47 protein-coding genes, 1 tRNA gene and 2 pseudogenes (2 of these 50 running past the window's edge) are annotated in these 57671 nt (G+C 58.8%); 28 read left to right on the top strand and 22 right to left on the bottom strand.

Features of this window, described 5'->3' with window-relative positions; all coding sequences use genetic code 11:
• From queA to GOB81_RS11005, 11 genes are all read left to right on the top strand, one after another.
• On the top strand, window positions 1–993 hold the 3' portion of the coding sequence (queA, locus tag GOB81_RS11055) for a tRNA preQ1(34) S-adenosylmethionine ribosyltransferase-isomerase QueA (protein WP_173570468.1). It extends 66 nt beyond the left edge of the window; only the last 993 of its 1059 coding nucleotides appear in the window; the start codon falls outside the window, past its left edge; it ends in the stop codon at window positions 991–993.
• Window positions 994–1213: 220 nt separating this feature from the next.
• Window positions 1214–2377: a tRNA guanosine(34) transglycosylase Tgt gene (tgt, locus tag GOB81_RS11050; protein ID WP_173570467.1), complete on the top strand. Its 1164-nt coding sequence runs from the start codon at window positions 1214–1216 to the stop codon at window positions 2375–2377.
• A 226-nt stretch (window positions 2378–2603) separates the two neighbouring features.
• Window positions 2604–3212 carry a hypothetical protein gene (locus GOB81_RS11045; protein WP_173570466.1) on the top strand — a complete coding sequence of 203 codons (609 nt, stop codon included), beginning with the start codon at window positions 2604–2606 and terminating at the stop codon, window positions 3210–3212.
• Window positions 3213–3329: 117 nt separating this feature from the next.
• Window positions 3330–4406 carry a tRNA epoxyqueuosine(34) reductase QueG gene (queG, locus tag GOB81_RS11040; RefSeq protein ID WP_173570465.1) on the top strand — a complete coding sequence of 359 codons (1077 nt, stop codon included), beginning with the start codon at window positions 3330–3332 and terminating at the stop codon, window positions 4404–4406.
• Between the two features lie 80 nt (window positions 4407–4486).
• Window positions 4487–4756 (top strand): ribbon-helix-helix domain-containing protein, encoded by a 270-nt coding sequence (locus tag GOB81_RS11035; RefSeq protein ID WP_173570464.1) that lies wholly within the window; start codon window positions 4487–4489, stop codon window positions 4754–4756.
• 208 nt (window positions 4757–4964) lie between these two features.
• On the top strand, window positions 4965–5222 hold the full coding sequence (locus GOB81_RS11030; RefSeq protein WP_173570463.1) for a hypothetical protein: 258 nt from the start codon (window positions 4965–4967) through the stop codon (window positions 5220–5222).
• 91 nt (window positions 5223–5313) lie between these two features.
• The gene (locus GOB81_RS11025) at window positions 5314–6141 is read left to right on the top strand and encodes a TerB family tellurite resistance protein (RefSeq protein WP_173570462.1); all 828 of its coding nucleotides are present in this window, start codon (window positions 5314–5316) and stop codon (window positions 6139–6141) included.
• A 324-nt stretch (window positions 6142–6465) separates the two neighbouring features.
• Window positions 6466–7305: an MlaA family lipoprotein gene (locus tag GOB81_RS11020; RefSeq protein WP_408736926.1), complete on the top strand. Its 840-nt coding sequence runs from the start codon at window positions 6466–6468 to the stop codon at window positions 7303–7305.
• A gap of 31 nt (window positions 7306–7336) precedes the next feature.
• The gene (locus GOB81_RS11015) at window positions 7337–7963 is read left to right on the top strand and encodes an MlaC/ttg2D family ABC transporter substrate-binding protein (RefSeq protein WP_173570461.1); all 627 of its coding nucleotides are present in this window, start codon (window positions 7337–7339) and stop codon (window positions 7961–7963) included.
• Between the two features lie 354 nt (window positions 7964–8317).
• Complete coding sequence (locus GOB81_RS11010; protein ID WP_173570460.1) at window positions 8318–9832, top strand: NADH-quinone oxidoreductase subunit M; 1515 nt, start codon at window positions 8318–8320, stop codon at window positions 9830–9832.
• A 97-nt stretch (window positions 9833–9929) separates the two neighbouring features.
• On the top strand, window positions 9930–11063 hold the full coding sequence (locus GOB81_RS11005; RefSeq protein ID WP_173570459.1) for an MFS transporter: 1134 nt from the start codon (window positions 9930–9932) through the stop codon (window positions 11061–11063).
• A gap of 481 nt (window positions 11064–11544) precedes the next feature.
• Here the strand turns inward: GOB81_RS11005 and aldA are convergent, their stop codons facing one another.
• The 7 genes from aldA to ahcY all read right to left on the bottom strand — a co-directional run bounded on the left by aldA (window position 11545) and on the right by ahcY (window position 18751).
• A complete protein-coding gene (gene aldA / locus GOB81_RS11000; RefSeq protein WP_173570458.1) occupies window positions 11545–12993 on the bottom strand; it encodes an aldehyde dehydrogenase in 1449 nt (482 codons plus the stop codon).
• Window positions 12994–13290: 297 nt separating this feature from the next.
• Window positions 13291–13641, bottom strand: a complete 351-nt coding sequence (locus GOB81_RS10995) for an arsenate reductase (RefSeq protein ID WP_173570457.1) — start codon at window positions 13639–13641, stop codon at window positions 13291–13293.
• Between the two features lie 90 nt (window positions 13642–13731).
• Window positions 13732–14898: an FAD-dependent oxidoreductase gene (locus tag GOB81_RS10990; RefSeq protein ID WP_173570493.1), complete on the bottom strand. Its 1167-nt coding sequence runs from the start codon at window positions 14896–14898 to the stop codon at window positions 13732–13734.
• A 31-nt stretch (window positions 14899–14929) separates the two neighbouring features.
• On the bottom strand, window positions 14930–15790 hold the full coding sequence (locus GOB81_RS10985) for a sulfotransferase family 2 domain-containing protein (protein WP_173570456.1): 861 nt from the start codon (window positions 15788–15790) through the stop codon (window positions 14930–14932).
• Window positions 15791–15838: 48 nt separating this feature from the next.
• Window positions 15839–16552: a glycosyltransferase family 25 protein gene (locus GOB81_RS10980; protein ID WP_338421354.1), complete on the bottom strand. Its 714-nt coding sequence runs from the start codon at window positions 16550–16552 to the stop codon at window positions 15839–15841.
• A gap of 429 nt (window positions 16553–16981) precedes the next feature.
• Window positions 16982–17371, bottom strand: a complete 390-nt coding sequence (locus GOB81_RS10975) for a DUF3597 domain-containing protein (RefSeq protein ID WP_173570454.1) — start codon at window positions 17369–17371, stop codon at window positions 16982–16984.
• Window positions 17372–17449: 78 nt separating this feature from the next.
• The gene (gene ahcY / locus GOB81_RS10970) at window positions 17450–18751 is read right to left on the bottom strand and encodes an adenosylhomocysteinase (RefSeq protein ID WP_173570453.1); all 1302 of its coding nucleotides are present in this window, start codon (window positions 18749–18751) and stop codon (window positions 17450–17452) included.
• A 127-nt stretch (window positions 18752–18878) separates the two neighbouring features.
• Between ahcY and GOB81_RS10965 the strand changes: the two genes are divergently transcribed.
• A complete protein-coding gene (locus GOB81_RS10965) occupies window positions 18879–19097 on the top strand; it encodes a hypothetical protein (protein WP_173570452.1) in 219 nt (72 codons plus the stop codon).
• On the top strand, window positions 19094–19780 hold the full coding sequence (locus GOB81_RS10960) for a helix-turn-helix transcriptional regulator (RefSeq protein WP_173570451.1): 687 nt from the start codon (window positions 19094–19096) through the stop codon (window positions 19778–19780). Before GOB81_RS10965 ends, GOB81_RS10960 begins: the two co-directional genes overlap by 4 nt.
• Before the next feature lie 491 nt (window positions 19781–20271).
• Here GOB81_RS10960 and GOB81_RS10955 read toward each other — a convergent pair.
• Together GOB81_RS10955 and GOB81_RS10950 are read right to left on the bottom strand one after the other, a co-directional pair.
• A pseudogene (locus tag GOB81_RS10955) lies at window positions 20272–20787 on the bottom strand (IS5 family transposase); the annotation flags it as partial.
• A gap of 180 nt (window positions 20788–20967) precedes the next feature.
• On the bottom strand, window positions 20968–22230 hold the full coding sequence (locus GOB81_RS10950; protein ID WP_173570450.1) for a 3-phosphoshikimate 1-carboxyvinyltransferase: 1263 nt from the start codon (window positions 22228–22230) through the stop codon (window positions 20968–20970).
• A gap of 457 nt (window positions 22231–22687) precedes the next feature.
• On the opposite strand from GOB81_RS10950, the gene GOB81_RS10945 reads away from it, so the two are divergent.
• Window positions 22688–23335 (top strand): hypothetical protein, encoded by a 648-nt coding sequence (locus tag GOB81_RS10945; protein ID WP_173570449.1) that lies wholly within the window; start codon window positions 22688–22690, stop codon window positions 23333–23335.
• A 97-nt stretch (window positions 23336–23432) separates the two neighbouring features.
• On the opposite strand, the gene recA is transcribed toward GOB81_RS10945, so the two are convergent.
• Together recA and GOB81_RS10935 are read right to left on the bottom strand one after the other, a co-directional pair.
• Window positions 23433–24458 (bottom strand): recombinase RecA, encoded by a 1026-nt coding sequence (gene recA / locus GOB81_RS10940; protein ID WP_173570492.1) that lies wholly within the window; start codon window positions 24456–24458, stop codon window positions 23433–23435.
• 939 nt (window positions 24459–25397) lie between these two features.
• Window positions 25398–26144: a transporter substrate-binding domain-containing protein gene (locus GOB81_RS10935; RefSeq protein WP_173570448.1), complete on the bottom strand. Its 747-nt coding sequence runs from the start codon at window positions 26142–26144 to the stop codon at window positions 25398–25400.
• Window positions 26145–26391: 247 nt separating this feature from the next.
• On the opposite strand from GOB81_RS10935, the gene GOB81_RS10930 reads away from it, so the two are divergent.
• Complete coding sequence (locus tag GOB81_RS10930) at window positions 26392–27585, top strand: SMP-30/gluconolactonase/LRE family protein (RefSeq protein WP_173570447.1); 1194 nt, start codon at window positions 26392–26394, stop codon at window positions 27583–27585.
• 86 nt (window positions 27586–27671) lie between these two features.
• On the opposite strand, the gene GOB81_RS10925 is transcribed toward GOB81_RS10930, so the two are convergent.
• Window positions 27672–28577 carry a phosphatase PAP2 family protein gene (locus GOB81_RS10925; RefSeq protein WP_173570446.1) on the bottom strand — a complete coding sequence of 302 codons (906 nt, stop codon included), beginning with the start codon at window positions 28575–28577 and terminating at the stop codon, window positions 27672–27674.
• 281 nt (window positions 28578–28858) lie between these two features.
• Between GOB81_RS10925 and GOB81_RS10920 the strand changes: the two genes are divergently transcribed.
• Entirely contained in the window at window positions 28859–30937 is a 2079-nt protein-coding gene (locus tag GOB81_RS10920) for a protein-disulfide reductase DsbD family protein (RefSeq protein ID WP_338421353.1), read from the top strand.
• Between the two features lie 237 nt (window positions 30938–31174).
• Window positions 31175–32119 carry a glycosyltransferase family 8 protein gene (locus tag GOB81_RS10915; protein ID WP_173570445.1) on the top strand — a complete coding sequence of 315 codons (945 nt, stop codon included), beginning with the start codon at window positions 31175–31177 and terminating at the stop codon, window positions 32117–32119.
• Window positions 32120–32441: 322 nt separating this feature from the next.
• Here GOB81_RS10915 and GOB81_RS10910 read toward each other — a convergent pair whose 3' ends face one another.
• A complete protein-coding gene (locus tag GOB81_RS10910; RefSeq protein WP_173570444.1) occupies window positions 32442–32612 on the bottom strand; it encodes a transposase in 171 nt (56 codons plus the stop codon).
• Window positions 32613–32885: 273 nt separating this feature from the next.
• Here GOB81_RS10910 and GOB81_RS10905 point away from each other — a divergent pair, with 273 nt between their 5' ends.
• Together GOB81_RS10905 and hflX are read left to right on the top strand one after the other, a co-directional pair.
• Complete coding sequence (locus GOB81_RS10905; protein WP_173570443.1) at window positions 32886–34772, top strand: CocE/NonD family hydrolase; 1887 nt, start codon at window positions 32886–32888, stop codon at window positions 34770–34772.
• 653 nt (window positions 34773–35425) lie between these two features.
• Complete coding sequence (gene hflX / locus GOB81_RS10900) at window positions 35426–36778, top strand: GTPase HflX (protein ID WP_173570442.1); 1353 nt, start codon at window positions 35426–35428, stop codon at window positions 36776–36778.
• Between the two features lie 238 nt (window positions 36779–37016).
• Here the strand turns inward: hflX and GOB81_RS10895 are convergent, their stop codons facing one another.
• The 5 genes from GOB81_RS10895 to GOB81_RS10875 all read right to left on the bottom strand — a co-directional run bounded on the left by GOB81_RS10895 (window position 37017) and on the right by GOB81_RS10875 (window position 44529).
• On the bottom strand, window positions 37017–38669 hold the full coding sequence (locus tag GOB81_RS10895) for an ATP-dependent nuclease (protein ID WP_173570441.1): 1653 nt from the start codon (window positions 38667–38669) through the stop codon (window positions 37017–37019).
• 242 nt (window positions 38670–38911) lie between these two features.
• A complete protein-coding gene (locus GOB81_RS10890) occupies window positions 38912–41749 on the bottom strand; it encodes a Hint domain-containing protein (RefSeq protein WP_173570440.1) in 2838 nt (945 codons plus the stop codon).
• Between the two features lie 346 nt (window positions 41750–42095).
• Entirely contained in the window at window positions 42096–42947 is an 852-nt protein-coding gene (locus tag GOB81_RS10885; RefSeq protein ID WP_173570439.1) for a glycosyltransferase family 2 protein, read from the bottom strand.
• Window positions 42948–43011: 64 nt separating this feature from the next.
• On the bottom strand, window positions 43012–43911 hold the full coding sequence (locus GOB81_RS10880) for a glycosyltransferase family 2 protein (protein ID WP_173570438.1): 900 nt from the start codon (window positions 43909–43911) through the stop codon (window positions 43012–43014).
• 165 nt (window positions 43912–44076) lie between these two features.
• Complete coding sequence (locus tag GOB81_RS10875) at window positions 44077–44529, bottom strand: methylated-DNA--[protein]-cysteine S-methyltransferase (protein WP_173570437.1); 453 nt, start codon at window positions 44527–44529, stop codon at window positions 44077–44079.
• A 127-nt stretch (window positions 44530–44656) separates the two neighbouring features.
• On the opposite strand from GOB81_RS10875, the gene mnmE reads away from it, so the two are divergent.
• The 8 genes from mnmE (at window position 44657) to GOB81_RS10835 (ending at window position 53825) form a co-directional block, all read left to right on the top strand.
• Window positions 44657–45991 (top strand): tRNA uridine-5-carboxymethylaminomethyl(34) synthesis GTPase MnmE, encoded by a 1335-nt coding sequence (gene mnmE, locus GOB81_RS10870; protein ID WP_173570436.1) that lies wholly within the window; start codon window positions 44657–44659, stop codon window positions 45989–45991.
• Window positions 45992–46003: 12 nt separating this feature from the next.
• The gene (gene mnmG / locus GOB81_RS10865; RefSeq protein ID WP_173570435.1) at window positions 46004–47866 is read left to right on the top strand and encodes a tRNA uridine-5-carboxymethylaminomethyl(34) synthesis enzyme MnmG; all 1863 of its coding nucleotides are present in this window, start codon (window positions 46004–46006) and stop codon (window positions 47864–47866) included.
• Between the two features lie 2 nt (window positions 47867–47868).
• Window positions 47869–48462 carry a 16S rRNA (guanine(527)-N(7))-methyltransferase RsmG gene (rsmG, locus tag GOB81_RS10860; RefSeq protein WP_173570434.1) on the top strand — a complete coding sequence of 198 codons (594 nt, stop codon included), beginning with the start codon at window positions 47869–47871 and terminating at the stop codon, window positions 48460–48462.
• 64 nt (window positions 48463–48526) lie between these two features.
• Complete coding sequence (locus GOB81_RS10855; protein ID WP_338421355.1) at window positions 48527–49297, top strand: ParA family protein; 771 nt, start codon at window positions 48527–48529, stop codon at window positions 49295–49297.
• A 9-nt stretch (window positions 49298–49306) separates the two neighbouring features.
• Window positions 49307–50227 (top strand): ParB/RepB/Spo0J family partition protein, encoded by a 921-nt coding sequence (locus GOB81_RS10850; RefSeq protein WP_173570432.1) that lies wholly within the window; start codon window positions 49307–49309, stop codon window positions 50225–50227.
• An 83-nt stretch (window positions 50228–50310) separates the two neighbouring features.
• Window positions 50311–50386: transfer RNA gene (locus GOB81_RS10845), tRNA-Lys, on the top strand.
• A gap of 299 nt (window positions 50387–50685) precedes the next feature.
• Window positions 50686–51213, top strand: a complete 528-nt coding sequence (locus GOB81_RS10840; RefSeq protein ID WP_173570431.1) for a DUF2501 domain-containing protein — start codon at window positions 50686–50688, stop codon at window positions 51211–51213.
• Between the two features lie 176 nt (window positions 51214–51389).
• Complete coding sequence (locus GOB81_RS10835; RefSeq protein WP_173570430.1) at window positions 51390–53825, top strand: helicase-related protein; 2436 nt, start codon at window positions 51390–51392, stop codon at window positions 53823–53825.
• 226 nt (window positions 53826–54051) lie between these two features.
• Here GOB81_RS10835 and GOB81_RS18035 read toward each other — a convergent pair whose 3' ends face one another.
• Both GOB81_RS18035 and GOB81_RS10825 read right to left on the bottom strand, forming a co-directional pair.
• Entirely contained in the window at window positions 54052–54312 is a 261-nt protein-coding gene (locus GOB81_RS18035; protein ID WP_408736928.1) for a helix-turn-helix domain-containing protein, read from the bottom strand.
• Window positions 54313–54443: 131 nt separating this feature from the next.
• Complete coding sequence (locus GOB81_RS10825; RefSeq protein ID WP_242010201.1) at window positions 54444–55214, bottom strand: class I SAM-dependent methyltransferase; 771 nt, start codon at window positions 55212–55214, stop codon at window positions 54444–54446.
• 89 nt (window positions 55215–55303) lie between these two features.
• Between GOB81_RS10825 and GOB81_RS10820 the strand changes: the two genes are divergently transcribed.
• Window positions 55304–56119 carry a helix-turn-helix domain-containing protein gene (locus GOB81_RS10820; protein WP_173570427.1) on the top strand — a complete coding sequence of 272 codons (816 nt, stop codon included), beginning with the start codon at window positions 55304–55306 and terminating at the stop codon, window positions 56117–56119.
• A 171-nt stretch (window positions 56120–56290) separates the two neighbouring features.
• Here the strand turns inward: GOB81_RS10820 and GOB81_RS10815 are convergent.
• Both GOB81_RS10815 and GOB81_RS10810 read right to left on the bottom strand, forming a co-directional pair.
• Window positions 56291–57347 (bottom strand): annotated as a pseudogene (locus GOB81_RS10815) (integrase core domain-containing protein).
• A 101-nt stretch (window positions 57348–57448) separates the two neighbouring features.
• Window positions 57449–57671: the 3' end of a helicase-related protein gene (locus tag GOB81_RS10810; protein WP_173570426.1), read on the bottom strand. It continues 2414 nt past the right edge of the window; 223 of the gene's 2637 nt are visible here — the last part of the coding sequence; the start codon falls outside the window, past its right edge — the gene reads right to left on this strand; the stop codon is at window positions 57449–57451.

The raw sequence follows: 57671 nt of genomic DNA, 5'->3' as shown, positions 1-57671 counted from the left end.
CGACCGCGTGAGAGCGCGCGTCTGCTGGATGTGCCCGCCGATCTCGCCGCACCCTTCGTCGACCGCCGGGTATCGGAACTCCCTAACCTGCTGCGACAGGGCGACCTGCTCGTGGCCAACGACACGGCGGTCATCCCGGCGCAGCTTCATGCCCTGCGCGGCGAGGCCAAAATCGGTGTCACGCTGGACCAGCATCAGCATGATGGGTCGTGGAGCGCGCTGATCCGCAATGCCAAACGCCTCAAGCTGGGTGACACGCTGACCTTTCCCGGCACGACCGATACGGCTGAGGTGGCCACACTGGACGGTCACGGCGGGGCCACGCTGCGCTTCAGTGCGGAAGGCGATGCGTTCGACACGTTCCTGCAAACCGCCGGAGCGCTCGCGCTGCCCCCTTATATCGCCCGTCCACAAGGTCCGACCGCCGAGGACCAGAGCGATTACCGCACCATCTTCGCCGAGCATCGCGGGGCAGTCGCCGCTCCCACGGCCGGTCTGCACTTCACGCCTGACCTGCTGCGACGCATTGATGAAGCCGGTGTCGGCCGCGAAACGCTGACGCTGCATGTTGGTGCGGGCACGTTCCTGCCCGTGCGAGCCGAGACCCTGTCCGGGCATCACATGCATGCCGAGCGCGGCATCATCACGCAGGAAACGGCAGACCGGATCAACGCGGTCAAGGCATGTGGTGGCCGTATCGTCGCGGTCGGCACGACCACGTTACGGCTGCTGGAAAGCTCGGTTTCGGAAGATGGGTGCGTGATGCCGTTCGATGGTGACACGTCGATCTTCATCCATCCCGGTTTCCGCTTCCGCGCAGTCGATATGCTGATGACCAACTTCCATCTGCCACGCTCGACGCTCTTCATGCTGGTCTGCGCCTTCGCGGGTAAGGAGCGGATGAAGGCGGCCTACGAGCACGCGGTCCGCGATGGCTATCGCTTCTATTCCTATGGCGATGCCTGCCTGCTGCGCCGTGCGGAAATAGTGTGATGAAACTCTTGCAAACAGCTTCCAAAGGCACCGCCTTTGGCGGGTTAAGGGGAGAGCCCTTACATCATAAGTCAGCGCAGTATTGGGGGTTGGCCCCATGCCCCACCAAAGGCTTGCCTTTGGAAACCGGTTTCAATGCATCGAGGTGCAGGAAGCAGCGTTTCCTGCCGGGGTTTGGGGCAGCGCCCCATACACTTCTCACAGCAAAAGGCACCCACCCATGAGCAGCACGTTCCGCTGGATCTGCGAGTCCACCGACGGTCAGGCCCGCGCAGGTACGCTGCACACGGCACACGGCCCGGTTCAGACACCGACCTTCATGCCCGTCGGCACAGCCGGGACGGTGAAGGCCATGACCATGGACGCCGTGCGTTCGACAGGCGCGGGTATCGTGCTGGGGAATACCTATCACCTGATGCTGCGTCCCGGCGCTGAGAAGGTGAAGCAACTCGGCGGGCTGCATAAATTCATGGACTGGTCCGGCCCGATCCTGACGGACTCGGGCGGCTTTCAGGTCATGTCGCTGGGCGCGCTCCGCAAGCTCGATCAGGACGGGGTGACATTCCAGTCTCATATTGATGGCTCAAAACACCGCCTCGATCCGCAACGCTCGACCGACATCCAGCACGCGCTGGATGCGACCATCACCATGTGCTTCGACGAGTGTCCTGCCCTGCCCGCAGCACCCGAGGCTATCGCGGCCTCCATGCGGATGTCGATGCGCTGGGCGGCTCGCTCCCGCGAGGCCTTCATCCAGCGTGAAGGCTACGGCCAGTTCGGTATCGTGCAGGGTGGCACGGAGCCGGAACTGCGCGCCGAGAGCGTGAAGGCGCTGACCGATATCGGCTTCGAGGGCTACGCTATCGGCGGCCTTGCCGTGGGCGAAGGGCAGGAACTGATGTTCTCGACGCTCGACGTGACAACCCCACTCATGCCGACTGACAAGCCCCGCTACCTGATGGGTGTCGGCACGCCGGATGATCTACTCGGCAGCGTGATGCGTGGTGTGGACATGTTCGACTGCGTGATGCCGACCCGCGCCGGTCGCACCGCCCGCGCGTACACGGAACGTGGCCACATCAACCTGCGCAACGCCCGGTTCGCGCTCGACGCAAGGCCGCTTTCACCGCACTGCGACTGTCTGGCCTGCACGCGGCATTCCCGCGCCTATCTGCATCATCTGTTCCGCGCCAACGAAATCCTCGGGCCGATGCTGCTGACATGGCACAACCTTGCCTACTATCAACGCCTGATGCGCGGTATTCGCGCCGCCATCGTGGACGGCGTGCTGTCCTCGCACGCTCAGCATCTACGCACGGAATGGAACGCTGAAGACTGGAGCGAGGATGAAGTGCCTCAACCGCTGATTCCGCCCGTCGCGTAAAAACAGCTGACCGGGCGATTTTCAGGAAATTACGAATCAGAAAAATTTCTGCTGACCATTGCATGTTTTGATAAATTTAATCGATTTTCTGGCAATATATTGAAATATTTCACGAGGCGATATAGTACCGGAGTCTGCACATCACACCTGATCAAAGGGAAGATTTTTGTCTTTTAACCGGCCAGCTTTTCGTCGCGCGTCGTCATTGGCGCTTCTGATTTCCCTCATGTCCCTGTCAGGATGCGGTTACTACGCCTCCCGCGTGGCCCATAAAGCACAATACAGCATGGTCGGGATGACAGAAGACGACATGCAGGCCTGTGCGGGGCTCCCTGACAAAATGAAAAAGTTCAACGAGCACGTCACCCTTTACGAATATCAGCGGGGCCGGAACATCGGCACGGCGGCGACGTCGACACTCATTCCCGTGCAGTCCGTCCAGAATATCATCAGCAGCATGGGCGGCGGCGACGGCAAGAGCTGTGTGGCGGATTTCCGGGTCGTCGATGGACGAGTGCAGGACGTTTATTACAGCGGCGACAATGACATGCTGATTGGAACAGACGGTGTGTGCGCCACTGTTGTGCGTGGATGCGTGCGGCAGACGGTGCCGTCCGGCAGGCCGCCGAAAGGATGGATCTCCGCGTTCATGGAGCCACAACTCGACCACAAGACGGAGGCCGGTGGCACTCAGGCGAAGGGCAGCGCCACGGCCACATCCGGAACGGAGGCTCCACGCCTTCTCAACACCACGCCGGCCAGCACCAATAATACCAGCGCCTCAGCCCCCGCCAATGCCAGCACCGCGACAATCGCCGCCAAAACCGGACAGTAAAAAGAAAGCCCAACGCTGAACGGGATCAATATGGGATAAGGCTGGCGGCAAGGGAGCATAACAGACCGCTGTGTCACAGCGGTGCGTCGCCAACCCTGCCGGTCAAAGGAAGCCGGGATGCCTCAGTCACTTTCCACCCCCATACACCGGCTGGTCCATCGTCTGGAAACCAAGGCGCGCGACCTTGGATTCGACGCGTTCGGTATTTGTGACGCCAACCTTGGTCCTGACACCGGCGCGCGGCTAAAGGACATGCTGGAGCAGGGCCACCACGGCACGATGGAGTGGATGGCGGATCGCGTGGAAGCCCGCGCCCACCCGCAAGGGCTGTGGCCTGCAGTGCGCAGTGTGATCTCGCTCGGCCTGTCCTATGCGCCGGAAGGCGACCCCCTCGCCACCCTCACCCACGCCGACCGGGGCAATATCTCGGTCTATGCCCGCAACCGCGACTATCACGACGTCATCAAAGGCATGCTCAAGCATCTCGCCCAGTATCTGGTCGCGGAAATCCGCCGCGCCGGACTGGAAGCCGAGGTCAAGGTGTTCGTCGATACCGCGCCGGTGCCGGAAAAGCCGCTCGCCGAACATGCGGGGCTCGGCTGGCAGGGCAAGCACACGAACGTGGTCTCTCGGGACCACGGAAGCTGGCTGCTGCTGGGGGAAATCTACACGACCCTCGATCTGCCCCCGACACCCCACCGGGCAGGACAGTGCGGACGGTGCACGCGCTGTCTGGAGGTCTGCCCGACCAACGCGTTTCCCGCACCCTATCGACTCGATGCGCGCCGTTGCATCTCCTACCTCACGATCGAACATGCCGGACCGATCCCGCATGAATTCCGCGAGGCGATGGGCAATCATATCTATGGTTGTGACGACTGCCTTGCGGCCTGCCCCTGGAACCGCTTTGCGCAGGAATCACGGCACATAAAACTGAAGGCACGGGAGGATCTGGTGGCTCCCGGGCTGGCTGACCTCGCAAAGCTGGATGATGCTGGCTTCCGCACCCTGTTTTCCGGCTCACCGATCAAACGGATCGGACGGAATCGCTTTGTCCGGAACGTACTGATCGCCATCGGTAATTCCGGAGATCTGTCTCTCCGTGGCCTCGCGCAGACATTGCAGAACGATCCTGATCCGGTGGTGGCGGACTCGGCCGCGTGGGCGGTCACCCGGTTGAGTAGAGCTCTCTAGCGGCGCATCATCCGGCTTCGATCCATCAATCGTGTGACGGCGCTCGGCATTCCACGAAATATTTCCCTAAAGAAGCTTGCATGACCGGACATCTTCTCAAACGCAGCCTGATCCTCTCCGGTCACGGAACCAGCGTGGCTCTGGAACCGGAATTCTGGGGCGTGCTGGACAGCATGGCCGCACAGAAGGGCGTCACCATCGGACGGCTTGTGGAGTCGATTGACGAAACGCGCGATCCGGCACGCCCCCTCGCCTCCGCATTGCGCGTGGCGGCGTTAAGGGAAAGCCGGCCCATCCCTGCCGACTGGGGACACGATAAGGTGACCGTGTCGCCCTCAGAAACCGGCTGAAATTCCGGTTTTTTCGAGACCTGCGACTGACCGGTCGCATGCCCCGCAGGGAAAGACGGAACTGGTCATTTTACCGATGCGTCTTAATGAAATGAAAATCCCTTTTAATTTCCCCTCATCCTTTAACCAAAGGGAAACAACTGTTCCTCTAGCGTCCCCTCCCGGACAGATGTCCGATGCAAACAGCATGCCCCCGAGCGAGGAGTCCATGTCACCCAACGTCCTGCGCATGCCGCACTGTCCGGAGGCCAGCCCCCTTCTGATCTCCCATTCCCTGCTTCAACTGGCGGATGTCGTCTGGAAAGCAGGGCTGACCGGAGTGGCCGATGAACTCGTTATGCTCGCCCACACCGCCATTGACCGGGGAGGCGAGGAAGACGAGCCCCATGAGTGCCATGTGGCGGCTGGCCTGTCGGTCATTCACCCGCCGCTCCCGACGCCGGGCAAGGGGCTGAGATCCCTTTGATTCCACTCGGCTAAAATCTGTGTGAAGCTGGAAGGGAGACCTGCAAGCAATAGATTTTGGCCTTGCGGGAAGTGAGTGCTAGACACGACATATGGGTATCTGGGGCAAACTGTTCGGAACCGTGGCAGGCTTCGCGGTCGGCGGACGCATGGGGGCGCTGCTTGGCGCGGCACTCGGGCATGCGGCTGATCGCGGCTCGCTGCTTGAAGCGCCCACAGGCGGATGGAGCGATCGATGGGCTGCGCGCGCCGCGCCGGACCCGAACAGCGCAGCCACCTTCGTGGCCGCCAAGCTGGCCGCCGTCACCGGGCGCAAGGACCAGCTTTACGCCCTGTGCGCCATCATTCTCTCGGCCAAACTCGCCAAATGCGATGCGCCTGTGAACCGGAAGGAAATCGACGCCTTCAAAGCACGGCTGCGCATTCCGCCGGAAAATGCCCCCGAAGTGGGGCGCCTGTTCGACCTCGCCCGTCAGAGAACCGATGATTACGAGCGATTCGCCCAGGAACTGGGGCACGCCTACCGCGATGACCGGCTCATGCTGGAGGAGTTGCTCGGCACGCTGTTCTTCATCGCCCGCGCTGACACACCGAAGAACGAACCGCTGCATCCGGCGGAAATCAAGTTTCTTCAGACAGTGCACAGAGCGTTCGGCCTGAGCCGCGGGGCGTGGGATCGTGCTGAGAGTGGTCGTTCGCGTCCGGCCATGGCCGAAAACGACGCCTATGTCGTGCTGGGCGTTTCCATCGACGCCACCAACGATGAGCTCCGGGCCACATGGCGGACACTCGTGCGGGCCAATCATCCCGACACCCTCACCGCCCGCAATGCCCCCCAGCGGGAAATTGATGAAGCCGTTACCAAGATCGCCAGCATCAACGCGGCATGGGACGTCATCAAGCGGGATCGTCGCCTCTGAGTTTCGGCGCGAAGAGCAATCTTATGTGGTTTTAGAGCCACACCCGAGACAAAGATGACTGCGATTCCAGCAACATCCACAACCCCTGATCACGCCATACGTTAAGTACTCCTGCATGCGATCAGGCATGTCGTCCGGGCGACCTGCGGCAGAAAGCCGCCGTCTGGGACAAGCCAGCTACTCAGGCCCAGCCGATTGCATCCGGGGCGCGACGTGTTAGACAGAACTGCAAACAGACGTTCACATAAGCATAACGCGTTCATCCTGCCGGCAAGTCAGCAGCCCCGGAGGAGGATCGTCGGGGCAACGGAGAGACTGACGGGCATGGGCTCAGAGAAGGACGACCAGCATCTCGAACATTCTTCCGCCGGGAATGCCTGTCGTTCCCTGACGGTTCGCGGGCGGACTTTCCGGACGGGATCACTGGTTCTGGGTGGCCTTGCCCTTGCAGGCTGTTCGTCGATGGTGGCTCCCAAACCAACGGACCCCGAAGCACTGGCTGAATACCAGGAAGCAAACGACAAATATGAACCGCTGAACCGGAAGATGTACGACCTCTCCGTCACGGTCGACAAATACACCACGCGCCCCGTGGCCAAAGCCTATGTCTGGGCCGTGCCCGTGCCCGTTCGCAAGTCACTCGGCAACATGGTCCAGACCATGAACGAGCCCGTGGTGTTCTTCAACGACGTCGGAGCCGGCAAGCCGCGCCGGGCGGGCGATGCCTTCGTACGCTGGTGCATCAACATGGTTGCGGGCGTCGGCGGTTTCATCGATGTCGCGAAATATGCGGGTTACCCCCATCATGACAATGACGGCGGCCTGACGCTGGCGACGTGGGGCATTGCCTCCGGCCCGTATCTGTTCCTCCCCATGATGGGACCGTCCACCTTCCGCGACGGTATCGGCTACGGACTGGATCAGGGACTGTCACCGTGGAACTATGTTCCGCGTGGCTACGGTCTGCTGACATTCAACTGGGCCTATAACATCATGGGTGTCATCAACACGCGGGCCAATCATCTGGACGATCTGGATCAGGTCCAGCGTGACGCTCTCGATCCTTACGCCACCATTCGCAGCGCCTACCAGCAGCAGCGCAAAGCGATGGCCGAGGCCATAAAGAATGACCATCGGGCGACCGTGCCCGACTGGTACAATTGATCCGCCAGAAGAAGATCAAGGGCAGACCATCATGAAGACCCGCCTCACCCGTCGCCTCCTGCTTGGAACCGTCACCACACTCGGACTGATGCTCAGCGTCGCCCAGCCAGCTGCGGCTGCGGAGTCCGCCTCCGCATTCGTTCATCAGCTCGGCGACAGACTGGTCGCGATCGTCAACAGCGATCTGCCTGCCGCCCAGAAGAAAGAGAAGGTTCTTCCCATCCTGCAACAGGATGTGGACGTGGACGCCATCGGCCGCTTCTGCCTTGGACGCTACTGGCGCGTGGCGACTCCGGAGCAGCAGGCTGAATATCTCAAGCTGTTCCATCAGGTTCTGGCCAACGCCATCACCGACAAGCTTGGCGATTACCGCGGCGTCAGCTTCACGATCGGAGGCACGACCCCGAAAGGCGAAGATCAGTCGGTCGACGCCATCCTCCACCGTCCGCAGCAGCCTGACGCCAACATGGAATGGATCGTCAACGAGAGCAGTGGCGCCCCGAAAGTGGTGGATGTCATCGGTGAGGGAGCAAGCCTCCGCCTGACACAACGGCAGGATTATGCCTCCTACATCCAGCGCAACGGTGGACAGGTGTCGACTCTTCTGACGGCCCTGCAGCACCAGATCGAGCGTCACTCAACTGCGACAGGCAACTGAACGCTGTCACAATGCGGTGACGCAATGAAAGGTCTCCCGGCAGCGGGAGGCCTTTTTTATTGGGGTTGTCATCACTCCGAACACAGCGGCGGCGGCTCCCTACTGTCATCGAAAATAGTGCCTCCCATTCCCGAAAAAGGCAGCCCTGCCGCCATTCCACCATTGGTTTCCATCCCCGATGTGCTGCCCGGGCATCGGGAAAAAGGAAGGTGAATTTCCTACGGGCGCATTACAGGAAGCATTCGCACCAACCATATCCCCCAAAATATATTGCACACCTCTCACGGGTGGCAGCCTGGGTCCCATGGCGCTAAGGTCTCGTCAAAGTTCCGTACCGAGACCAGAGAGTACGCCGTGCACCCGATCCTTCTCACGCTCGTCACCTATCTCCCGCTCCTTGGCGGTCTCGCAATCCTGCTCGCCAAGGGCGCTCCGGAGACCGCAGACCGGACGGGTCGCTGGATCGCGCTGTGGACGAGCCTGATCGTTCTCGCGCTGTCCGTTGTCATGTGGGTCGGGTTCGATCCGCAGATCCCCGGGCCGCAGTATGAACAGCAGCTCGCATGGATGCCGAACTTCGGAATCTCGTATCACGTCGGCCTCGATGGAATCAGCCTCGTCTTCGTGCTGCTGACGGCGTTTCTCATGCCGCTGTCCATCGGAGCGGCATGGCGCAGCGTGCAGGGACGCGCCTGCGACTACATGGCAGCGGTGATGTTCCTCGAAACGGCGCTGATGGGCCTGTTCTCGGCGCTCGACCTTGTCGTGTTCTACATGTTCTACGAGGCCACCCTGATCCCCGCGAGCCTGATGATCGGCGTGTGGGGCGGCCCGAAGCGGGTCTGGGCCTCGCTTCAGTTCTTCCTTTTCACGTTCGGTGGTTCGCTCTTCATGCTCGTCGCACTTGTCGCGATGTGGAACATGGCGGGGACGACCGACATCCCAGCACTGATGCAGGGGCACTTCTCCCTCTCCGTCCAGTGCTGGCTGCTGATGGCGTTCGTCATCGCCTTCGGCGTGAAGCTGCCTCTCTTCCCGCTGCATGCGTGGCTGCCCGATGCCTACACCGAGGCTCCGACACCGACGACAGCCCTGCTCTCCGGCATCCTGTCCAAGACCGGCGCTTACGGACTGCTGCGCTTCGGCGTGCTGATGTTCCCTGACGCGGTGCACCGTTTCGCACCCTACATCCTGCCGCTCGGCGTCATCGCCATCATCTATGCCGCGTTCATCGCCTTCGCACAGACCGACATGAAGAAAGTGATCGCCTACTCCTCCTTCTCCCACATGGGGATGATCGCCGTCGGCCTGTTCACCCTCAATGCCGAGGGCGTGGATGGTGCGATCTATCAGATGCTGTCGCATGGCGTGGTCATCGCGGCGCTCTTCTTCTGCGTGGCGGCCATCGCCTGGCGCGCCGAGACCCGCAACATCTCCGCTCTCGGCGGCGTGGCCTTCCGGATGCCCGCGCTGGCCTCACTCGCCATGCTGTTCACCATGGCCAATATCGGCCTGCCCGGCACCGGCTCCTTCGTCGGCGAACTGCTGGTTCTGATGGGCGCGATCCACGTCTCGTTCTGGCTGGCCCTTCTCGCCGGTGCGACGATGATCATGGGAGCGGTCTACATGCTGGCCCTGTATCGCGATGTGCTCTTCGGTTCGGTGAAAGGCACCGTCGGCCTGCTGCGCGACCTCACTCCCGCCGAGATGCTCGTGCTGGTCCCCCTCGCCGCCGTGACCCTCTGGATGGGCGTGCATCCGGCGTCCTTCACCAGCCTGTTCGATCCGGTGGTCGTCCACGCGCTGGGCGCACCCAATCAGGAAGCGCTGAACCATGCCGTGCAGCAGACAGTAGCCTTCGCCCGGTAAAGCAGATGCGCCACACGCGGGGGAGAAGGGAAACCTTCTCCCCTTTTTCTTATGGACCCACCGCTTTCTTTTCAGCTTTTCGACGGTAAAGAGCCGTATGGCTGCCTCAGATTTCGCCCGTGCCCGTGTCGCAACAAGACTCACCTTCTTCGCCAGTGGCTTCGCCCCCGCCGGATGGGCTCCCCTCGTGCCTTACGCCCGCCAGGCGCTGCACGCCGATGACGCCACGATGGGTCTTCTGCTGCTCTGCCTCGGCCTCGGCTCACTCGGGGCCATGCTTCTGACGACACCCCTGAACGCGAAATTCGGCAGCCGTCCCGTCATCATTGCGGGCTGCATTGGCGCCGGCCTCTTCCTCCCCTGCCTCTCGATTGCCCACAGCAATCTGACCCTTGCACTTTCCCTGCTGTGCTTCGGCGCTTCCATAGGCTCTCTCGATGTCACCATGAATGTTCATGCCGCCGAGGTGGAGAAACTGAGCGCCCGAAATCTGATGTCCGGCTTTCACGCGCTTTACAGCATCGGTGGCTTTGCCGGTGCGTCCATGATGACGTTCCTCCTGTCACAGCACATGGGACCACTGAAAAGCGCTCTTGTGTGCGCCGTGATCGTGCTTGTTGCCACGGCTCTCGCCGGACCGGGTCTGTTGCAACAAAAGGGGGCGCATGAGGCCACCCTCTTCGTCATACCGCGCGGAATCGTACGAGTAATCGCCGCACTCACCGCCATCATCTTTCTGGTCGAAGGAGCGGTTCTTGACTGGGGCGCGCTGTTCGCCACCCAGTTTGGGCTGGTGTCCGTCACCATGGGCGGTCTGGGATACACGCTCTTCGCCATCGCCATGACAGCAGGCCGCCTGACGGGCGACAGGGTAACCGCTCATGTGGGGAACATCGCCACGCTGGTCGGCGGGAGTGTCCTCACCATCGCCGGGTTTGCCATTCTTCAAATGGCGCCGTTTGCCATGATGGCCATGTCAGGCTTCGCCCTGATCGGCTTCGGGGCCTCAAATATTGTGCCCGTTCTGATTCGCTGCACCAGCGTCCAGACCGTCATGCCGTCTGGTCTGGCCATCACCGCCGTGACCTCGGTGGGGTATGCCGGAGTTCTGATCGGACCAGCGGGCGTAGGATTCGTCGCCCACGCTCTGGGGCTTCGGATAGCGTTCTGGATACTGGCCGCGCTGATGTTGCTGATCCCGCTGTGTGCACGACGGATCTGTTCGCGCTGACAGAGGCGGGGGCATCTTATTTACTTTTGGCATTCCAAACGACGCGCAAAGGGCTCGCAGGAGAGCAAGCGCATTGGCGGCAGTTGTGTCCAAGCCGATATCGGAATCTTCCCAACCGATATCTGGCACTGAGCGAAGGCTCCGCCCCACAGGAAGCCGCTATTTTTCCAAACGACACTCCCATGTGCATGGCGTGGCACGCCATGTTCCATAAGTCGCTTGCCCGAGGTCGCACGAATAACGCCTTTCCCAGCGCCATCAGGCAAGCAAACTAAGGCAGCCCACCTCGAAGGATAAATCCGGATACTCTCTGAAATGCCAAGCGAGAATGTCGAAAAATCAGTCTTCGATGTGGGCTTTCCCGAAACTCAAAATATAGCGGAAAACGCGCTATGTTTCCCGATACCCCGCCACTCTTGAGTAATATCAGAGGATATCGTGAGGTCGTCTGCATGACGGGCATCAGACGACCTCACCAAAATCAGGCGTTCAGATAAATCGTTTTCGTATCAACGTACGCTTCCAGTCCATGCTGGCCATCCTCACCACCAAGACCGCTCTCTCCATAACCGTGATGGAATCCCTGCGGCTCCTCGCCGCCTTCGCGGTTCACATAGACCTCCCCGAAATTCAGCTCACGTGTCATCCGCAGGATATTGGCAAGATCCTTTGTGAACAGATAAGCCGATAACCCGTAGCGGCAATCGTTGGCACGCTCCAGCGCCTCATCAAAATCACGGACTTTCATCAGAGACAGAACAGGCCCGAACACTTCGTTGCGAGCAATATCCATCTCATGTGTGACACCTGTCAGAAGCGTCGGCGCGTAAAAACTACCCTTGTCATAGAGACCGCCCTTGAGACGATGCCCACCGATTTCCAGTTTCGCCCCCTGTGAAACGGCTTTTTCGACAATGTCATGAACTTTCTTAAGCTCATCCTCACTGACCTTCGGCCCCATATCCGTTTTGGGGTCCATCGGATCACCAACCTTCAGCGCATTGATCCGTTCCCGCAGCTTGTGGGCAAAACGGTCATACACGGCCTCATGCACATAGGTCCGTTCATTACTGGTGCATATCTGCCCGGCATTGCCAAAGCGCGCGATAACCGCTGCTTCGACCGCCTTGTCGAGATCGGCATCCTCCATAACAAGGAAAGGGGCTTTACCGCCAAGCTCCAGCCTGACTTCCTTCAGATGTTCGGCGGCGGCGGCCATGATCTTCTTTCCCGCCGGGGTCGATCCCGTCATGGTGATAAGTCTGGTGTCCGGATGCGCTACGATAGGAACGCCGACTTCCGACCCGTCACCTGTCACGATATTCACCACACCAGACGGAATTTCCGCTTCTTCCACCAGTTTCGCGAGAGCGAGGCCTGCAAGCGGCGTCAGTTCGTGCGGCTTGAGAACGATGGTATTGCCCGCAGCAATCGCCGGAGCGATTTTCCGGACACAAAGCGCCAGCGGGAAGTTCCATGCGGCAATCGCGCCCACCACGCCATGCGGCACGCGATCGATCAGAATCTTCTCACCCGGCCGTTCACCAGGAATGATTTCACCCTGAAGGCGGCGCGTGTTTTCTGCCGCAAAGCGAAGGAGACCTGTAGCGAAATCCACTTCGGCAAGAGCCTCCTTCAGCGGCTTACCCATCTCAGACGTAATGATTTTCGCCAGATTCTGTTTATCCCGCGCCACAAGATCACGCAGTCTGTAAAGGACGTCCGCCCTTTTGGATGCAGGCGTATCGCGCCATGCGGGAAACGCTTTCTTCGCTACCATAACGGCAGATTCGACGTCCTGCTCATCACCGCATGCTGCCTTACCTACGATCTCCCCTGTCGCCGGGTTGCGGATCTCGCTCCATTTTCCGCTGTGAGGTTTTTTCCAGGTACCGCCAATAAAAAGATCGCACTGTGTCTGGCTGGTCATGAATGAATCCTTGCCTCTGAAATATCGCAAAGTCGGCAGAAGCCGATGGAATGCGGTGGCCGCAGACCACACATCCCCATCCGCACATCACCTTACTGAGGAGAGTCTCCTTCCCGCCGGAAACGAAACCCCTCTCTCATGACAAGGACGACTGCATCTGCTCGACCCCCCGTAGCATCCTGCAGCGATGCACGGACATCTTCTTCCCTAACTCGCCCAGTCTCTTATCGTTCCCTGCCTGACTCAACAGAGCTGTGAACAGCACATCAAAATATCAATTTTTCGGGCAAAAACAGGTCAGCCTCTGAACAGCTCAGCATAGCAATCAGGCTTGAATCCAACCTGTATTCCTAATGATGTTTCCAATACAGGTCGGCGAATCATGGAAGGGTTGGACAACATGAGAGCTATTGCCTTCTCTTGTGTCAGATCAGCCTTGTCTTCATCGGGAAGCTTGCGGAATGTCGTGCCGGATCGATTGATCAGAGCCTCCCAGCCCACGACCTTCACCCACTCGAGCAGACGCCCACGATCTGCACCTTCCTTCTTGTAATCGTGAAATATGTAAGCAACATCATGCGCATCCAGCCACGCCATGGCTTTCTTCATCGTATCGCACGACTTGATTCCGTAAATTGCAACAACCATCAGAGAGGCTCCGAAAAAACAGGGCAATAGCGTTCGCCCCTTCTCAAACAAAGCAGGCTTATAGCGCATTCCAGCTGGTGGCACAGAAAATCAGGGATTTATGTCGCCTTCAGGATCAATAAAAAAGACAGGAAGGTTGAATACGTCCTCCTGAAGCGCCTCATCAATACGATCGCAAGCAGACAGCGCTTCCCCAATACTCACATCCATATCCAGATACCGGTAGGTTCCAAGACGCCCCAGAAAAGAAACCCCTCTCTCTTTATGAGCCAGCGCTTGATATGTCGCGAGAAGCCGCTTCTCGCTGGTCAGACGGATGGGATAGTAAGGTGCATCCCCTTTTCCTGCCTCGCGGCTATACTCTCGAAAACAGACTGTTTTTTCAAAATGGTCCTGTTCCCAAGGCATGAAATATTTGTGCTCGGAGATGCGGGTAAAAGGAATGTCCTTGTCGCAGTAATTGATGACTCCCGTTCCCTGATAGTCTCCCGGCACGACAAATCGTTCGAACTCAACAGTCCGGTAGGCCAGACGCCCTGGACGGAAATCAAAATAGCGATCGATCGGTCCCGTATAGAAAACATGCGTAAAATCATTATCAATCTGCTCGAAAGAGCATGATAAACGCAGATCAATCCGTGAGTGATTCAGGATGTTTTCAATGAGAGCCGTATAGCCGTTTACCGGCATTCCCTGATAGGGAGAATGGAAATAATTGTCGTCATAATCAAAACGAAGAGGAAGACGCCTGAAAACAGATGCAGGCAGTGAGGAAGGTTCGCGTCCCCACTGCTTACGGGTATATCCATGAAAAAATGCGCGATAAAGCTCAGACCCTATGGAGCGCAAAGCCTGCTCTTCGAACGATTTCGGATTTATAATGGATGTGTCTGTTTTTCTTTCGATAAATGTGCGTGCTTCTTCTGGTCCCATAGCAGTACCGAAAAACTGGTTGATGGTCAGAAGATTGATGGGAAGAGAAAACACTCTCCCTTGCGCAATGGCTTTCACGCGATTGATATAGGGACTGAATGTTCCAAAACGTTGGACGTAGTCCCACACACGTAAATTCGCTGTATGGAAGATGTGCGGTCCATACCGGTGCACCATGACTCCCGTTTCCGGATCACGTTCCGTATAGCAGTTTCCAGCGGGATGAGGACGCTCATCAACAACCGTGACACGGTATCCACGATCCGCAAGATGCCGAGCGAGAACAGATCCGGTAAATCCGCTTCCCACAACACAGAATGTCATGAATTTTGTATCTGTTTTCATGTGTGAAGCTTCAGATCCCTGATCTTTCAGATACCTCCGATGAATTCGTGCATTCGGCATGAAATGCCTGACATTTCTCCCTGAGCTTCCGATTTTCCACCGTGAGTTGGGAAATCAGGAAATCCTTGGTGCTATGACGAACAAACCGTTCATAGGCTGGAGCTGCGGCTCCATAACCGTTCCACTCCCCTCCACAGAGGGGGTCCAGTAATAATGCATCAAAGCCGCCAGGAATCCCGCCACTCGCTTCCGGGCAGGAATATCCGAAAAGAATATAGTCTCGTTTATAAAATCGCAGGAGAGCGGAAAGAATTTTCTCCTGAAAAGCAGGATTTCCCGACTTTTTTTCTGAACGCGGCATCGGAGGAAGTTCGTCGACAGCATTGAAAAATTCCTGACTCATTCCGCAAATCATGCCTACAGCACGAAGATCTTCTGGCAAGGATTCCGTTCTGACAATAAAATCGGCACGCCTCTTGTTTCCTGTATGGGTAAACCTGTTTTGAGGAATAAAATGAATGTAGCGTGGATCATGAGAAATTCGAACTTCATCGAGTTCATCCAGAACCTGCAGGACGTCGCGTTTTCTGTGCTGCCGCATGTGTTCTGCCAGAGAACTCATGAAACGCGGCAATGGATCACGTACAACAGCAATGATCGTGTAATTCTCTATGTAATCCCATAGTTTTGTCTGACGGAGCACATCCAGCGGAACGTGTGCCTGATCCACCCATTCCCCCGTCGCCCGCAGCCATGTCCAGTCCCACCACGGACCTTCCGATGCAATAGACGAAAAAGCTTGCCTGAGAGCCTTCCCCCCACATTTCGGCGTATGGAGAATGATAGTTTTTTCGTCTTCCAGAACAATCATTCCGAACTCCCGCAAAGCCATTCACACGCAGACAAACTGCCGCTCATCTCATGAATTGATGATCGTCGATATTGAACTCTCATTTTTGGAAATACACAGAGAAGGAAAACAACAAAATGAATCTGTTTTTTCGTAATGATGACACATCACCTGATCCAGCGATGTATTATGCAGTGTATCGTTCGTTCGGTAATACCAGTATTTCTCATTCTTCAGGGGAAGACAGAGATCGAGAAAACGCTCAGCACCTTGTGGTGAAATCGCATAACCGCAAATCCCCAGAGCTTTCAGCAACCTGAATGATGCTGTATTCACTGGCATATTTCTGTAGCGCCCTACTCCTAGACGCATAAGTGTCTGATTAAAGGTCGCCACACAATAGGAGACTCCCGGCAGAACATCGAAGACGAGATTTACGTCGTAGTTATATCCCCACAAAATAATGTCCCAGTTTTCCCCAAGAGACTGCACGGCACGGTTCGATTCTTCCTCAAAATTTTTACAGAGAATGGCATCATCTTCAAAAATCGATATTGGTTCACGTGTTTCCGCAACAGCATTCCACAACAGAATGTGAGACATCGCGGAGCCCACCGCACCACGACTGTAATCCAGACCGGGCGTAATGATACCCTTCGACAACAGCTCTGACTGGTCAAGAGAATGACCGTCGACAGCACTGAACCGTCCGATATCCGCGACATGCGCGTTCATCTGGCGGAAACTGTCGTATCGCTCCACATCACAGTCACGATTGATCACGATGGACTTCATTCAACGCAGAACCCGTACAATATCTTTGGATTGCAGTGGTATCTGGAGGAATTAAAGACAAAACTAAAAGATGATGAGGGTTACATTAAATTTCATATAGTCACAAAGAGATGATTTTCTATTGCAGCATCAGCAGGGCGTTTAAGAACTGCAAAGCACAACCTGCACAGGACGCCCACAGCAGGCAGAAATCCCACTCATAAGAGCGCTTTACAGACATGCCTCGGAGAAGTGGCTGGCTTTCCGTGAAGTTTCCACAGACGCCCCCTCTCCTGCTGCATAAGGCCTCAAGGCAAGACATCTCTTTCCGCCGAATGCAGAACTGAAACCTCTTTCGTTTCCAGTCTGTAGTCCTGTCATATCCATAAAAAAAGGAGGGCACATGGCCCTCCTTTTCTCCAGCAGTATCTGGAAGGATCAGAGACCGGCAGGAACCTTGCCGCCGTTCTCAGCCAGCTTCTGACGTACTTCCTTGATCAGCCACACGTTCATCGTGGCCGTATCGTTCTGGTCACCGGTATAATGCAATTCCGTCGCCAGCTGCTTGCGGGCATCAAGGGAGCTGTCCAGACCGAGAAGCTTCAGAAGATCGACAATGGACTGCTGCCAGTTCAGCTGCTGGCCGGACTTCGCCGCCAGCGCGGTCAGGACAGCGTCCACATCCACAGGAGCGGCGGGCGCAGCCGTCGCACCGGCGACCGGGGCAGCACCCGGAGCGACCGTGCCGGACGTGGCAGCAGCCGCATCAGGTGTCGCAGCTTCTGCATGGCCGAAAATGGCGGAAACAATCTTACCGAAAATGCTCATGAGAGAACTCCCTCTCTGGGTTGCAGATCACGCAGATGCAGCATTCCCCATTTTCCAATGGGGAATGCTGCACGCCAATCAGTACCGGTATTCTTCGTGCTTGAAGGGACCGTTGACCGGCACATCGATATAATCGGCCTGCGCCTGGCTTAGTTTCGAAAGATGCGCCCCAACTTTGGCCAAATGAAGGGCAGCAACCTTTTCGTCGAGCTTCTTGGGCAGCGTGTAGACTTTCGCCTCATACTGGCCCGGCTTCGCCGTCCACAGCTCGATCTGGGCGAGCGTCTGGTTGGTGAAGGACGCCGACATCACGAAGGACGGGTGACCTGTAGCGTTGCCTAGGTTTACCAGACGGCCTTCGGACAGCAGGATCAGGCTCTTGCCGTCGGAGAAGATGACCTCGTCCACCTGCGGCTTGATGTTGTCCCACTTGAAGTTGCGCAGTGCAGCGACCTGAATCTCGGAATCAAAGTGACCGATATTGCAGACGATGGCACGGTGCTTCATCTCGCGCATGTGCTCGAGACGGATCACGCCTTCGTTGCCCGTTGCCGTCACGAAGATGTCGCCACGCGGAGCGGCGTCTTCCATCGTCACGACCTCGTAGCCTTCCATCGCCGCCTGCAGGGCGCAGATCGGGTCGATTTCGGTCACGAGCACGCGGCAGCCAGCGTTACGCAGGGAAGCGGCAGAGCCCTTGCCCACATCGCCATAACCGGCAACCACGGCAACCTTGCCAGCCATCATCACATCGGTGCCGCGACGGATCGCGTCAACGAGGCTCTCACGGCAGCCATAGAGGTTGTCGAACTTGGACTTGGTCACGCTGTCGTTGACGTTGATCGCCGGAACCTTGAGCGTGCCTTCCTTCTGCATCTTCCACAGACGATGCACACCGGTCGTCGTCTCTTCCGACAGACCGCGCACGTCAGCCAGCAGTTCCGGGAACTTGTCGTGCATCATGACGGTCAGGTCACCGCCGTCATCAAGGATCATGTTCGGCGTCCAGCCGTCCGGTCCCTTGATGGTCTGCTCGATGCACCAGTCGAACTCTTCGTCGTCCAGGCCTTTCCAGGCGAAGACGGGGATGTTCGCGGCAGCGATCGCAGCAGCAGCATGATCCTGCGTGGAGAAAATGTTGCAGGACGACCAGCGGACAGTCGCGCCGAGAGCGGTCAGCGTCTCGATCAGCACGGCGGTCTGGATCGTCATGTGCAGGCAGCCAGCGATACGGGCACCCTTCAGCGGCTGGCTGGCGCCATACTCCTCACGAAGCGCCATCAGGCCGGGCATTTCGTCCTCGGCCAGAGAAATTTCCTTGCGGCCCCAGGCAGCGAGGGAAATGTCCTTGACCTTGTAATCAGTGAATTCTGCGCTCATCACACGTCCTGTTCAAATGGGAAAGCTGGCTTCCTATACAGGTTGAGCGCCTCTCATGCCACCCGAACCGCACAGAACCCGTGGATTGGCAGTTGCGTAAGGGCGACGGATTCTCGACATTAACGGCATGTGGAACGAGCCCTACCTTGAGACCTGCTGCCGTTCGGCGCTCCATCGCCTGAAACTCTCCGGCCAGAACGGGCGCCCGCGTGGCCTGAAGGACGATCCCTGCCTTGAGCGGCTTGCCAGAAAGGGATTCGCCTGTGTTGGTGAGGACGAACGCTTTCATATCACCCCCAATGGCGAGGAACGTCACCGTTCCGAAGTGCTGGAACGGCATCGATGAACGGCAACGGCAGGTCTGTCCTGTCCCGCGCACAGGTCACACCGGCCTCGATCTGGACTGCGATCGACCGGATCGCACTGGAAAAGGGCTTTTCCCCTTCGGGACTCGCCCGCGCCGCCGGTCTCGATCCGACGGCCCTCAACCCCTCGAAACGCCATGCGCCAGACGGAAGAACCCGCCTGCCACGCATGGAAACGATTATGGCCCTGCTGGGGACCGCTGACATGTCCCTCGTGGAGTTCTCGGTTCTGCTGGAAGGCGACAGAGAAACGGAAACGCAGGAAACATCCCCGGCTGCCGCACGCCTGCGTTTCGCCCCGCTTTCACGCCTCGGATCGGACAGTCTCTTTGACACCGCCCACTTGCCTGTGTCGCACCTCTGGGCCGAAGTCGCGTCGCCTTTTGTCGATACCGGACCGTATGACTACGCGATCCGTCTTGATACAGCGGCCTATGAGCCTGTTTTCCGACGGGGGAGCCTGCTTCTGGCCAGCCCTGACAGCATGATCCGGGAGCAGGACCGCATCGTGCTGTGCGGCCCCGCTCCACTTCTGGGCATCGTACAGCAGTGGGCCGAGACGGAGTGCCGCGTGCAACCACTGGGTGGAGGCGCAGAGGTTGTCCTTCCCGCACCGGAAGCGCTGGAGCATCCGGTTCACAGGGTCACGGCAGGAACGCTGTAGGCGCTGTGCTCCGAAAGGCGGCTTTCTGGCTCTCCTGAGCAGACCTTATGGGGCTTTCCCGCGCGGGACATAAAGGTTCGCCTGCGACGTGATCCAGTTTCACGAAAAGAGAGAGCGTTGCTGGCGGCCGGATGGCCTTATCTCAGACTGCATGAATATGGCTGTTATCAAGAAAGATCAGGCTCTGCCCGCCCCCGGAAGGGACCGCAGGCCCCTTCACCCCGATCTGTTGATTTACAAAGGATTCGCGACTTTTGGGGCGTGTTCGGGACGAAATTCGGCTGTAAGAGGCTCTATTCAAACGCTCTATGCTGGCGCTCCGATGCTCACCGCCCAGATGGCTGTTTCGCTTCAGTGCTCAAAAAAACCCACACCAGTCGCGCGCACCCTCAGGGGCAGTGCGCTCGGCAAAGAGCTTTTAAAACAGCCTCAACGCAGGTTAAGGCGTATCGTCAGTTAAGCAGGATGATGATGGAAGCGAGTTGGACGGCGGCGAGGAAGACACCCGGTTCGATATTTTCGAGAAGCGGTTCTGCCTGAGTAATGTCCGCATCCTGTCCCCGTTTGATGTCGACTTCCACCGGGTTGCCTAGAGCGGCGCAGATAGCATGGATCTTTGTGGTCAGTCCGCCTTGTGATCATCCAATGGCCTGATCCGCGCGCCCTTTTCCAGGGCGCCCGCGCTATACTGATGCGCCAGGGCAATTGTGCCGACGATCATCATGTATTCGTTGTCGTAATCAGCGGCCAGATGACGAAAGATCCGTTCGATGACACCGCTTTCGCACCAGCGGCGCAGACCCCGGTGCATATTCTTCCAGTCCCCGAACCGGGCGGGCAAGTCACGCCAAGGGAGACCCGCCCGATAGCGGTAAAGAACAGCTTCCACAAACAGACGATTGTCCGCAGCCGTTCCGCCGACATAGCCATCGCCACAGGGAACGCGACAGGGAAGAAAATCCTTTATCTTGCTCCCATTGGTCGTCGCGCAAACCATATCGCCGCATCCGTCTGCCTCTCCCAAAAAGCCGGGAAAACAATCAGGTCAGGCAGTCAGAAAGTACAACCCTCACACACCGGCACGTTTAACTGACGACACGCCGTAGATATTATGCCCGACCTGCAGAGTTTTTGATGACCTTCGGCAACCCACGTTCCCCGGATTGCGGTTCAGAACATCGCCCGGATCAGGACTCAGCTTCAAGCGTGACGCCGAGGCTTCGCAGAGCGTCCCAGTAGCCGGGATAGGTCTTGCCCACGCAGGCCGGGTTCAGAATGGTGAGCCCATCGATCTTCAGCCCCGCCAGTGCAAACGACATGGCGATGCGATGGTCGGAATAGGTCTCGATCCGCGCGGGCAGCGATTGTCCTGCCAGCGCCGGATCGCCGTTCACGATCAGGTCGTCGCCTTCCTCGCGGGCAAGACCGGCACTGATACGGTTCAGCTCGGTGGATACAGCGGAAATGCGGTCACATTCCTTCACCCGCAGGTTGCGGATGCCCACAAACCGGACCGGCGTGGTGTTGAAGGCTGCCAGCACGGCGAGCGTCGGCACCGCATCCTGCATCTGTGAGCCGTCGATCTCGGACGGCATATGAGGAAACATTGAGATCATCGCGTACGCTTTGGCGTCCGGCTGGGTAAAGGCCTCCGGTGCAAGACCGATATCGATTGTGCCGCCGGTCAGCACAGCCGCCGCCCACAGATAGGTCGCTGCGGACGCATCCGGCTCGATCCGGAAATCCGTCGCCTTGTAGGGCACGGGCTGCACGCGCCAGCACATCGGTCCGTCCTGCTGCACCGTGCCGCCAAAGGCTTTCATCGCGGCGACCGTGAGATCCACATAGCCGCGCGCATCCAGCCCGGCCCCCTGCAACGCAACCTCGACCGGAGCCTCGGCGCGCCCCGCCGCCATCAGGACAGCGGACACATACTGGCTGGAAAGACCAGCATCGATGGTCACACGACCACCGGACAGACTTCCTTTTCCCTGCACCGTGACGGGCGGACACCCCGTGGGAGCGGACGCTTCGACACCGAGAGACGCCAGTGCGGCGATCAGCGGCGCAATCGGGCGCTTCTGCATATGAGCGTCACCGTTCAGCACGACTTCACCCGGAACATAGGGCGCGACAGCGGTGAGAAACCGGACCGCCGTGCCGGCATTACCGAGAAACAGCGGCTCCGGTGGCACTTCGAGGCGTCCGCTGCCTGTCACCACAAAACTGGTCGCCGTCGGTTCCTCGACTCCCACCCCCATCAATCGCAGGGCCGCTGCCATATAAAGCGTATCGTCGCTCTTCAGCGCCCCCGTAAGATGGCTCACACCTTCCGACAGGGCAGCCAGCAGCAAAGCGCGATTGGTGATCGACTTTGAGCCGGGCAGCTCGACAGAGCCGTTCAGTGGACCGGCGGGAGGAACGATGCGAAGAGCGGGAAGGGCGACCATGAGACCTCTGTCGTGTTGTCAGACAGGCTTTCTTTAGCACGGAAAAGGATGCCTGTCCGGCGTGCTGCCCACGCAGAAGCAGGCCCCTTCCGCGTGGGAACGATGCGAGGGAGCGCCTCACGACCGGACCTTACGAGGCTGTTTTCAGAAGTTTTCTGGTGACGATCGGACGCGCGTTATCCGCCCTCCGATGCTCACGGCCCGCATGGCTGTTTCGCTTGAGGGCTCAAAAACCCACACCAGTTGCACCCACCTTCAGGGACGGTGGTGCTTAGCAGAGAGCTTTTGAAACGGGCTTTGAAGGTTTACGGCCGAAACTGGATGTCGATGACGGCAGGTAGAGGGCACTCCCCCCACCTCCGCACCCAATCTGTGTCCCTATGCGATCAGGCCATGCAGGATCTGCTCGCCCTCAGGAGTTGACCAGACCTTCCGTTACCTGCTGGCGGCTCTTGCCATGACCGCGTCTCTCCCTGCCACGGCCCGGGCCATGTGCTTTCCCGATGTATCCAGTCCCGGCACCCTGCATATGGCGACAGTTCAGGTTTCAAAGGCCCGTTTCGTCGCGGGTGAAGACAAACAAGGCTGTCCGGGCGACATGCGGTCCTGTCAGGAAAAACCCTATCTCGTGTCCGGTGACACCGTTCTGACTGGAGCCACAAAAGGCGCTTTTACCTGCACGGGATTTATTTCCCCCACCGGAAAGACGTGGCGCGAGTGGCTCCCGACGGAAGCCCTGAAACCAGCGTCCGCTGACGAGGAAAGCCCGACTGACTGGGCTGGAGACTGGACGGCGGAGTCGGCTGAAATATCCATCAAGCCCAACGGTGCCACCTTCACCATCAATGGGAATGCGTCATTCGGAAATGGCGCGAGCACCAACATGGGAGATTTTACAGCGACAGCCGCTCCCGACAGCGGCATGATCGCCTTTACAGAAGGCAACAACGGTCAGACGCTTGCCTATGGTGCGGGCGATCAAAGCGCTTGCCGCATTCGGATGGTTTTAAAGGGACCTTACCTCATCGCATCCGATAACAATAATTGCGGTGGCCTGAATGTGACCTTCAGCGGTTACTACCGTCGCACAGCCGGTAAACACTGAAGGCAAGGACACCCGATTACGGCCGCAACGCAACAGAGGCTTCCGGAGTTACCCCCGGAAGCCTCTGTAAACAGGCGCAAGACGGGGAAATTATCCCTCACTCTTCTTCATTCGCATCCGGTCCATCCAGCATCGCCTCAGCAACGACACCGGCATCCTGCCGAATACGGCTCTCGATTGCCGCAGCCATTTCAGGATGCTGGCGCAGGAAGGTCTTTGCGTTCTCACGCCCCTGCCCCACGCGCTGGCTGTCATAAGAGAACCACGCCCCTGACTTCTCGACCACGCCAGCCTTGACGCCAAGGTCGATCAGTTCGCCCATCTTGCTGATGCCTTCGCCATACACGATGTCGAATTCGACCTGTCGGAACGGGGGCGCCATCTTGTTCTTCACCACCTTCACGCGGGTCTGGTTGCCCACAACCTCGTCCTTGTCCTTGATGGCGCCGATGCGGCGGATATCCAGACGCACGGAGGCATAGAACTTCAGCGCGTTACCGCCCGTCGTCGTCTCCGGATTGCCGAACATCACACCGATCTTCAGACGGATCTGGTTGAGGAAGACGAGCAGCGTGTTGGAGCGCGCCACAGTGCCGGTCAGCTTGCGCAGCGCCTGGCTCATCAGACGGGCATGAAGGCCGACGTGACTGTCGCCCATGTCGCCTTCCAGTTCCGCACGCGGCACGAGAGCCGCCACACTGTCCACCACCAGCACGTCGATGGCCCCTGAACGCACCAGCGTGTCGGCAATTTCCAGCGCCTGCTCACCGGCGTCCGGCTGACTGATCAGCAGATTGTCCACATCCACGCCCAGCTTGCGAGCGTAGCCGGGATCGAGTGCGTGCTCGGCATCGATAAAAGCGCAGATTCCGCCCTTTTTCTGGGCTTCAGCAATGACATGCAGAGCGAGGGTCGTCTTACCCGAGCTTTCCGGCCCATAGATCTCGACAATACGACCACGGGGCAAGCCACCGATGCCCAGGGCGATGTCGAGGCCGAGCGAACCGGTCGAAATCGAATCAGCTTCTTCTTTGGGCCGTTGTCCAAGGCGCATGATCGACCCCTTGCCGAACGCGCGCTCAATCTGGCTCAGCGCCCCGTCAAGGGCCTTCGTCTTGTCCATTTCCATTCCTCGAATCCCGATCCCCTCCGCTGGCTTCGTCAGGAACGCGAACAGCGATGGCGTGTCGGACATGATAGTAGCCGCACCGGCTGATGAGTCTGTCACAGGCCTGACCCTTCCTGCAATGTGCGGGATCGGAATTCGCTTCCGTTCCGCATATGTTCCAGAACACATCCCATCAGAACGCCCTTCGCCGTATTATCCCGGAATTCCGGCGAAAACACTCTGTTAAGAATTTGTTCGCGTATGTTCTCTTTTGGAACAAAATGCGAACATACGCAAGAAGATTTCAGGATCGTGCCGCCGAGTCTTTCAGACATTCTCTCCAGCAGACCCGCACGAACCGCACATAGCGGCGGAAAATAACCAATTCCCGGAAAGAAGGGAGTACCACCGACATATGAGAGTCCGGCATTGCAACACGCTCACCATCCCGGAACCGTTTTGGAAATTGCCGTTCGCCTTCAAACGCAAGTTTTCCATGAGACCATTCAGCTTCGGATTGGCTGCAACCGGCCGGTTGCATATTTTATCTCCGGGCCACACGGGGGCTTCCGGTCCGGAACAGGAATTTCCAAAAGAGTTTTCAGAATCAAGGTTGAAGTGTCATGCTTCGATCCCCGCGAACCTGAATATCATCGCCAGACAGACAGGATCTCGCCCTCAACGCCCGTAACTGGGGGGAGCTGTTTCAAAATCTCTCTGCCGAGCAGGAATACTCCTGGATGCAAGCGGCACGTGTTCTTGAGCCGTGAAGAAGAGCGGCCATGCGGATCGTGAGGATCGTGAGGATCGTGAGGATCAGACCGCATAAAATACACGTCGGATCACCGGCACAGGACTTGTGACACTGAATCTTGCCGAAAGAACGCGAAGGTAAAGCAACACCCTCCCGACGGCAGGCTCCTGTTTTCCCTGATTACAAACAATCAGGACGGCTCAAAAAACAGGCCAACTTTTCCACGAAGGCGCGACACTCGCGCCTGTCTGCCCGTGTTCCTTGAGCACCTCAGCGACAAAACCGCTCTCTTTCACATCCTCCACGAACGTCTGTAACCATTCCCGTGCCGCCTCCCGGCCCTTTGGGACACCAATCGCCTGTTCAATGGCGGTGAACCGACCCGGAATCACGCGATACCCCGGATGAGCCGCCGCATAGGCCTGCAATGGCTGTCGGACGCCTGCTGCCGCATCCAGCCCTTCGGCAACGAACAGATCGATGGCTCCTGACGAAGTGGCAGCGCGTTCAAGCGAAGCCTGTTTCAGCGCACGGGTGAGAAACAGATCATAAGCCGCCCCTTTTCCGACAGCGATGCGAATACCCTCCCGATCCAGATCGTCAGTCGCCCGAAAGGACGACTCCTCGCGCACGAGATAGGTTCCCTCGATCACCACATAGGGCGCGGTAAACAGGATGTCGGCAGCGCGGACCGGATCGACTGCGAGAAACATCAGATCGAGCCGTCCACTTGACGCAAGCTCCGTCACCTTGCCTGCGGAATCGAACGTCTCGAACAGAATATCCACCTTCAGCCGACGCCCGATCTCGCGTGCCAGATCGACGGTGACGCCTTTCACATCGCCTGACTTTCCATCGGTCTGCGCCAGAACAGGGTTGCCGAGATTGATGGCTGTGCGGATGACGCCTCCGGGCGCGAGTTCACTGAGGACGGTCTTGATATCCATGGTTTCCCTCCTTCGCCGGTCGCTGTTTTCTGTGCACGCTGGAGGAGCGAAACCGGCGTTCTGGACGCGATGAAGAAAGGCTGAAAGTGTAAAGCGTGAAAAGACAAGCTGTGTTGATGTGTAAAAACCAACACTGCAACCTGAGACCAAAACGCGACCGCGCTCCCTGTCGGCCCTGATCCTCCTTTTTTCGCCAGAAGGACGGGGGACGACACAAGGCGCTGAAACAGACAGCGGGAGACTTTCCATGCCCTCACCCACCGGACGTCGTGCTTTCCTCGCCGGCGCCTGTGGTGTGCTCATCGCGCCCCACGCCCATGCCACCTCCGCGCCATCGACGCCGCCCGATGTCACTTCAACGCCTCCACGCTCATGGAGTGGCAAGGCACCCACCGGCTATCTCCCCGATCCGGATGTCATCGCGCTTGATCCCTCCTTCAGGGACCTCACCTTTCCCGGAACGACCATTCAGCGCGTTCTCAGCGGGGGCGGCTGGCTGGAAGGTCCGACATGGCTGGGAGAAGCGCGCATCCTGCTGCTCAGCGACACGATCCGCAGCACGCAGTATCGTCTCGTTCCGCCGGAAGGGGCCGGAGAAGGGTCACTCTCCGTCTTCCGGCAGGAGAGCTTTCACAGCAATGGCAATACGCTCGACACCGAGGGGCGCATCATCACCTGCGAGCATGACATGCGGCGCGTCATCCGCTGGGAACATGACGGTAGTTGCCGAGTCATCGCGGATGCCTTCAACGGGAAGCCTCTCAATTCCCCCAACGACGTCATCGTGAACCCACAGGACGGCAGCATCTGGTTTACCGATCCGCCCTATGGTGACACCCTGATCGAAGGGCACCCGGATGCGCCGGGCAACGGTGCCAACCCGACCGGTAAACTGCACTGGACGCTGGGAACGGAGGTGCCGATCCAGTTTGCCGGGCATGAACGGCAGCCTGTCCACATCTTCCGCGTGGACAGCACGACGGGTGTCATCGAGGCCATTCTCTCGCCGGAAGATGTGCCGACCCCGAACGGTCTCTGCTTCTCCCCGGATCAGAAAACTTTTTATGCCACCGGCAGCACACCCGTCTCCGCAAATGAGAAAACACAATCACAGCACGTCATCTATGCGTTCGACATGGTGGAAAATCGCCCCAAAAACCGGCGCATTTTCTGCACGATGACGCTGGACGGGCACAACCTGTCTCCGGACGGCATACGGGCGGATGTTTTCGGCAATCTGTGGTGCGGCGCATCCGGCCCCTTCGGTCTGGCCGGCGTGTTTTGCTACAATCCGGCAGGCAAACTCATCGGTCGCATCCGCCTGCCGCTCGGCTGCTCGAACCTCACGTTCGGGGGCCCAAAGCGGAACGAACTCTATATGTGTTGCGGACCGCAGATCTTCCGCCTGCTTCTGGAGACACAGGGTGCGGGTCTTTCATAACCGGACATCGTTCGGCCGGATGGGGAGTGTCAAAGACATCCTGTCCGGCCATGCAGTTTTACAGGCAGGATGCTGGAAGGCTCATTTTATCTGATGACCCGTCGTGCCATCAGCCAGCTCAGGAAAAATACCGCGATACCTCCGAGAATATCAGCGCAGTAATGGCCGCCGATACAGATCGTCGAGATCAGGACAAGCAGGACATACGCGCTCACGCAGATATTCAGCCACCGGGGGCCCCGCAAAAAAAACAGCACGATGAAGGCCATGACCGCGTGAAAGGACGGGAACCCGACGACGCCGCTAAAATGCCAGGGAGACACGCGGAATGCCTGCCCCGAATGCCAGAGAGCCCATGTCGGAACGAACGACAAACCTGAACCGCCCGGAAAATGACTCATGATGGCGCGGTCCACATGATGCCATGCGACAGAACCGGAAGAAGGAATAAGGGCATTGGACGCCCCGCACAGCATGACCGACACGGCGAACACGAAGAGCAGACGATACAGCGCAGAGGCTCGACCGCGTATGGCCAGTACGACCGCGGTGATCATGATGACCGGGATAATGACCTGATAAGCAACGAAAAGAAGGCTGTCGAACCTGTCGAAATGAGACAGGAAACCCACCATTTTCTCGGTATGAACGCCCAGATGATGGTCCCATGAATCCAGTCTGGCGTCCGCCGCGGGGGCTCCTGCCCGCAAAGCGGCAAGCGCCAGCGAACCCCCAAGGCATCCTGCGGAGAGGATAAAAAACATCCCCTGCGCCATGAGGCTGATCACGCGATCGGGCCACACATACGTAAAAAGACCGAATAAGGTGATGGGGATCAGGAAGAGAACGACGATAGCCCGATCGGGAACGAAAACCGTACCTGTCAGATGAAAGACCGCAGCAACAATCAGGAAAAAGATACCCTGAATCAGGATGTTCGCCCGCAAGCCTTCCATCAACACCACCCCGGCCCTTAACAGAGCTGTTTTCATATTTTGCAAGCATTGCAAAATCGTTAGGGCGTTCAGGAAATGGGGGAGCACCACGGAAAAAGCAGAGTGTCCAGCGGCGGGAAAGGCTATTTCAATCCATCACATCCGGAACAGCCAGTGCAGGATGGACGCGGCCGCATATGGTAAATGCGCACACGTTCCGTTTTCTGTTGGCCCACCTCCTGAGCCGACACCACCATCTGGAAGAAGACCTCCGTTCCCCCCTCGCGTCTCTCTGCTATAAGACCCGCCTCCGCCACAGCCCTGCAAGGAGCGCGACCGTGCGCCTGTTCCGCACCACGCCATACAGTCTCCTTGTCATCATCGGGCTGACCCTCCCCGTTGCCTCACTCTTTGCCGCCGAGAGTGACCCGGTCCCGAGCGATCGGGACACGGCCACCCTTGTTTCGGACAGCGACACCGTCTCCCCCGACCATCCCTTGAAGGTCGGGCTCCGGCTGCATCTGCAACCCGGATGGCACACCTACTGGAAAAATCCCGGTGACGCGGGCGAAGCCGTCATCCTATCGGTGATGCTTTCGGGGGCTGTTTCCGGCAAGGCGGACGGGATCGAATGGCCCGCCCCGGAACGACTGCCGGATGGCCCCCTGATGTCGTATGGCTACACGGGTGATGTTCTCCTGCCGGTAACCCTGCACCCCGGCGCTTCGGAAGCCGAAAGCAATGCGGCAACAGTAAACGCTCATGCGGAATGGCTTGTCTGTGCCGCCGTCTGTGTGCCGGAACAGGCGGATTTCCGGCTGGATCTGCACAAAGGCACGCCTGCTCCCTCCATGCAGGCTCCGCTGTTTGCGCAGGCAGCCGCCCTTGTGCCCGGCCCGTCGCCTTTCCCGGCAACTATCACGCCAGACGGAACGCTGAGCCTCCGGGGCAACGGCCTCTCGTCACAAGCCGTTAAAGAGGCATGGTTCATTCCGGACATACCCGGACAGATCGACCAGATCGCACCGCAACCGCTTTTGCTGACGGCGGACACGCTGACCCTCCGCCTCAAGCCGCTCGATGGTTTCCCCACAGGCAAGCCTCTCACGGGCCTGCTCCAACTACGGGATGCTGCAGGCGAGAAAAGCACCCTGTCGATCACGGCATCTCCGGTCGCGGCAACCCCCGACACGCCCCCGATGGCCAGCGGATGGCTGACACTGGCAGCGCTGGCTTTTCTGGGTGGCCTGATCCTTAACCTGATGCCCTGCGTCTTTCCCGTGCTTGCCATGAAGGCGCTGGCCATCCTGCGACTGCATGACGAACACAGTCATATCCGCAGCGGCATGGCCTACACAGCGGGCATACTCCTGATGTTCGGGCTGCTCGGAGGCCTGACACTGGCAGTCCGCCATGCCAGCCTGTCCGCCGGATGGGGATTCCAGTTCCAGTCCCCGGTCTTCGTGGCGAGCATCTTCTGGGTTCTCTTCGCTGTGGGGCTGGGGCTGCTCGGCATCTTCGAACTGCCGGTCATCAGCGCCGGACAAGGGGCACTCTCGCGGCAACGGGGACTGACAGGCGATTTCCTGACGGGTCTGCTGGCCGTACTGGTCGCCACGCCCTGCACCGCGCCTTTCATGGGAGGCGCCGTCGCGGGTGCTCTTGCCGCTCCGCCCGTCGCCGCCCTGGGCATTTTTCTGTCCATGGGTCTCGGCCTCGCCTGCCCCTATCTTCTGTTCACCATCATCCCCGGTGCGGGACGCCTGCTTCCTCGTCCCGGCCGATGGATGGAAATCCTGAGACAGCTTCTCGCTTTCCCTGTCTTCGCCACCTGCATCTGGCTGCTCTGGGTGCTGGCGCAACAGGGAGGAGGATCGCCGGTGATGCTTACGAGCATCGGCGTGCTGGCACTTGGCTTCAGTGGCTGGCTGGCCGTCACGGCACGGGGTTCACAAGGTCGCTGGTCGAAAATCCTGCTGGTTTCGTCCGTTGTCATGGCTCTCTCGCCCCTGTCTCTCCTGCCTCTGCTTTCCTCTCCATTCGTCTCCGCAACTGCCCCGACCGGAGGCCGGCCAGCAACCAGCGACCAGATATTTTCACCTGAACGGCTGGCATCGCTCCGCAAGGACGGCAAGCCCGTCTTTATCGACATGACAGCGGCCTGGTGCATCACCTGTCTGGTCAACGAGCGGGTGACCCTCGACAGTCACACCGTGCAGGCTGCCTTTGCCCGAGGCGGAATCGTGTTCCTGAAGGGAGACTGGACCAATCGCAATCAGGAAATCGGCGTGTTTCTGCACCAGCATGGCCGCGATGGCGTTCCGCTCTACGTGTATTACCCACCCCATGGGGAGGGAATGATTCTTCCCCAGATCCTGACGCCGCAGCTGGTTCTGCAGGCCATCGGAGGGAACTGAGCCGCACCCGTCAGGCTTTCGCCAACTCTGTCCGCAGGGCTCGAACAGCCGTAGCCTGCCCTATTGAAACCCATTTTTTCAGGCATCAGCGTTGAGGCGGTCATCTCTGCTGGCCGACTGTTTCTTTTGGTTTTTACGCTGGTTATAGTGAAGATAGAGAGTGACGCTGGCAGAAACTGCCGCCTGAAGCAGAGTATTCGGACAGGAACCTGTCAAACCCGGTCGTGAGGAATATCCATGTCAAAAGTCTGCGTCTGCTACACGACCGATGTCGGGTATCTTTTTCCGAGCCTCATCAGCGCCATACAGGCGCGCCGGAACACCAGCCCGGACCACACGGATATCTTTCTGATCGGGATCGACATCGATCCTGCCGCCCGCGCTGTTTTTTCCAGAGTCTGTGAGCAGAGCGGCATCATATTCCAGTGCCACGACAGCTCTGACATCCAGCACGCGCCGGCCATGCTGGCCCGGCTGTTCCTTTCCGACCTCCTGCCCACGACCTATGACCGCTTCCTCTATGTGGACGGCGATACACAGATCCGCGGCAATCTCGACCGCCTTCTCACGCAGCCTCTTCCGTCCGGCACGTTCGCGGCCGTCACCGACCCCATGGGTCTGGCCTGCGGCGGGGACGACCAGCAGGCGCGCACATTCGCGGCGCATTTTGCCGAACTCGGCCTGTCCGATGAGGAAGCGGGGCGTTACTTCAATTCCGGCGTGATCTATGCCGAGCGGGAAGGCTGGTCCAGCATCGGTCCAGCATCATGGGCGGCGTATCAGGCTCACCCTTCAAAAGCCCGCTTCCCGGATCAGGACGTACTCAACCTCATCGGGCGGTCGCATCGTCTTTCGATGTCGTTCGCGTGGAATTTCCCCATATTTTTCAGAAATATCGGGCTGGATGAGATCATCGAGCCCTGCATCTATCACTTCATGTCCTCTCCAAAACCGTGGGACGGAAATTTTATCCCTTGGGATGCGACAGCCTCGACACCCTATGGGGAGATCGCGGCGCTGTTCCCGGAACTCGTCCCCTACTGGAAACGGATGAGCTGGAAGAAGCATCTCCGCTATCACCTCCAGCAGCGTTACAAGCGCTGGCAGGAACGCCGTGAATGGTCCACCGATCGCATTCAGCGGATCAGGGATTATGAAAGAGATGTGGATCTCAAATGCTGAGGCATCTGTGTCTGTCGTTCTTTTGAACGGCGGGTCACTGCGTTCTTCCCGTGATTTGAATAGCTCAGCGCGAAAATCTTCTCCTCTGCGGGGGTGACTCTCCGGCTCACAGTGGAACATGGGGGCATGGGGCACACCTGATCCTCCCGATCACTGAAGAGACCTCAATCCGCTCCAGAAAACATGCGCTCAGTGCTGAAGTGCGTTGTCGCCTCCCGCGGTGCCATCGATGAGAGGGGAGCGCTCCTTTCGCAGCACGATCCGGGATGGCGACTTTCAGGGATTTCTGTCTACGGGTGAGCGTGCTGAAACAAGTAACCGTTCAGGCCAGCTCAACCAGACTCAGGCGATTTTCGTTGAAACCCGTCATCTGCCTCAGCGCCATACCAAAGAAGAGTTTCAGCGTCAGGCAAGGTCTGGATAGCAGCGCGCTGTAGCCGGGTCGTCGTCCCGTCGGCACGCCTTCCTTCGTCATCGCCGGATCAAACCACACCGTCAGAGAACCTGCCGCTTCAGTCCAGCATTGCAGGAAGGCCAGTTCATCGGTGCGGTAGATCAGGGGGGCAGCCTGCTCACAACGGACAACCAGTTCGCCGATTCACACCATGAATCTCCCCAGAAGGCTTCGCGCAGCAAGACCCCGAAAAGGCGTCATTCAGCACGACAGTGGAAGACTCCTCTGGATCATGAGCAGATGACCGCCTAAAACTTATTCCCGATCCGGAACAAATCCGTGACACGTCCATTGTCTAACGGAGCCTCCCTTATGCCGTCCATTCGCCATGCTCTTTTCCTGTCGGGCTGCCTGTCCCTGCCGGTAATGGCCCTGCCTGCCTCCGCTTCCGCCGCGCCCTCCAGCGATGGGAGCGGCTCCTGCCCCGTGACAAAAAAGACCGACGTTCCGGTAAAGATGCGTGACGGAACCATCCTGCGCGCCGACATCTACACGCCAAAAACAAGCGGAAAAGTCCCTGTCCTGCTCATGCGGACGCAATACGGAAAAAGCGGTGCACAGACGAAACCGTCCCGCTACCAGAGGCCGGAATGGTTCGCCTCACACTGCTACATCGTCACCGTACAGGATATTCGCGGACAGGGAAAATCCGGCGGTACATTCTACGAATATCGCTATGACCGTGACGACGGCTACGATACCGTGCAGTGGGCCTCAAACCTGCCCGGCGCGGACGGCCAGGTCGCCATGTATGGCTCCTCCTATGTCGGCGCCACCCAGTGGCTGGCTGCCACGGCCTCCCCACCGGCCCTGAAAGCCATCATCCCGTCTAACACCGGCGACGATTATTACGACGGCTGGACCTATGAAGACGGTGCCTTCCGTCTCGCCTTCATCGAGCCCTGGATGCTCGAAGATATCGCCTCATCCGCAGCTGAAAATCGTGGGGACAAGAAGCTCTCGAAACAGCTTGCCGCCGACGGGGAAAACGCTTCCATCTGGATGCTCTACACGCCGTATAATTCCCTGCCGCCTCTCCATCCGGAAAATCCGCAAGTCGCGCCGTATTTCTTTGATGCAGTCGCCCACCCTACCCGCGACAGCTACTGGGAAGCCTTCCAGATCCGCACGCATTATGATCGCGTAAAAGTCCCGGTTCTCGCGTTCGACGGCTGGTACGATTCATTCCTCAGTGGAGCGGTCAACAACTTTAACGGCATGCGCACCGCAGGCGGCACACCGGAAGCCCGCGAAAACCAACGCCTGATTATCGGGCCGTGGGACCATATCGGCTGGGGACGTCCGGACACCGTCGTCAGCCCACGCCTGAAAGACATCGGCCCCGTCGCCAACAGCCCCGTCAACGAACTGACAGTGCAGTTCCTCGACCACGTCCTGAAAGGGCAGGCCAACGGATACACGGACGGCCCGCGCGTCGATTACTTTACTATGGGCGAAAACCGCTGGCATACGGCGAAATCCTTCCCCATCGAAGGCACGCAATACGTCACCTGGTATCTTGGCAGTGCAGGCCGCGCAAATTCCTCAATGGGCGACGGCTCCCTCGCGACGAAACCAGCGAAAAAGCCCGCCGATTCCGATCACTTCACCTATAATCCCGCCAATCCGGTTCCCAGCGTCGGAGGCCACTCCTGCTGCTCCTGGACCTCGGGCCCGCAGGGTCAGTTCGACCAGTCCGCCATCGAACAGCGCCCCGACATCCTCATCTACACCAGTCCCGTGCTTGAAGAATCCGTCAACGTGACCGGTCCCATCACAGTGAACCTGTTCGCCACGACCGATGCGAAAGATACCGATTTCACCGCCAAACTTGTCGATGTCTCACCGGACGGACGCGCCATCAATCTCAATAACGGTATCATCCGCACCAGCTACCGGGACTCCCTGAGCAACCCGACACCGATCGTCCCCGGTCAGGTCTATGAATATCACATCAAAGTCTGGCCGACCTCGAACCTTTTCCAGGCCGGTCATAAAATCCGCCTCGAAATCTCCTCAAGCGACTACCCGCAATTCGCCCCTAACCCAAACACCGGAGAAGCCTTCGGAACCACTGCCGCCAGCGTCATCGCACACCAGACCATCTGGCACGACAAGGCCCACCCTTCCTCGGTGATCCTTCCCATCCTTCCAGCCTCGCTCGCCGGAGAAGGCATCGACCACGCACCGCAGAACTAAGGACAGTCAGGCTGGCTTTTTAAACTACCGCCCGACTCTGTTGCACAAATTGGGAGTTAATTGTGAAGCTCCCTTTTCTGTCCGTCTGATTTACTGAACGGCTTGCGTGAGTGGGAGTGCGGTGCCGCAATTACGGATGGCGATGCGGATATGAAACTCCGTGACCTGACGGTCGGAATTCCATTCCGTCAGGTACTATCCGAGGAGTTTGGTACCGTGCATTGTCATCCTCCACACGATTTCGGCGGTGGTGACAGCTCCAGCATCGCCAGATCGCCCGTCCGAAGCGTTCTGATATATGCAAGGCCTCGTTTCTGGTCTGGGTACCGGGGATGCAGGTCCCCAGACCCTCTCACTCCTCCCCGCGTCATCGCTGGGTCAAACCACATCGACAGCGAGCCACGCCGCTTCACCCCAGCATTGCAGGAAGGCCAGTTCGTCGTGCAGCAGATTGGGCGTTGCGGCTTGCTCATGACAGACAGCCAATTCGCCAAATTCACACCATGAATCCCGCCAGAAGCTTCCTTACCGCAAGGCCGCATTGAAGCAGAAGCAGCCTTACGGGCCATGCGGATCGGGTCGCCAGCAGAGCTTTTGCCTCTGAGCGATCATGACCTCCCGGCTTCCGCCTGATCCGTGCTATATCGTGGCCGATGGAAACCAAGCCCCCAATTCCGCTCGCCGTTCTCGTCGGCATCCAGACACCGGGCGTCGATGACGTCGCACACACAGCCAGCCTCGAAGAGCTGGGTCGCTTAGTGAAAACGCTTGGCTATGAAGTGATCGGCTCAGTCTCGCAAAAACGCGAAGGCATCGGTGCTGCGTCGTTGCTCGGTGCGGGCAAGCTTGCGGAACTGGCGGAACTGACCGGTGGAAAAGGTATCGTCACCTCCATGGCGCCCGTCCCGATGACCAAGGCCCGGCGACGGTTCGAGGGAGAATCTGAAGCGGCTGAACCAGTAGAGTTCGACCCTGATGCTCCCCGCAAGCCGGAATTCGTCATTGTTGATCATGAACTTTCGCCAAGCCAGATCCGGAACCTCGAACGCGCCACGGGTGCGCAGGTGCTGGACCGCACAGGCGTCATCGTGGAGATTTTCCACCGCCACGCCAACACCCGCGAGGCGAAATTGCAGGTGGAGATGGCCCGCCTGAAATATGTCGCCCCCCGCTTGCGGGAGTCCTCCAACGGTGGCGGAAGGCAGCAGGGCCCCGGCGCGGGCGAAAGCAACCTCTCGCTTGACCGCCGCAAAATTCGCGACCGGCTTTCGGAACTGAAAACCCAGCTTGAAGCTGTGCAGCGCGACAGCGATCAGCGTCGTTCCGCACGCAGTGACCAGCTCCGCGTGGCTCTGGTCGGCTACACCAATGCAGGAAAGTCGTCTCTGATGCGCGCCCTGACTGGGAGTCAGGTTCTGGTGCAGGACAAGCTTTTCGCCACTCTGGACACCACGGTCCGCACCCTGCAACCCGAGACGCGCCCGCGTGTGCTGATCTCCGATACCGTCGGCTTCATCAAGCAACTGCCGCACGATCTGGTGGCCTCATTCCGCTCCACACTCTCCGAAGCGCTGGAAGCCTCGCTGCTGCTGTTTGTGGTCGATGCATCCGACCCGACCTATGAAGCGCAACTTGAAGTCAGCCGCAGCGTGCTGCATGAAATCGGGGCGGACACGGTGCCGTCCCGCCTTGTGCTGAACAAGATGGATCGCGTGGATGACACGACACGCGCGGCCCTGATGGAAAAACATCCTGACGCCATCATGCTTTCCGCCCATGCGCCGGAAGATGTGAGTGCATTGCGGGAAACCATCATCGCATTTTTCGAGGCCGAGATGGTGGATGACGTTCTGATCCTGCCTTACGCAAAACAGGCGCTGATTGGTGAGATCTATGAAAGCGCACGGGTCCTGTCTGAAGAGCACGACGAGACCGGGCGGGTGCTGAAAGTGCGTGGTTTGCCGGGGGCAATAACGCGGTTGCAGGCACGTCTTGCCGCAGGCTGAGTGTTGGGTGCAGCAGGATTAACCTCGGCAACGATGCACCCTGATGCATCATAATCTGCGGAATTGAGGCCCGAGGATGCCTATATTCCTGTTTGCATCTTCATCCGTTCTGTCGGGTGTCCATTCTTGAAAACTCCCGATCGGCTTTCGCCTTCATGTCGGTCATTTAAAGGCTCAGGCCCGACGTCTGAAACCGGACATGGAGAGTTCACCGCAAGCCTACATGAGGGTCGCACAGCTACTCCATACCTTTTCTGGCGGAATTTTTGATCCACGCAACAATCTTCTCGAGGAATGCCCATACGTCATCATCAGCTGGCCTGACATAACTCATGTCGCTAGTATCTGACCCAAGACGTTCCAGCATGGCTACAGTCCAGTCTGTCTTCTTTCCTGGCACGTTCAGGTGAGGAAGCCAGTTCTCGACTTCTCCTAGACGAACAGGAAACACTCCGAAGGATTCAAGGCTGTCAAAAAACATGTCGGCCGCCAGGCGATCATCTTTATCCAACAATTCCAATCCACCATCGGTCTTCATGTTTCTTTTCGTGCTTTGTAGCGCGTTGTTGACCGAGGACCGTTGTTGCCCGAAGCTCGTATATGAAGCTTTTGGAAGCTTTGCGGCCGTTAGCCAATTTGTCCAAGTATTGCCACCGTCTTTTACGATATCAATATCTGTTATTGCCGCTGCAGGCACACCAAATCCTCTCAATGGACCGATGATTTCCTGAATGGTCTGTTTATTCTGCGCATTTATGAAGAGAATGGATGGGTAATCCGGTTTGCCCTCGGCCAAGCGATAGAATATCTCACTATAAAAAGCGCGGTCGTTGTCGGACTCCGTGACTATAACGCCGTCGTGAAAGAGCCCAGATATGACGTTGGTGCTCCTCATCAGCGGTCGATTAAGGAAGGTTTTTAAACTCTCTGGATCAATCGATTTTGCTCGTGATTTACCTTGACTATATTCGAGCCTCACGACTTTTACTGACTGTGATGCCTGTACGCACCCCATAAGAAAATCGGGACTGTGGGTAGAAGCCATTAGCGCTCCGTTACGCTCAGAGGCTATGGTCGCCAGGCTCTTGCCGAGCTTGCGCGCAAGCGGCGGGTGAAGAAAGGCTTCAGGTTCATCAATAAGAATCGTGTGGTATTCTCCCGACAGGATTGCCGCGACAATGCCCGTAAAGGCTTGAACACCATCGCTGGCATCTTTGATGTGCGTAGCACCACGGTAGAACTCCCTAGCGACCGCGTTCAAAGACTGCTCATCGGTTGGAATCTCTCCATCCGCCAGTTTTATTCTGAGTTGTCCCAGGTTGGTAGGGTCAACGTACAAGTTGACATTGAAGGCATCCTTGACGAGTGCCCTGACACTCGCCCGGGCTACTTCATCTCGAAAAAGGTTAGCCAAAATGTTTTGTGGCGGTTTTTCGAGGTCTCCGCCCTGCTGATCGTTGGTAAGGTTGAACCGTGACCGGCCATCAAGACGGATAATTCCCCATCTAATAAGATTACTGGCTATCCAACTCTTCTGAGTTTTTTGGCTCACACAGTTCTGTAGATGCGCGATGGGAATATTTGATGCGTCTCGCTGGCCATTGGGAGTTAATCGCTTGAATTCGACGTGTCCTGATGGGGCACCAGAAGGCGTATTTTGTTTGGCCGTTTCAATTAGCTTATGTAAAGCTGTCTCATCCGGCCATTCTATATCGAAATCGCTAACAATCTTGAGATTATTAGGTGGCATGTGGGTGCTGGAAATCGTTTCGATCTCACGTAGAAGTAGACTTTTTCCTGAATTATTTGGTCCGACAAAGAGCGTAATACCCTTCACTTCAAGATCAAAACTTCCAGTCTCGCTGAAGTTGACCGTCACTGATTGCAGCATGTAATCTTCCTAGCAGCTAAAGTTAGCTTCCTGCTTTAAGCCACCGTATTTGTTACCCTACCATATACACGGACGTCCGTTTATCTTGCTCGGTGTTTAAAAGCGGTCGGGCCGCTCTCCCCCACTTAGCCGCCTGTTCGATAATAAAATATTCCACCCCGCACAAAGCCCCGAGCGTGCGCAAAGAAAAGGCCGCGAGGATTGCTCCCCGCGGCCCTGTTTTCCAACCGGTCAGCCCGGCATCAGGCGCAGAGGCGTGCCTGTGTGTCAGCAGCCTCGATCACATAGGGACCGGCTGCCGCGATGCGGATCTTGAGCAGGCCCTTCGTGTTCGGAACACGCTGACCAAGATCCAGCACAGCATCGCCGTTGGTCCAGCGAGTTGTCGCGCCAGACTCAACCGCATGCCAGCCGACATTCATCGTGCCATCCAGATGCCCCTGCAGGGCGCGGCGCTGAGCGCCGTCCTGCAGGACCACGTCACCGACGAGAACGCCCAGAAGACGACGATCATCGACGAACGGACCCACCACGTCGGAAGGACGGCTGGCGCGTGAACGGAGATGGATCACGGTGATGTTTTCCGGGATCTCCACCGTCACGACACCGTTCGACTCGCCCAGACGACGCAGCGTCGTGCCGGCTTCGGTCTGGAACACCAGTTCCGGCTTGCGGGTCAGAGACGCGCGTGCCGGAACATTCAGGCCGAGCGCCTCGACAGCGCGAGCAGCGAACTGGCGATGCAGCCCCTCGACCACGTCACGCTGGGTCATGAGCGGCGCAGCAGCATCAGCCCAGTTCAGGTGACGGCTGGTCAGCGAGACCACCTGTCCACCGATGAAGGAACGACGGTTGCCCGTGTCCAGATAGCTCTCGGTCGGCGTGTTCTCGGCGAGAATGACGCTGTGCGCTTCCGTCTCCACATGGAAGTAACGGTAAGAGCTGATGGAACGGTCATAGGAGATGCTCGCACCGTTTACCAGCATACGCACCGGCACGAACGCACCATCTAGGAACAGGCAATGCTCGGACGTCACCAGCAGATCGCGGCTGGGCACGTTTTCAGCCAGCGCGTCCTTGCGGATACGCACCGGGTAGCCTGCCTCTGCATCATCAAGACCGACCTTGACGGTTGCTTCGTTCATGCCGACCCAGATGACCGGACGGGTCTGTGCTTCTGCACCAAGAACGACAACCTCGTCACCGACGATAATATCCTCGACCGCAACCGCGCCCCGTGTGGTCTGGATAAGGGAACCCTCAAGGAAGCAGACATCCACCGGCTGCGTGTCGATGATCCAGTCACCGGCTGCATCCTGTGTGAAACTTGAGGAACCGGGCACAAACCCGTCCGCCGTGTGGATATCGGACAGGGTCAGGGTCTTGCCGTCATCAAGGGCGATCGTCAGCGTGTAGCTGCCGTCATCGTTCTTCGTATAGACGGCGGATGTCGGCTTTGTGCCGCTGTCGACATTGATCCCGAAATGCGTGTTGGCATTCACGTTTTCGAAGTCGACACCAACCTGAGTGGCATCCGTGTTCAGGACGACCGTGTTGTCGCTGTTATCGAACGTCACCGTGTTCGTCACGCCGTACAGCGAAGCGTAATAGGTGCTGCCGTCATTCAGGGTGAGGTTGCTTACATCGACGCGCACCGGATGATCCGGAGAACCCAGAGTCGAATCCGTCAGATTGATGGTGCCCGCGCCGGACAGATTGCTGCCGTCGACGATGACATTGCCATCGTTGCCGGTGATATTGAGCGTGCCGTCGATAGCGCTGACGCCACCCAGCTCAACTTTCGCCGCGGTGTCGATATTGAGAACGCCATTCCCGCGAATCTCGAAACCGGCTGTTGTGAACACATAGCTGTTCGGATTCTCGCCGGCAGGCGCCGTAACGGTCAGGGTCGCGTTGGCATTGACCGACAGACTGACAAACTGACCGACATCCGCCTGACTGGCGACCACATACAGCGGATCGGTCGTCGTGCCTGCCAGAGCGGCATGGTAGCAGCTGCTCGTCTGCGGAATTTCGCCAAGTGACCAGTTGCTGCTGTCGTCCCAGCTGGCGGGGTTCGTCGCCGTGCCTGTGCCGATAAAATTATCGGTAGCCGCTGCCGAATGATTGGAATAGCCCGTGGTCGTGGCGGACGTGCCCGCGCCCGTGGCGTTTGCGTCCGTTGCGACCTGCTGCAACTGCGCATGCGTCGGGGACGCGCTGTAGTCAGGCGTCACCGACGCTGCGTTCGTGTCCGTGATGAGCCAGTCACCGGCGGCGTCCTGTGAGATGGAAGCCGTTCCCGGCACGAAGCCGGTCGCCGGGACGATATCGGACAGCGTGACGGTGTGTCCGTTCGTCAGGGAAACGACGAGGCTGTAGCTGCCGTCGTTATTGGAAACGAACGTCGCAGCGGTGGGCTCGACTCCATCAGCGCCATTGATCGCGAAATGAGAGTTTTCGGAGACGCCGTAAACCGGCGTTGCAACCGTCGTATCATTCCCGTCCAGAACCAGCGTGTTCACTGTGGCCGGATCAAACGTGACGGATGCGCCTGCGGTATCCCAGCCCGTATACAGGGTACTGCCGCCCTGAAGCGTAATGCCCATGCCGCCGATGGACACGGGGGAGGCTGCGCTCCCCAGCGTCGAATTCACCAGGTTGAGCGTGCCGGTGCCGTTCAGGCTGTTGCCGTCGAGAACAACATTGCCGGGGTTGTTCATGATCGTGATCGTGCCGCCACGATTCTCGGTATAGAGCCCCAGCTCAACCGGCGCAGCCGTGTCGATGATCAGTTCGCCAGCCGGCTGGATTTCAAGACCGTATGTCGAGAAGACATACCCTGCGTCATCGCTGCTTGCCGCGGCGGTGATCTTGAGTGTTCCGTAATCACCGATGGTGAGGGAATGAATCTGGCCATAAGACGCTGCATTGGCAATCGCCACAGCAGGATCAGCGGCGCTGGCACCGGTGATATCAACGCTCTCGCACGTATGGCTCTGGGGAATTTCACCATCTGACCAGTTCGCGGGATCATAAAAATCGCCGGTTGTAGAGCTGTTCCAGTATGTTGTCGCCATCTCTATCCGAGACCTCAATTTGCCGAAACCAGTCGTGCCCGGCTGCCCCTGATCACCGGGGTCATCCCCCTGAGGCTTACGGAACGAACAGATTCGAATTATTAACAAAACAAGAGTGCACGACTTGTATACCACTTGTTAAGGTTTTTCAATTCAATACACTTATGAAAATTTTTGATCCTCAGGTGCAAATTAGAACTGATGTCTTCTTCATGCGCCATCTCTTTTTTGAGATAATACTGCGGTGAACCGCCACTATTTCAAGACAAGAGCGCCATTTCCGCCTTCTTTTTCTTGGGCGACCTCATTAAAATGCGCATAATATAGATTATCTAAATTGATAATTTTACTTGCACACCTGCCGTGCTTCGCGAGAACAATAACCGTCCAGCCGCCCCAGCAATACAGCGCAGAAATAGAGAACCAGCGCGCGATGACCTTTCAACAGGTTCAGAAGCGCCCCGCCTGCAGGCCGGATGAGGAATGTCAGAACGAGCGTAACGGGCGCGTGGTTCTTGCGAAGAGCATAGCCCATACCGCACCCATAACTTTTCGCCCGTTTCAGATCGAGATCCGTGGATTTATCAGGATGCATCACCAGCAATCGGCTGTCGAAATATCCCTCCACCCCACTATGCAGCAATCGCAGCCCCAGATCCTGCCCTTCCGCGGCAACAAAACGGCAGCCTGGCCCCATGTTCAGGTCGAAGCCCCCAACCTGCTCAAAGGCGGTGCGCCGTATGAACATGTTGAATTCGATCAGACCGATCCAGATATTTCGCTCATTCAGTGGGGTGTCAGCCGTCAGCCACCGCCCCATGTTGGACGAGCGACCATCGATATCGCGTATAGGGCCTGTCAAAAGCCCCAACCGGGCATCATTCCGAAAACGGGCGTCGACCTGTTCCAGCGTGTCGGGACGATAAAGGCAGTCGTCATCGGGAAAAGCGATGATTTCACCCGAAGCGGCGGCGGCCCCGAGATTACAGGCATAGCGACATTTCCTGACGTCGGTCCGGATATGTTTCAACGTCAGCGATGAAGAGAAATCCCTGATGACCGCGTCGTAGATATCACTGCCGCTTTGATCAACAACGATCACTTCAACATCACGCACCGATTGCTGCGCGATCACGCCCAGAAAGGCCCGGACGCCCTCAGGACGGTTCAATGTCGGTATGATCAGAGAAAAACGCATGACCACTTCTCGTCCTTCAGGGGGATTGCCACTCAGTTCGACACAAAGACTGTAAGCACGTCTACTAGAGGTCGAGAATGCGCTCGGGGTTCAGGCGTCCGCGCGCAACGTCACGCCAGGCGAGCCAGTTTCCGACCATTCGGCCTTTTCTGTCGACCCACGGCTCCGGACGAAAACTCCGCGCCAGATTGATCAGAGTGTGTCGTCCCGCGCTCTGGAGGGCATGGCTCCACAGGTAGGATCCCTTCCGCGCCAGATAGAACGGATTGACGATCTGCGAATAGCCCAGCCTTACACCGGATGTTTTACCGCTCTTACTGCCCAGATGGATGCCCTGCGCAGCATCGCCGCGCACAATACGGCCATAGGGCAGCAGACGCCTCGAAAAATCGATATCTTCGTACCACGCATACAGAGGCAGGCGCTCGTCAAAGCGGACGCCCTCACGGCGGATCACATCCAGACGAAACGCCATATTGCAGCCATAGGTGTTAAACACATCCGTCACGACATCAGGTGAGGCGGGGCTCACATTTTTCAGTCTGGGGAGAGCATGTTCGACGGTCAGACCGGGGCCGATCGCGCCATCTTCCAGAACCTGTCCTGTCATTCCGACGATGCGAGCATCGCTGCGAAAAACGTCCAGCATGTTCCGGATATAATCCTGCTGCGGGAAGAAATCGTCATCAAGGAAAAGAACAATGTCCGTATCGCCGACATGGTCCAGAATGACATTTCGCTGCGCGGGGAGGCCGCGATTACCTTGCAACAGCACCAGTTCCGCCTCGGGAACAAGGGCCGGCGTAACACCTTCCACATCCGAAGGATTGCGGTAGCACACGACAATGCGGGAGGGCATGACGCTTTGCCGCCCCAGTTCTTCAATCAGCGATTTCAGAATTGGCGCACGCCCGGACGTCGCAAGACCAACGGTCACTTTCGGGTTATCAGGAAGATCGGACATTCTCTGCATTCACCCCAACAGATCACAGGCCATGAAGATTTTCGTTTCTAAAAAAGCCTACGAATTCAAATAAAATCAAGGCGTGACCATTATTTCATCACGCTCTGCGGCAGAATTATGTCGTTTCCATAAGCAATGCCACCAGAACCGGCTTCCCGCGCGCGATCAGGTCGGCACCACCACCCCTTCAAACTCCAGCAACCAGACTTTATCATCCAGCCCACCGTCGCCTGAATAACCGCCCAGGCCGTGCATTCCCACCACGCGATGACAGGGAATCAAAATCGGGATCGGATTACGACCCACAGCCTGCCCGACAGAGCGAGGGGAACCGCCAACTTTTTCGGCGATATCTTTGTAAGTGCGCGTCTCACCCGCCGGAATCCCAGCCACAGCAGCCCATACCTTATTCTGGTAAGCCGTCCCGTGCGGTTTCAGCGACAACGGAAAGTCCCCATTAGGCGTATCAAACCATTTATCGAGCCAGTCCCGCGCCTCACACAGCACGGGTGTCTCCGTTTGGTCGCGCCCCCACCCCCAGTCGAGGGAAATAATCGCTCCGTCCTCTTCAGTGAGGGTCAATGGCCCCAGAGGAGAATGCAGCGAAAGTTGAGGCATGAATCGACTCCACACAGACGATGGGACGCACGGCAAAACACAAGACGTGCTATTTCTTCTCATCAATCGACGAGCTTCTCGTCAATATCGGTTTCTACACTGTTTCTGCAGCGAGTCCTACCATTCCATGACATCCGCCGGATCGCCTCGTCACCATGAACTTCCGCCGATTTTCGCACTCGCAACCGGCGCGGGGCGGGCCGCCATCGCAATCATGCGTATCAGCGGAGTGGGCAGCCACGCCGTTCTGCGGCAACTGGTGGGAGACATGCCGTCGCCACGTCGCACCTCACTGCGACGTCTCTGGCGCAATGCGGAAGAACACGACGACCATCTGGATGATGCGATTGTCATCTGGACACCCGGCCCCAACAGCTACACCGGCGAAGACAGTTTCGAACTCCATCTGCACGCAGGGCCTGCCATCATCTCCGCCGTCGCGGACGCGCTCGTGGCGGCTGGCGCACGCCCTGCAGAACCGGGAGAATTCACACGACGCGCCTTCATGCATGGACGCGTCGACCTGACGGAAGCTGAGGGCATCGCCGACCTCATCGAAGCGGAAACCGAAGCCCAGCGCAGGCAGGCTCTGGCGCAGGTCGATGGTGCGCTCAGCGGTCTTTACAAAGGATGGGCCGCCCGACTGCGTGCCATTCTCGCTCAACAGGAAGCACTGATCGACTTCCCGGATGAAGAACTCCCACCGGAAGTGGAAGACGCCCTTCTCTCAGAGATCCGGGCCCTCGACAGGGACATCAGCCATCACCTCACGGATGGCGAACGGGGTGAACGCATTCGTCGCGGACTGGTGTTTGCCATCGTTGGGCCGCCAAATGCCGGCAAATCCAGCCTCCTGAACCTGCTGTCGGAACGTGATGCGGCCATCGTATCTCCCATCGCCGGAACGACGCGTGACACGATCGAAATCACCACCACGCTGGCCGGAGTAAAAGTCACACTGGTCGATACAGCGGGCCTGAGAGAAACCAGTGATCCGATTGAAGCCGAAGGCGTGCGTCGGGCAATGTTTCACGTGGAACATTCTGACTGTGTCATCCAGATGTTCCCTGCGGATCAGCCTCTTCCACGGCCTATCGCTCGCGCCCTTATCGTCTGCAACAAGACCGATCTTACACCTGCGCCCTCGACGCTCGAAGGGGTTCCTGTCGCGGGCATCAGTGTCCAGACCGGCGCAGGCATACACTCCCTGAGAAAAAAACTTGAAGAGAAAGCGGTCGCACTGACACAAGGAAGCGGACCGCCTCCTCTGACCCGTGCACGCCATCGCGCCGCCGCTGAAACTGCCCACGAGTGTCTGGAAGCAGCCCTTGCGACAGACTGGCCGGAAATTCGGGGAGAGGAATTGCGTCAGGCGATGCGGGCGATCGGACGACTTACTGGCGAAATCGGCGTCGAGGATATACTGGATACCATCTTCGGGCAGTTCTGCATCGGAAAGTGAGAGGTTGCCATCATGGAAACGCGGTTCGATGTCATCGTCGTGGGAGGCGGCCACGCAGGCTGTGAAGCGGCGGCGGCGGCGGCGCGTTGCGGAGCAAAGACACTCCTGCTCACTCACAGCATGGAAACGGTCGGCGCGATGTCGTGCAATCCGGCCATCGGCGGCATCGGCAAAGGGCATCTTGTTCGTGAAATCGATGCGCTGGATGGCCTCATGGGGCGAGCAGCCGATGCTGCGGGGATTCACTTCAAACTCCTGAACCGCTCTAAAGGACCTGCCGTTCACGGACCTCGCGCGCAGACGGATCGGGGCCTTTATCGTGCGGCCATCCATAAGCTTCTGGCCGACACGAATAATCTGACCGTCGTGGAGGCTGCCGCCGGAGACCTTCGCCTCACCACCGACCACGCCGTCGCGGGTGTGATCTGCGAGGACGGTCGGGAGTTCGCGGCTCCGTCCGTGGTGCTGGCGACAGGCACCTTCCTTCGCGGCGTCATCCATTTCGGCCATGAGACCGAACCGGCGGGACGCATCGGCGACCGCCCCGCCAATGCACTGGGCCAGCGCCTCGAAGCCCTCGGCCTGCCGATGGGCCGCCTCAAAACCGGCACGCCTGCCCGTATCGAGCGCAGCAGCATCGACTGGGACTCGCTGGCGGAAGATCCGGGCGATACGATCCCGGAGCCTTTTTCGCGCATGACCGCGCAGATCACCAACCCGCAGGTCAACTGCCGGATAACGGCTACCAACGAGCAGACTCACGCCATCATCAGAGAGCATATTCATCTCTCGGCGGTGTATGGAGGCGCCATCGCTGGCCGTGGGCCGCGTTACTGCCCGTCGATTGAAGACAAGGTCGTGCGCTTTGCCGAAAAGACGTCACACCAGATCTTCCTCGAACCCGAAGCCTTGCCGGGCAATCCGGGAGGCGATCTCGTCTATCCCAACGGCATCTCGACCAGCCTGCCGCTCTTCGTGCAGGAAGCCATGCTCCGCACCATTCCCGGACTGGAGCGCGCGCGCATCGTCCGCCCAGGCTATGCCGTGGAATATGATTACATTGATCCGCGCGCCCTGTCTCACAGCCTCGAACTGCGCGCACTTCCCGGGCTGTATCTGGCCGGACAGATCAACGGCACCACCGGTTATGAAGAGGCCGGGGCTCAGGGCCTGCTGGCGGGGATCAATGCAGCACGCCGTGCGGCAGAAAGCGCTCCGGTCACGCTCGATCGCAGCGAAGCCTATCTGGGCGTGATGGTCGATGACCTTGTCACGCAGGGAGTCTCAGAGCCTTACCGGATGTTCACATCCCGCGCTGAATACCGCCTGACATTGCGCGCCGACAATGCCGATCTGCGCCTTACGCCCATCGGTCTGAACTGGGGATGCATCGGCTCAGAGCGGGCAGACATTTTTGAAAAATCCTCTGCTGCACTGAAAGCATCGACAGAACGGGCAAAAATGGAAACATGGCTGCCCGCCGCAATCATGGAAGCTGGAGGGAGTGCTTCTCAGGATGGCCGCCGTCGTTCGCTGTTCGATATTCTGGCGTCCGGAGCCCCCCCCGATGTAGCAACACGCCTCGCGCCCTGGCTTGCTGAACTTTCCCCTCGGGTGCGTCTGCATGTAGAAACGGAAGCGCGATACAGCGGCTATCTGGTGCGTCAGGAGCGGGAAATCCGACAGCTTCATGCGGAATCTGCGGTCCTCATTCCGCATGGTTTCGACTTCACCCGCGTGGGCGGCCTCAGCACGGAAATGCAGGAACGCCTCCAGCAGGCCAGTCCGCAAAACTTCTCGGCAGCTCAGCGGATTCCCGGAATCACCCCCTCGGCACTCGTGGCGCTGCTCGCGCATATCCGGCAGGCTGCATAAATATGCACAAAGCAGCCTCTCTTCCCGACGTTTCACGTGAAACACAGGAGCGCCTCACCTGCTTCGCCGACCTTCTGACACGCTGGACGGCGAAGATTAATCTGATATCGCCCGGGGACGTTCCGCATCTGTGGGAACGCCACATCAACGACAGCCTGCAACTTGTGCCTCTGGTGCAACCCGGCACGCGCATCATCGATCTTGGATCCGGGGGCGGGTTCCCCGCTCTCATTCTGGCCATTGCGGCCGACGCTGATGTCACGATGGTCGAATCAGATCGACGCAAGGCCGCTTTCCTGCGAGAAGCAAGCCGGGCGACAGGCTGTCGTGCCCACGTCATCAACCAGAGAATCGAATCCGTCGATCTGCCACCCGCCCCCGTCGTCACCGCCCGGGCTCTGGCAAATCTGTCGAAACTGCTCACATGGACGGAAAAACTGGTGACCCCTGACGGTTATGCGCTGTTTCTCAAGGGGCAACATGCCGCCGATGAGTTGACCGACGCCGAACGCGACTGGCACATGACAGTCACGCAAATCCCCAGCCGCACCGCAGGCGGCTCCATCCTGAAGATAAGTGACATCAGGCGTGTCTGACTCCACGAAGAAAACAGCATCCTCGAAACAGGGCAAACGCCCGGCACAAGGTCTCACGCACCCCATCACACTCGCCATCGCCAACCAGAAAGGTGGCGTCGGCAAAACGACGACGGCCATCAATCTCGCCGCTGCCCTCGCACAGACGGGCAGCCGTGTCGTGCTGATCGACCTCGACCCTCAGGGCAACGCCTCCACCGGCCTTGGCGTGGAATACAACGCCCGCAAGCAGGGCTCCTACACGCTGCTGATGGGCGAAGCCGACGCAAAAACGCTGCTGCGGGAAACGGCCATCGACAATCTCGGCATCATCACCGCCAGCACGGAACTGGTGGGAGCCGAAATCGAACTCATCACCGAGGACGACCGGCAGGACCGCCTCAAGACCGCGCTGCAATCGCTTGATGGCGAGGCCGACTACATTCTCATCGACTGCCCGCCCAGTCTCGGCCTGCTGACTCTGAACGCCCTTGTCGCGGCCGATGGGGTCATCGCCCCGCTCCAGTGCGAGTTTTTCGCGCTCGAAGGCATCAGCCATCTGACACGCACGATCGAGAAGATCCGGAAACAATTCAATCCATCCCTCAGGACGGCGGGCATCGTGCTGACGATGTATGACCGGCGCAACAACCTGTCCGAACTTGTCGCCGCCGATGCGCGCAGTTTCTTTGGCGACGCCGTCATGGACACCGTCATTCCCCGCAATATCCGCATTTCGGAAGCCCAGAGCCACGGCACGCCGGTCATGACGTATGACCCCCGATCCAGCGGCGCTGCGTCCTACACCACTCTCGCGCAGGAACTGCGCGCCCGTCTGGAAAACCCGAGCAACTGAGGTCTCAGCGTGAGCACGAAGAAGACAACCGCCCGCCCTCGTCTCGGTCGCGGCCTTGCCGCTCTTCTGGGCGAAGAGCCCGCGAAGATCATCGTAGACGTGGCGCCTGCCGACAGCGCAGCCCCTGCACAGACACAGGGGAAAGGTGGTGGCGTCTCGTCCCTGCCCGTTGAATCCCTTGAGCCCAGCCCCTTTCAGCCACGGCAGACCTTCGCACCGGAAGCGCTCGCTGAACTGACCGAATCCATCCGGGCACGCGGCATCCTGCAACCACTCCTCGCCCGTGCCCACCCCGATAAACCGGGCATGTATCAGATCATCGGTGGTGAACGCCGCTGGCGGGCCGCGCAGCAGGCGGGGCTGCATGAGGTTCCCGTCCTCGTCCGTGAACTCGATGACACGGATGCGATGGCGGCTGCCCTCGTGGAGAATCTGCAACGCGCAGATCTCAACCCGATGGAAGAAGCAGAAGGGTTCAGCCGTCTGATCGAGGACTACCGGCTGACGCAGGACGAACTGGCCCGGGCCATCGGCAAGTCGCGTCCGCATATCACCAACACGCTGCGCCTTCTGCGTCTGCCTGCGCCTTTACGGGCGGATGTCATTGAAGGAAAACTGTCCGCCGGACATGCCCGCGCCCTGCTGGCTCACCCGGACCCCGTGGCCGCCGCGAAGGAGGTCATTGCCCGCGATCTATCTGTGCGGCAGACGGAAGCGCTCGCACAGAAAGCCGTGAAAGAGAGGGCTCATCCTGACAAGAAACCGGTCCGTGAACGGCGTGACCCGGAAATCGCCATGCTGGAACGTGATCTCGCCACCAAACTCGGGCTTCCGGTCCAGATTCAGTTTGATGGAAAAGGCGGCACCATCCGGTTTTCCTACCGCACGCTGGACCAGCTCGACGGGCTCCTCGCACTTCTTAACAGATAATTCCGATTTCACTCTTGCGCAGGGGCAGAACGGCTGGTAAAACGCCGCCAGTTCCAGCCAAGAGGCCGGTTCCTGAAAATCCTGGGCGCATAGCTCAGTTGGTAGAGCAGCTGACTCTTAATCAGCGGGTCCAAGGTTCGAGCCCTTGTGCGCCCACCAGGATTTTCCTTTCCCCTTACAATCCGAACAATACCGTTTCACAGGTCCGTCCTGTGCGGGGCCATTTCATGGTCTGAACGCGCGCTTTCCTTCGGGTTCATCCATGCCAGAATCTCATTGGGAAACGGCCAGAGGCCGCGCGGCATCCTCCAGCGGAACGGGATACGCGGGCTATCGGCGGAACTTTTCTGTCGGATACCCGTTCTATGTTGTGAAAGCGGCGTTCATCTGCTGTTCCGATGCAAGAAAAACATCCGGACACATCAAGAAGTGCACCGCGTTATTTGTAAGAGGTTTTTATGTTCGCATCTCAGCGTATCGCGCTGGTCGTATCCTGCGGTCTGGCATTCGGTTCATTCGGTGTGGCAGCACACGCTCAGACAGCCGCCCAGCAACTGCCCGCAGGAACAACGTTGTCAGCCCCTCCTCCGGGCTCTGTTCCGGTGACCAATCCGGCCAATGCCGCGTCCGCACCGGCATCCGGCGCACAGATGGTCAGCGGTGTGACGGGAGCCACCACCGCAGCAACGCCGGGCGCGCTCGGTGAAAACGGACTACCCTCAATCGACAACGCAACGCCCGGCAACGTGGCGGGCCTGCTGTCTTACTGCGTCCACAAGAAATATACTGACACCACCACCAGCCGTTCCGTAGCCCGCAAGCTCGCCAAGCGAGCCGACGTGAAGAACGATCAGAATTATTCACTGGGTGGGCAGGGTCTGCTGGCGAATGGCACCACCACGCCCTTCGACATCTCCACGCTCAGCAAGTCCAAGCGCGTCAAGCTGTGCAGTGATCTGACGAAAAAAGGTCAGGGCCTCCAGTAAGCTACACTTTACCGCAAAAACCGGATGGGACTCCTCCCATCCGGCTTTTTTTGTGCGTTTCTGTGATGAGCGGGCATCGTGCATCCCCGACACGAGCGTGAGGACTTGTACGACAATATTGCAGCAGCGTGCGTCCGCTATTGTTCGATGAAACCCAATCGCGCACACTCTCACCCATGAATGCGCCCCGCGGTTCCCGCCAGCCCACCCTTTCCCTCTCGTCGTCTCCTCATCAAGCTTCGTCGCCCGCACGGGCCGCCCTTGAAACGGCGCTGAGGCGCACGGAACTGTCCATAGAACCGCGAGAGGAGCAGGCCCTTCTCAGGCGCATAGGACGCGCCCTGACGCCGGGAGCGCAGGAAGTGCCGGACGATATGTTCCGGTCCGCTCTGTGTGGCGTCAGGCGCAAGCGGTGGACGTCCCGCCTGATGGACCAGACCCGGCGCGACGGACGGATCTGGATCTCACGCGAGGACATGGAACAGGCCGTTGCAGCGGTCGAAGACCCGACCGCCACGGATGAGGATCTGTTCGCTGCCCTGAAGCCGGTCATGGCCGCCCGCTTCCACGAACTGGGAGACACCCCGAAAGCGGCGCTGGCGGGGATGCAGGCGGACATGCTCGATACCGGGCGAGTCCTGTCAGCCGCGCAGACTGCGCGCCTCGCGGAAGCCATCGCCGAAGCATTCAACATGTCCGACCGCGACCGTTTTATCGGCACGGCACAGGAAGCCGAGGAAGCCCGGGCGCGGCACGAAGCCTCCATCGAACAGACGGCACGCACGCGGCGCGAGAAGGAGGAGAAGCGCCTACAGGACTGGGAAAGCAGTCTCGTGGGCTTTCAGGACGTGCCGCGCCTCCTGCACTGCTCCCAGCGCGAGGCCTTTCGCTGGATTGCCGAGAACCGCATCCCGGTCGCCCGTCGCATCCTCCAGAAAGAGGGCCACGAGCTGTGGGAGTTTGATCCCAACGAACTCGTCGCTCTCCGTGCGCTGCTGCCCGACTGGCGTCGGACCAACGAAGAGTTTTTCGACCGCAAGGAAAAACGTGGACGCGAAAGCGGACGACGCGGCGACACGCCACTGCCCGAGCCTCCCAACGTCGGCAAGCACGTCGCCAACTCGGTGATCGCCCGCGTGGCCGCCCTCGACCGCTACGCTGCCCATTTCCGCACGGCCCGCGCGCTTGAACGACGCATCACGCTGGTCACAGGCCCGACCAACAGCGGCAAGTCGCACACGGCCCTCGATGCACTGGCGCGAGCCGAGAGCGGCCTTGCACTCGCTCCCCTGCGTCTCCTCGCCCATGAGTTCCGCGAGGCTCTGGCAGCGCGGGGCGTGGAAGCCTCGCTCTCTACGGGTGAGGAGCGCATCGTTGCCCACGGCAGTCGGCATCTGGCCGCAACCGTGGAGATGTGCCCCTTCTTCAATCCCGTCGATGTCGCCGTGATCGATGAAGCGCAGATGCTGTTCGACCCGGATCGCGGCGCGGCATGGACTGCCGCCATCATGGGCGCACCGGCCCGGCATCTCTACGTCCTCGGTGCACCGGAATGTATCCCGATGGTGCGGCGGATCGCCGAACTCTGCGGCGACCCGGTCGACGAAATCTCTCTTCAGCGCAAAAGTCCTCTGAGGGCCGCATCCGCGCCCGTCCGGCTCAACGAACTAAAAGCGGGCGATGCGCTCATCGCCTTCTCCCGCCGTGAAGTGCTGGACCTGCGCGCTGCCCTGATGGAGCGCGGACGGAGCGTGGCCGTTGTATATGGCGCCCTCAGCCCGGAAGTCCGTCGCGCCGAGGCGCAGCGTTTCAACGCAGGGAGCGCCGATATCCTGATCGCCACCGATGCCATCGGCATGGGACTGAACCTTTCCATCCGTCGCATCGTGTTCGCCGCGCTGCGGAAGTTCGACGGACGCCAGACACGCGATCTCACCGTGCAGGAGGTCAAGCAGATCGGTGGTCGCGCCGGCCGCTTCGGCAAGCATGAGGATGGCATTGTCGCCGTGCTGGCGGACGCTGGCAGTCCGCACTTCATCCGCGACCATCTCAATGCCGACCCCGTCGCGCCCGAGGAACTCCGACCATTCGTGCAGCCGGACGCCGACATCGTCCGCGCCATCGCCACGGAGATCGGCTCCGACAGCCTCTACGGCGTGCTGGCCCGCATCCGGCGCGCCGTGCTGCGCCCTGACGACCCCAACTACCGTCTGTCCGACATGGAGCAGCCCTTCGCCATTGCCTCAGCTCTGGAAGGCGTGGAGGGGCTGGATCTCACCCAGCGCTGGACCTACGCCATGTGCCCCGTCGATGACCGCGACAATGGCATCAGTCGTCTTGTCGGCTGGGCCGCCGACCATGCCGCCGGAGCGCGCATTCCACCGCCGGGAACAGGTCGTCTGCCACCCCCGGATCGTGCGGGTCGGGAAGAGCTTGAGCGAGCTGAGAAGCGCCACAAACGGCTTGTGGCGTGGCGCTGGCTGGCACTGCGTTTCCCTGAGACCTATCCGGATCTGGAAGCGGCTGAAGAAACGACGCAGCGGCTCAATGAGTGGATCGAAAGTGTGCTGCGGCAGCAGAGCCGGACGAAGAAGCAGAAAGACCGGCGATAGGGGATGTAAGCGCGGCGGGGCTTTGCCCCGAGACCCCACCAAAGGCAGTGCCTTTGGAAACCGGTTGGATTGTGGGGAAGTTGTTTGCGTATTCGGCAGGAAAGGGGGGGGGAAGATGACTGTCAGCTTTGTGGCACTGCAAGCAACATAGCAGACAGTCTGTTTTCAGCTTGGCTGAGATTCTGAACCGCTCCCGTGTGGGGCTTACTTTCGCCAAAAAAGGCAGTTATCCCGGATGCTGGGCTGATCGATAGGTAGTGGGCGAACCCCCTATAATTCGCCTGAATATCGCGGCAAATGCACTTGGCGTTTCATAACCCAGCACCTCGGAAATCAAGCCCACCGGTTGCCCTGAAACAAGCATCGGAACGGCGGCCAGAACATCTGCCTGCTGGCGCCATGCTGAGAGGGAACAGCCCAACTCCTCCAGTGCCAGACGGGCGAGGGTTCTGACGGAAGCCTCCGCCTGCTGCGCCAGCGCCTCCATGTGCATAATAAGGGGCTTCGGACGTAGTGGCGATGCTCATGAAACTCTCTCTATCATTTGGAAAGGGTGGAAAACGGGTTTGTATTGGCCACCTCGCTTTCCACTTGAAGAAAGCTGGCACAGCAGTCGGCTTACTCCGTCACAGCTTTGCTCCAGCCCACAATTGAAATAGGGAAAAAGAAACGAATGCCGTCTTCAGCCTCCCATGCCCCCATCCCCAGACTGTCGCGCCCGCTCGCAATATCCTCTGCAAACATTGTTTTCAGTGCACTCCAGTCTTCCGGAGCCACTTGATCCTGCAGGCGGGATTCGAGGCGATACTGCTCTGTCAGCACATGAGACAGCTCTGCCTCAGCGCCCAGTGACAGCAGTTGAGGCAGCGTCAGGGCACTTGTATGGGACGGGTCACGCAGCATCTCCGCCTGATCATATCCTTTCTGACATTCCGGAGCCGGGGTGGCATCAATGACGATGATCCGGCCACCCGGACGGCAGACGCGAACCATTTCTGCCAGAACGGTCGCGGGCTCCTGCATGTGATGAAAGCTGTAGCGCGTCACGACCCGATCGAAACTGTTCGCTTCAAACGGCAGATGCCGGGCATCACCAACATGATAATCCACGCTGACATTCATATCGGTGGCTCGGTGACGTGCCTGGTTGATCATGGCGGGGGTCAGATCGATCCCCGTCACATCTGCGCCCTCACGCGCCAGTGCACAGGCCACGATACCCGGACCACATGCCACATCAAGAACTGTCATACCCTTGGAGACAGAGCAGGCCGCGAGAGTTTGAGCCATGCTTTCAGCCTCGGCATGAATAGGCAGCTCAGAAAATGGTCTGGCCCATCGCGTGAATTGCGCAACGATCTGACTGTCATGGGGCGTCGAGGTGGACATCTTCATTCCTTTCCGTATCGGTTCAGGATAAAGGAAAGACCAACTGGCCGACTAACGACATCCGGCCATAAGTAGACGGATTTCGGCCAATGAAGATTCTTACTGTCGAGGAGACCCAGACAGTCCTCAACGACACCGGCCTCGATTGTCCGAAAAACCCGGGATTTGCATTCCGTAAGTCTTCTTCAGCCATATTTTACGACTGGCACGAGCACCCCTACCACCAGATCACCTACGCACGGAGCGGCACGACGCAGATCGAAGGGCCGGATGGTCGGCATCTCCTCCCCACCGGCCATGCCATCTGGATACCGGCGGGGACACGTCATCGAACCATGATCCGTAATCTGGATGGAGTATCCGTCTATTTTGATCCGGTGTATTTCCCGAGTGGCGGTGCCCAGCATATCCGCACATTCCCTGTAACAGCCGTTGTACGAGAGATGCTGTTCCATGCACTGCGCTGGCCTGACGGTCCGGACGAGCAGGCCCCTATTACCCAAAGCTTTTTTCAGACGCTTAGCCTACTCTGTGTGGAACAGCTGCAAGCGGTAGCAGACCGGCTTTTCGTGTTGCCGCGCGTCACACACCCGTCTCTCGTACGCGCCGTGGATGCAGCCCTTGTCAGTCCCGGTCAGGCAACTCTGACCATAGCCCTCACTCACGCCGGAATGTCAGAGCGCAGTTTCCGCCGCCATTTTCTCGCTGAAACCGGACTAACCTGGCAGGACTGGATCACTCAGGCCCGCCTGTTCCAGGCTGCCACCCTGCTGGCGGAAGGTCAGCGCGTGACAGACGTGGCCGCCGAGGTGGGATATGCGTCCCTGAGTGCGTTCGCCAAAGCCTTCACGCGTCTCATTGGCATGACGCCTATCCGCTTTCGGGAAATGCAGAAGGAAGATTGAACGGCTGAAATGAGGGCGAAGCCTGCCTGTCTGCATCCTTGATGCGGATAAGCAGTTGAGCGAGAAACGGAATAGCCGGTCAGGACCACAATCTCCGGAAAAAATGCCGAACAGCCCCATAACCAGCGAGAAGGGCATTATCGTCCATGTGACCCTGCCCCCAGCATGCCCTCAGTTTTGAGTTAGGGTCTGAGGGTTGCTGTATGCCTTATTGGCGTGTTGGGCGAAAGCCTCTGGCGTCACGCCATTGAGGCTGGTGTGGGGCCTGATGGCGTTGTAGTCGGCTCGCCAGGCGTCGATGACCGTCCGAACATGGGCGATGTTGCGGAACAGATGCTCGTTGAGGCATTCGTCACGGAACCGGCCGTTGAAGCTCTCGACGAACCCGTTCTGCTGCGGCTTGCCCGGTGCGATGTAGTGCCACAGCACCGACCGCTTTTCCTGCCAGGCCAGGATGGCGTTCGAAGTCATCTCAGTGCCGTTGTCACTGACGATCATCAGCGGCCAGCCGCGATGTTCCCCGATCCGATCGAGTTCGCGGCCGAGCCGTTCGCCTGACAACGATGTATCCGCTACCAGCGCCAGGCATTCGCGCGTGTAGTCGTCCACCACCGTCAGCACCCGGAACCGTCGTCCGTATCGGCGAGCGCGTGCCCGTCGCCCGTTTCCGGCCGCCACGCTTGCGGACCGACAGCCCTTTCTCGCGATACAGCCGGAACAGCTCCTTGTGGTTCATCGCCACCCCCTCCCGGTCGAGCAGGATCTGCAGACGCCGATAGCCGAACCGGCGCCGTTCCGCGGCCAGTTCGCGCAAGCGCATCCGTGCTGCCTCTTCGGCCGGACGCCGTGACGCATATCGCCAGGTCTTCGGATCGATGCCGATCAGCCGGCAGGCCCGCCGCTGCGAGTAATCCCGCTCCGTAATCGCCCAGGTCGCAGCTTCTCGCCGCAAGCCGGGCGTCACGAGTTTTTTTGCCAGCAGTTCCTTCAGCGTCGAGACGTCCATCACGCTCTCCGCCAGGAGCCGCTTCAGCTTCGCGTTCTCCTCTTCCAGAGCCTTGAGCCGCCGTGCTTCCGACACCTCCATCCCGCCGTATTTCGACCGCCATGTGTAGAAGGTCGCATCGCTGATCCCGTGCCTGCGGCACAGATCGGCCGCCGTGGCGCCCGCCTGATGCTCCTTCAGGATACCAATGATCTGGTCCTGTGTGAAACGTGCTTTCTTCATCGCCTGTCTCCAATGGACAGACCTTACTTCAAATCGAGGGCATTTCAGGGGGCAGGGTCACATGCAGCAAAGATAGCATGCCGTGCCTCGCCAAATGCGCGTCAGATTTTCCGGGGTGAGAAGTTTGGCCTGGCCGCCGCGACTTCATCAAGGATCGCACGCCCTTCCTCGTCCTCGCTCACCCGCAGGCGTGCCGGGACCGCTTCTCCATGCAGTTGGGAGCGCAGATCCTCCCAACGCTCCTGGAGGACGTTCCAATTGTGCTCGTCGTAGGTTCCTTTGAAGATGATCGGACAGATTTCAATACGGGGGAGATCAGACCCA

The organism is Acetobacter conturbans, from assembly GCF_011516755.1.
Lineage (GTDB): Bacteria > Pseudomonadota > Alphaproteobacteria > Acetobacterales > Acetobacteraceae > Acetobacter > Acetobacter conturbans.
Note: the sequence above shows the minus strand (reverse complement) of the source record. Positions and strands in the feature narration are given on the sequence as shown.

Coding starts and splice junctions, on each gene's coding strand:
- tgt (WP_173570467.1), top strand. CDS start 1,214: ATGAGCAGCACGTTCCGCTGGATCTGCGAGTCCACCGACGGTCAGGCC.
- GOB81_RS11045 (WP_173570466.1), top strand. CDS start 2,604: ATGTCCCTGTCAGGATGCGGTTACTACGCCTCCCGCGTGGCCCATAAA.
- queG (WP_173570465.1), top strand. CDS start 3,330: ATGCCTCAGTCACTTTCCACCCCCATACACCGGCTGGTCCATCGTCTG.
- GOB81_RS11035 (WP_173570464.1), top strand. CDS start 4,487: ATGACCGGACATCTTCTCAAACGCAGCCTGATCCTCTCCGGTCACGGA.
- GOB81_RS11030 (WP_173570463.1), top strand. CDS start 4,965: ATGTCACCCAACGTCCTGCGCATGCCGCACTGTCCGGAGGCCAGCCCC.
- GOB81_RS11025 (WP_173570462.1), top strand. CDS start 5,314: ATGGGTATCTGGGGCAAACTGTTCGGAACCGTGGCAGGCTTCGCGGTC.
- GOB81_RS11020 (WP_408736926.1), top strand. CDS start 6,466: ATGGGCTCAGAGAAGGACGACCAGCATCTCGAACATTCTTCCGCCGGG.
- GOB81_RS11015 (WP_173570461.1), top strand. CDS start 7,337: ATGAAGACCCGCCTCACCCGTCGCCTCCTGCTTGGAACCGTCACCACA.
- GOB81_RS11005 (WP_173570459.1), top strand. CDS start 9,930: ATGGCTGCCTCAGATTTCGCCCGTGCCCGTGTCGCAACAAGACTCACC.
- aldA (WP_173570458.1), bottom strand. CDS start 12,993: ATGACCAGCCAGACACAGTGCGATCTTTTTATTGGCGGTACCTGGAAA.
- GOB81_RS10995 (WP_173570457.1), bottom strand. CDS start 13,641: ATGGTTGTTGCAATTTACGGAATCAAGTCGTGCGATACGATGAAGAAA.
- GOB81_RS10990 (WP_173570493.1), bottom strand. CDS start 14,898: ATGACATTCTGTGTTGTGGGAAGCGGATTTACCGGATCTGTTCTCGCT.
- GOB81_RS10985 (WP_173570456.1), bottom strand. CDS start 15,790: ATGATTGTTCTGGAAGACGAAAAAACTATCATTCTCCATACGCCGAAA.
- GOB81_RS10975 (WP_173570454.1), bottom strand. CDS start 17,371: ATGAGCATTTTCGGTAAGATTGTTTCCGCCATTTTCGGCCATGCAGAA.
- ahcY (WP_173570453.1), bottom strand. CDS start 18,751: ATGAGCGCAGAATTCACTGATTACAAGGTCAAGGACATTTCCCTCGCT.
- GOB81_RS10965 (WP_173570452.1), top strand. CDS start 18,879: ATGTGGAACGAGCCCTACCTTGAGACCTGCTGCCGTTCGGCGCTCCAT.
- GOB81_RS10960 (WP_173570451.1), top strand. CDS start 19,094: ATGAACGGCAACGGCAGGTCTGTCCTGTCCCGCGCACAGGTCACACCG.
- GOB81_RS10950 (WP_173570450.1), bottom strand. CDS start 22,230: ATGGTCGCCCTTCCCGCTCTTCGCATCGTTCCTCCCGCCGGTCCACTG.
- GOB81_RS10945 (WP_173570449.1), top strand. CDS start 22,688: ATGACCGCGTCTCTCCCTGCCACGGCCCGGGCCATGTGCTTTCCCGAT.
- recA (WP_173570492.1), bottom strand. CDS start 24,458: ATGGACAAGACGAAGGCCCTTGACGGGGCGCTGAGCCAGATTGAGCGC.
- GOB81_RS10935 (WP_173570448.1), bottom strand. CDS start 26,144: ATGGATATCAAGACCGTCCTCAGTGAACTCGCGCCCGGAGGCGTCATC.
- GOB81_RS10930 (WP_173570447.1), top strand. CDS start 26,392: ATGCCCTCACCCACCGGACGTCGTGCTTTCCTCGCCGGCGCCTGTGGT.
- GOB81_RS10925 (WP_173570446.1), bottom strand. CDS start 28,577: ATGAAAACAGCTCTGTTAAGGGCCGGGGTGGTGTTGATGGAAGGCTTG.
- GOB81_RS10915 (WP_173570445.1), top strand. CDS start 31,175: ATGTCAAAAGTCTGCGTCTGCTACACGACCGATGTCGGGTATCTTTTT.
- GOB81_RS10905 (WP_173570443.1), top strand. CDS start 32,886: ATGCCGTCCATTCGCCATGCTCTTTTCCTGTCGGGCTGCCTGTCCCTG.
- hflX (WP_173570442.1), top strand. CDS start 35,426: ATGGAAACCAAGCCCCCAATTCCGCTCGCCGTTCTCGTCGGCATCCAG.
- GOB81_RS10895 (WP_173570441.1), bottom strand. CDS start 38,669: ATGCTGCAATCAGTGACGGTCAACTTCAGCGAGACTGGAAGTTTTGAT.
- GOB81_RS10890 (WP_173570440.1), bottom strand. CDS start 41,749: ATGGCGACAACATACTGGAACAGCTCTACAACCGGCGATTTTTATGAT.
- GOB81_RS10885 (WP_173570439.1), bottom strand. CDS start 42,947: ATGCGTTTTTCTCTGATCATACCGACATTGAACCGTCCTGAGGGCGTC.
- GOB81_RS10880 (WP_173570438.1), bottom strand. CDS start 43,911: ATGTCCGATCTTCCTGATAACCCGAAAGTGACCGTTGGTCTTGCGACG.
- GOB81_RS10875 (WP_173570437.1), bottom strand. CDS start 44,529: ATGCCTCAACTTTCGCTGCATTCTCCTCTGGGGCCATTGACCCTCACT.
- mnmE (WP_173570436.1), top strand. CDS start 44,657: ATGACATCCGCCGGATCGCCTCGTCACCATGAACTTCCGCCGATTTTC.
- mnmG (WP_173570435.1), top strand. CDS start 46,004: ATGGAAACGCGGTTCGATGTCATCGTCGTGGGAGGCGGCCACGCAGGC.
- rsmG (WP_173570434.1), top strand. CDS start 47,869: ATGCACAAAGCAGCCTCTCTTCCCGACGTTTCACGTGAAACACAGGAG.
- GOB81_RS10840 (WP_173570431.1), top strand. CDS start 50,686: ATGTTCGCATCTCAGCGTATCGCGCTGGTCGTATCCTGCGGTCTGGCA.
- GOB81_RS10835 (WP_173570430.1), top strand. CDS start 51,390: ATGAATGCGCCCCGCGGTTCCCGCCAGCCCACCCTTTCCCTCTCGTCG.
- GOB81_RS18035 (WP_408736928.1), bottom strand. CDS start 54,312: ATGGAGGCGCTGGCGCAGCAGGCGGAGGCTTCCGTCAGAACCCTCGCC.
- GOB81_RS10825 (WP_242010201.1), bottom strand. CDS start 55,214: ATGTCCACCTCGACGCCCCATGACAGTCAGATCGTTGCGCAATTCACG.
- GOB81_RS10820 (WP_173570427.1), top strand. CDS start 55,304: ATGAAGATTCTTACTGTCGAGGAGACCCAGACAGTCCTCAACGACACC.